This window comes from Micromonospora sp. NPDC127501 (genome assembly GCF_040302185.1).
Taxonomy (GTDB): domain Bacteria; phylum Actinomycetota; class Actinomycetes; order Mycobacteriales; family Micromonosporaceae; genus Micromonospora.
The window spans coordinates 1-57,671 of record NZ_JBEORJ010000012.1; the positions used below are offsets into that span (position 1 = coordinate 1).

Annotated in this window: 52 protein-coding genes and 1 pseudogene (1 of these 53 running past the window's edge); 31 read left to right on the forward strand and 22 right to left on the reverse strand. The window is 71.9% G+C overall.

Features of this window, described 5'->3' with window-relative positions:
* The first annotated feature begins 175 nt into the window (after positions 1-175).
* The 4 genes from ABTW72_RS24785 (at position 176) to ABTW72_RS24800 (ending at position 2,858) form a co-directional block, all read left to right on the forward strand.
* A complete protein-coding gene (locus tag ABTW72_RS24785; protein ID WP_350862250.1) occupies positions 176-646 on the forward strand; it encodes a molybdenum cofactor biosysynthesis protein in 471 nt (156 codons plus the stop codon).
* A gap of 97 nt (positions 647-743) precedes the next feature.
* Positions 744-1,442 carry a nucleotidyltransferase domain-containing protein gene (locus tag ABTW72_RS24790; protein WP_350862252.1) on the forward strand — a complete coding sequence of 233 codons (699 nt, stop codon included), beginning with the start codon at positions 744-746 and terminating at the stop codon, positions 1,440-1,442.
* Between the two features lie 20 nt (positions 1,443-1,462).
* Positions 1,463-2,221: a nucleotidyltransferase domain-containing protein gene (locus ABTW72_RS24795; protein WP_350862684.1), complete on the forward strand. Its 759-nt coding sequence runs from the start codon at positions 1,463-1,465 to the stop codon at positions 2,219-2,221.
* A gap of 109 nt (positions 2,222-2,330) precedes the next feature.
* On the forward strand, positions 2,331-2,858 hold the full coding sequence (locus tag ABTW72_RS24800) for a hypothetical protein (RefSeq protein WP_350862254.1): 528 nt from the start codon (positions 2,331-2,333) through the stop codon (positions 2,856-2,858).
* Position 2,859: 1 nt separating this feature from the next.
* On the opposite strand, the gene ABTW72_RS24805 is transcribed toward ABTW72_RS24800, so the two are convergent.
* From ABTW72_RS24805 to ABTW72_RS24820, 4 genes are all read right to left on the reverse strand, one after another.
* Positions 2,860-3,237 carry a nuclear transport factor 2 family protein gene (locus tag ABTW72_RS24805; RefSeq protein ID WP_350862256.1) on the reverse strand — a complete coding sequence of 126 codons (378 nt, stop codon included), beginning with the start codon at positions 3,235-3,237 and terminating at the stop codon, positions 2,860-2,862.
* Between the two features lie 105 nt (positions 3,238-3,342).
* Entirely contained in the window at positions 3,343-3,894 is a 552-nt protein-coding gene (locus tag ABTW72_RS24810; RefSeq protein ID WP_350862687.1) for an ATP-binding protein, read from the reverse strand.
* Positions 3,895-4,035: 141 nt separating this feature from the next.
* Positions 4,036-4,872: an oxidoreductase gene (locus tag ABTW72_RS24815; RefSeq protein ID WP_350862258.1), complete on the reverse strand. Its 837-nt coding sequence runs from the start codon at positions 4,870-4,872 to the stop codon at positions 4,036-4,038.
* A 34-nt stretch (positions 4,873-4,906) separates the two neighbouring features.
* The gene (locus ABTW72_RS24820; RefSeq protein WP_238682406.1) at positions 4,907-5,239 is read right to left on the reverse strand and encodes a nuclear transport factor 2 family protein; all 333 of its coding nucleotides are present in this window, start codon (positions 5,237-5,239) and stop codon (positions 4,907-4,909) included.
* A 180-nt stretch (positions 5,240-5,419) separates the two neighbouring features.
* On the opposite strand from ABTW72_RS24820, the gene ABTW72_RS24825 reads away from it, so the two are divergent.
* Complete coding sequence (locus ABTW72_RS24825; RefSeq protein ID WP_350862260.1) at positions 5,420-5,806, forward strand: DUF2267 domain-containing protein; 387 nt, start codon at positions 5,420-5,422, stop codon at positions 5,804-5,806.
* Positions 5,807-5,875: 69 nt separating this feature from the next.
* Here the strand turns inward: ABTW72_RS24825 and ABTW72_RS24830 are convergent, their stop codons facing one another.
* Positions 5,876-8,281 carry an RICIN domain-containing protein gene (locus ABTW72_RS24830; RefSeq protein ID WP_350862262.1) on the reverse strand — a complete coding sequence of 802 codons (2,406 nt, stop codon included), beginning with the start codon at positions 8,279-8,281 and terminating at the stop codon, positions 5,876-5,878.
* Between the two features lie 248 nt (positions 8,282-8,529).
* Entirely contained in the window at positions 8,530-9,366 is an 837-nt protein-coding gene (locus ABTW72_RS24835) for a copper resistance CopC family protein (protein WP_350862264.1), read from the reverse strand.
* Positions 9,367-9,490: 124 nt separating this feature from the next.
* Between ABTW72_RS24835 and ABTW72_RS24840 the strand changes: the two genes are divergently transcribed.
* Genes ABTW72_RS24840 through ABTW72_RS24850 form a run of 3 tightly spaced genes read left to right on the forward strand, consistent with a single transcriptional unit; the run spans position 9,491 to position 12,118 of the window.
* Entirely contained in the window at positions 9,491-9,967 is a 477-nt protein-coding gene (locus ABTW72_RS24840) for a cupredoxin domain-containing protein (RefSeq protein ID WP_350862266.1), read from the forward strand.
* A 5-nt stretch (positions 9,968-9,972) separates the two neighbouring features.
* On the forward strand, positions 9,973-11,313 hold the full coding sequence (locus tag ABTW72_RS24845; protein ID WP_350862268.1) for a hypothetical protein: 1,341 nt from the start codon (positions 9,973-9,975) through the stop codon (positions 11,311-11,313).
* A 37-nt stretch (positions 11,314-11,350) separates the two neighbouring features.
* Positions 11,351-12,118: a nucleotidyltransferase domain-containing protein gene (locus ABTW72_RS24850; RefSeq protein WP_350862270.1), complete on the forward strand. Its 768-nt coding sequence runs from the start codon at positions 11,351-11,353 to the stop codon at positions 12,116-12,118.
* Between the two features lie 36 nt (positions 12,119-12,154).
* On the opposite strand, the gene ABTW72_RS24855 is transcribed toward ABTW72_RS24850, so the two are convergent.
* Positions 12,155-13,549, reverse strand: a complete 1,395-nt coding sequence (locus ABTW72_RS24855; RefSeq protein ID WP_350862272.1) for a dihydrolipoyl dehydrogenase family protein — start codon at positions 13,547-13,549, stop codon at positions 12,155-12,157.
* Between the two features lie 193 nt (positions 13,550-13,742).
* On the opposite strand from ABTW72_RS24855, the gene ABTW72_RS24860 reads away from it, so the two are divergent.
* Complete coding sequence (locus ABTW72_RS24860; RefSeq protein WP_350862274.1) at positions 13,743-14,216, forward strand: hypothetical protein; 474 nt, start codon at positions 13,743-13,745, stop codon at positions 14,214-14,216.
* 78 nt (positions 14,217-14,294) lie between these two features.
* Here ABTW72_RS24860 and ABTW72_RS24865 read toward each other — a convergent pair whose 3' ends face one another.
* Both ABTW72_RS24865 and ABTW72_RS24870 read right to left on the reverse strand, forming a co-directional pair.
* On the reverse strand, positions 14,295-16,007 hold the full coding sequence (locus tag ABTW72_RS24865; protein WP_350862276.1) for a coiled-coil domain-containing protein: 1,713 nt from the start codon (positions 16,005-16,007) through the stop codon (positions 14,295-14,297).
* Positions 16,008-16,266: 259 nt separating this feature from the next.
* The gene (locus ABTW72_RS24870) at positions 16,267-17,841 is read right to left on the reverse strand and encodes a methyltransferase domain-containing protein (protein ID WP_350862278.1); all 1,575 of its coding nucleotides are present in this window, start codon (positions 17,839-17,841) and stop codon (positions 16,267-16,269) included.
* Between the two features lie 78 nt (positions 17,842-17,919).
* On the opposite strand from ABTW72_RS24870, the gene ABTW72_RS24875 reads away from it, so the two are divergent.
* The 3 genes from ABTW72_RS24875 to ABTW72_RS24885 are packed head-to-tail and all read left to right on the forward strand — an operon-like array spanning position 17,920 to position 20,161.
* On the forward strand, positions 17,920-18,516 hold the full coding sequence (locus ABTW72_RS24875; RefSeq protein WP_350862280.1) for a helix-turn-helix domain-containing protein: 597 nt from the start codon (positions 17,920-17,922) through the stop codon (positions 18,514-18,516).
* A gap of 54 nt (positions 18,517-18,570) precedes the next feature.
* The gene (locus ABTW72_RS24880; protein WP_350862282.1) at positions 18,571-19,440 is read left to right on the forward strand and encodes an alpha/beta hydrolase fold domain-containing protein; all 870 of its coding nucleotides are present in this window, start codon (positions 18,571-18,573) and stop codon (positions 19,438-19,440) included.
* 4 nt (positions 19,441-19,444) lie between these two features.
* Positions 19,445-20,161, forward strand: a complete 717-nt coding sequence (locus ABTW72_RS24885) for a hypothetical protein (RefSeq protein WP_350862284.1) — start codon at positions 19,445-19,447, stop codon at positions 20,159-20,161.
* A 135-nt stretch (positions 20,162-20,296) separates the two neighbouring features.
* On the opposite strand, the gene ABTW72_RS24890 is transcribed toward ABTW72_RS24885, so the two are convergent.
* The 6 genes from ABTW72_RS24890 to ABTW72_RS24915 all read right to left on the reverse strand — a co-directional run bounded on the left by ABTW72_RS24890 (position 20,297) and on the right by ABTW72_RS24915 (position 27,039).
* Entirely contained in the window at positions 20,297-22,264 is a 1,968-nt protein-coding gene (locus tag ABTW72_RS24890) for a discoidin domain-containing protein (RefSeq protein ID WP_350862286.1), read from the reverse strand.
* A 152-nt stretch (positions 22,265-22,416) separates the two neighbouring features.
* Positions 22,417-22,596 (reverse strand): DUF6903 family protein, encoded by a 180-nt coding sequence (locus ABTW72_RS24895; RefSeq protein ID WP_350862288.1) that lies wholly within the window; start codon positions 22,594-22,596, stop codon positions 22,417-22,419.
* Positions 22,597-22,615: 19 nt separating this feature from the next.
* Complete coding sequence (locus tag ABTW72_RS24900) at positions 22,616-23,494, reverse strand: carbohydrate ABC transporter permease (RefSeq protein ID WP_350862290.1); 879 nt, start codon at positions 23,492-23,494, stop codon at positions 22,616-22,618.
* 11 nt (positions 23,495-23,505) lie between these two features.
* A complete protein-coding gene (locus ABTW72_RS24905; RefSeq protein WP_350862292.1) occupies positions 23,506-24,480 on the reverse strand; it encodes a carbohydrate ABC transporter permease in 975 nt (324 codons plus the stop codon).
* A 70-nt stretch (positions 24,481-24,550) separates the two neighbouring features.
* Positions 24,551-25,873, reverse strand: a complete 1,323-nt coding sequence (locus ABTW72_RS24910) for a carbohydrate ABC transporter substrate-binding protein (protein ID WP_350862294.1) — start codon at positions 25,871-25,873, stop codon at positions 24,551-24,553.
* A gap of 152 nt (positions 25,874-26,025) precedes the next feature.
* Positions 26,026-27,039, reverse strand: coding sequence for a LacI family DNA-binding transcriptional regulator (locus ABTW72_RS24915; RefSeq protein WP_350862296.1), 1,014 nt, complete (start codon positions 27,037-27,039; stop codon positions 26,026-26,028).
* 82 nt (positions 27,040-27,121) lie between these two features.
* Here ABTW72_RS24915 and ABTW72_RS24920 point away from each other — a divergent pair, with 82 nt between their 5' ends.
* Entirely contained in the window at positions 27,122-28,945 is a 1,824-nt protein-coding gene (locus ABTW72_RS24920; protein ID WP_350862298.1) for a glycoside hydrolase family 35 protein, read from the forward strand.
* A 128-nt stretch (positions 28,946-29,073) separates the two neighbouring features.
* On the opposite strand, the gene ABTW72_RS24925 is transcribed toward ABTW72_RS24920, so the two are convergent.
* Positions 29,074-30,396, reverse strand: a complete 1,323-nt coding sequence (locus tag ABTW72_RS24925; protein ID WP_350862300.1) for a metallopeptidase domain-containing protein — start codon at positions 30,394-30,396, stop codon at positions 29,074-29,076.
* 641 nt (positions 30,397-31,037) lie between these two features.
* Between ABTW72_RS24925 and ABTW72_RS24930 the strand changes: the two genes are divergently transcribed.
* From ABTW72_RS24930 to ABTW72_RS24995, 14 genes and pseudogenes are all read left to right on the forward strand, one after another.
* Positions 31,038-32,018 (forward strand): DUF2804 domain-containing protein, encoded by a 981-nt coding sequence (locus ABTW72_RS24930; RefSeq protein WP_350862302.1) that lies wholly within the window; start codon positions 31,038-31,040, stop codon positions 32,016-32,018.
* Between the two features lie 252 nt (positions 32,019-32,270).
* Entirely contained in the window at positions 32,271-33,254 is a 984-nt protein-coding gene (locus ABTW72_RS24935) for a zinc-dependent alcohol dehydrogenase (protein ID WP_350862304.1), read from the forward strand.
* A 2-nt stretch (positions 33,255-33,256) separates the two neighbouring features.
* Positions 33,257-33,655, forward strand: a complete 399-nt coding sequence (locus ABTW72_RS24940; RefSeq protein WP_210786039.1) for a 6-pyruvoyl trahydropterin synthase family protein — start codon at positions 33,257-33,259, stop codon at positions 33,653-33,655.
* Positions 33,652-34,701 (forward strand): glycosyltransferase family 4 protein, encoded by a 1,050-nt coding sequence (locus tag ABTW72_RS24945; protein ID WP_350862306.1) that lies wholly within the window; start codon positions 33,652-33,654, stop codon positions 34,699-34,701. The genes ABTW72_RS24940 and ABTW72_RS24945 overlap by 4 nt, the downstream gene beginning before the upstream one ends.
* On the forward strand, positions 34,698-35,516 hold the full coding sequence (locus tag ABTW72_RS24950; RefSeq protein ID WP_350862308.1) for a small ribosomal subunit Rsm22 family protein: 819 nt from the start codon (positions 34,698-34,700) through the stop codon (positions 35,514-35,516). The genes ABTW72_RS24945 and ABTW72_RS24950 overlap by 4 nt, the downstream gene beginning before the upstream one ends.
* 66 nt (positions 35,517-35,582) lie before the next feature.
* Positions 35,583-36,521, forward strand: coding sequence for a lysylphosphatidylglycerol synthase transmembrane domain-containing protein (locus ABTW72_RS24955; protein ID WP_350862310.1), 939 nt, complete (start codon positions 35,583-35,585; stop codon positions 36,519-36,521).
* Between the two features lie 58 nt (positions 36,522-36,579).
* Positions 36,580-37,272, forward strand: a complete 693-nt coding sequence (locus ABTW72_RS24960; RefSeq protein WP_350862312.1) for a GTP cyclohydrolase II — start codon at positions 36,580-36,582, stop codon at positions 37,270-37,272.
* On the forward strand, positions 37,269-37,988 hold the full coding sequence (locus ABTW72_RS24965; protein ID WP_350862314.1) for a RibD family protein: 720 nt from the start codon (positions 37,269-37,271) through the stop codon (positions 37,986-37,988). Before ABTW72_RS24960 ends, ABTW72_RS24965 begins: the two co-directional genes overlap by 4 nt.
* A 125-nt stretch (positions 37,989-38,113) precedes the next feature.
* Positions 38,114-38,665 (forward strand): DinB family protein, encoded by a 552-nt coding sequence (locus ABTW72_RS24970; RefSeq protein ID WP_350862316.1) that lies wholly within the window; start codon positions 38,114-38,116, stop codon positions 38,663-38,665.
* A 42-nt stretch (positions 38,666-38,707) separates the two neighbouring features.
* Positions 38,708-39,520 carry a TetR/AcrR family transcriptional regulator gene (locus tag ABTW72_RS24975; protein WP_350862318.1) on the forward strand — a complete coding sequence of 271 codons (813 nt, stop codon included), beginning with the start codon at positions 38,708-38,710 and terminating at the stop codon, positions 39,518-39,520.
* Between the two features lie 10 nt (positions 39,521-39,530).
* Positions 39,531-39,989 (forward strand): GNAT family N-acetyltransferase, encoded by a 459-nt coding sequence (locus tag ABTW72_RS24980; protein WP_350862320.1) that lies wholly within the window; start codon positions 39,531-39,533, stop codon positions 39,987-39,989.
* A 204-nt stretch (positions 39,990-40,193) separates the two neighbouring features.
* Positions 40,194-40,871, forward strand: a pseudogene (locus ABTW72_RS24985) (Hsp70 family protein); the annotation flags it as partial.
* 91 nt (positions 40,872-40,962) lie between these two features.
* Complete coding sequence (locus tag ABTW72_RS24990; protein WP_350862322.1) at positions 40,963-42,780, forward strand: Hsp70 family protein; 1,818 nt, start codon at positions 40,963-40,965, stop codon at positions 42,778-42,780.
* Between the two features lie 37 nt (positions 42,781-42,817).
* On the forward strand, positions 42,818-43,390 hold the full coding sequence (locus ABTW72_RS24995) for a nucleosidase (protein ID WP_350862324.1): 573 nt from the start codon (positions 42,818-42,820) through the stop codon (positions 43,388-43,390).
* Positions 43,391-43,401: 11 nt separating this feature from the next.
* Here the strand turns inward: ABTW72_RS24995 and ABTW72_RS25000 are convergent, their stop codons facing one another.
* Positions 43,402-44,586 carry a low temperature requirement protein A gene (locus tag ABTW72_RS25000; protein ID WP_350862326.1) on the reverse strand — a complete coding sequence of 395 codons (1,185 nt, stop codon included), beginning with the start codon at positions 44,584-44,586 and terminating at the stop codon, positions 43,402-43,404.
* Positions 44,587-44,696: 110 nt separating this feature from the next.
* The gene (locus tag ABTW72_RS25005) at positions 44,697-45,878 is read right to left on the reverse strand and encodes a low temperature requirement protein A (protein WP_350862328.1); all 1,182 of its coding nucleotides are present in this window, start codon (positions 45,876-45,878) and stop codon (positions 44,697-44,699) included.
* Between the two features lie 173 nt (positions 45,879-46,051).
* On the opposite strand from ABTW72_RS25005, the gene ABTW72_RS25010 reads away from it, so the two are divergent.
* The 4 genes from ABTW72_RS25010 (at position 46,052) to ABTW72_RS25025 (ending at position 52,716) form a co-directional block, all read left to right on the forward strand.
* Entirely contained in the window at positions 46,052-46,915 is an 864-nt protein-coding gene (locus tag ABTW72_RS25010) for a S1 family peptidase (protein WP_350862330.1), read from the forward strand.
* 94 nt (positions 46,916-47,009) lie between these two features.
* On the forward strand, positions 47,010-48,035 hold the full coding sequence (locus ABTW72_RS25015) for a sugar kinase (protein ID WP_350862332.1): 1,026 nt from the start codon (positions 47,010-47,012) through the stop codon (positions 48,033-48,035).
* A 67-nt stretch (positions 48,036-48,102) separates the two neighbouring features.
* Positions 48,103-48,711, forward strand: coding sequence for a bifunctional 4-hydroxy-2-oxoglutarate aldolase/2-dehydro-3-deoxy-phosphogluconate aldolase (locus ABTW72_RS25020; RefSeq protein WP_350862334.1), 609 nt, complete (start codon positions 48,103-48,105; stop codon positions 48,709-48,711).
* A 294-nt stretch (positions 48,712-49,005) separates the two neighbouring features.
* Positions 49,006-52,716 (forward strand): S8 family serine peptidase, encoded by a 3,711-nt coding sequence (locus tag ABTW72_RS25025; RefSeq protein WP_350862336.1) that lies wholly within the window; start codon positions 49,006-49,008, stop codon positions 52,714-52,716.
* Between the two features lie 61 nt (positions 52,717-52,777).
* On the opposite strand, the gene ABTW72_RS25030 is transcribed toward ABTW72_RS25025, so the two are convergent.
* The 4 genes in view from ABTW72_RS25030 to ABTW72_RS25045 are tightly spaced (at most 29 nt apart) and all read right to left on the reverse strand, a layout consistent with a single transcriptional unit that may run on beyond the window.
* The gene (locus ABTW72_RS25030; RefSeq protein ID WP_350862338.1) at positions 52,778-54,841 is read right to left on the reverse strand and encodes a penicillin acylase family protein; all 2,064 of its coding nucleotides are present in this window, start codon (positions 54,839-54,841) and stop codon (positions 52,778-52,780) included.
* Positions 54,838-55,662, reverse strand: a complete 825-nt coding sequence (locus ABTW72_RS25035; protein ID WP_350862340.1) for an ABC transporter ATP-binding protein — start codon at positions 55,660-55,662, stop codon at positions 54,838-54,840. Before ABTW72_RS25035 ends, ABTW72_RS25030 begins: the two co-directional genes overlap by 4 nt.
* 29 nt (positions 55,663-55,691) lie before the next feature.
* Positions 55,692-56,720 (reverse strand): FecCD family ABC transporter permease, encoded by a 1,029-nt coding sequence (locus ABTW72_RS25040; RefSeq protein ID WP_350862342.1) that lies wholly within the window; start codon positions 56,718-56,720, stop codon positions 55,692-55,694.
* Positions 56,717-57,671, reverse strand: partial view of a FecCD family ABC transporter permease gene (locus ABTW72_RS25045; RefSeq protein WP_502892243.1) — the 3' portion only. The gene runs 158 nt beyond the window's last position; the window shows 955 of its 1,113 coding nt (coding positions 159-1,113); its start codon lies beyond the right edge, outside the window; its stop codon occupies positions 56,717-56,719. Before ABTW72_RS25045 ends, ABTW72_RS25040 begins: the two co-directional genes overlap by 4 nt.

Sequence of the window (57,671 nt, forward strand, 5' to 3'; positions counted from 1 at the left end):
GTTTTTTCGTTTTTTTTTTCTTATTGGGGGGGGCTCCCCGCCACACCCCCCGCCCCCCCCAACCCCTCGGGGGGGGGGGGGGGGGGGGGCGGGCCCGGGGGGCCGCCCCCCCCCCCACCGCGCTCATCCGTCGACCTGCCCCGGCTGGGCCTGTCCGGTTCGTAGACTTCCTGCCATGCCGGAGATCGTCGAGTTGCTGGCCTCGCCCGTGCACCGCTTCCTGGGCCGGCCCGCCGACGGCCCGGCTCCGGCCCCGCCCGGTGAGCTGGTCGACGCCGTCCGGATCCGGGCCGGCCTCGGCATCGTCGGCGACCGGTACTTCGGCCAGCAGGCACACCGCGACGCCAGCGTCACCGTCATCGCCCAGGAGTCGCTGCCGGTCGGCATCGGTTTGGCCGAGGTGCGGCGCAACATCCTCACCACCGGGATCGCCGTGGACGAGCTGATCGGCAGAGTGCTGGTGCTGGATTCCGGCGACGGCCCGGTCAGCCTGCGGGTCAACCGGGCGGCCCGACCGTGCGCCTGGATGGACGTCACCGTCGGCCCGGGGACGTGGAAGGCGTTGCGCACCACCGGCGGCATCCGCTGCACGCCCCTCAACGACGGCACTCTGCGCGTCGGCGTGATCGACGCCGTCGTGAGCTGAGGAAAGGGCTCGACGTCAGCACTCCCGGACCGGCATGGTGTGCACCGGACAACGGCCGCCTGGGCGGTCGGCGCAACGCTCGGGGGAGGCGGCGGCAGTGGAGCACGCACTGACGGATCAGCTGGTCGACGACCACACGATCTTGCAGGTGGTCGTCGGTTCCCGCGCGTTCGGGCTGTCCAGCGCGGCCTCGGACACCGACCGCCGTGGGGTGTACGCCCTGCCGGCCTCGGCGTTCTGGGGGCTCCGGAAACCTGCGCGCCACCACGACGGGCCGCTCGACGAGCAGGTGCGGTGGGAGGTGGAGCGGGTCTGCACGCTCGGGTTGGCGGCGAATCCCACGGTCCTGGAGGTGCTGCACTCTCCGCTGGTCGAAACGTGCACCCCGCTGGGCGCGGAACTCCGGTCGCTCACGCCGGCCTTCCTGTCCCGACGGGTGGCCGGCACCTACCTGCGCTACGCCACCGCCCAGTTCGGGAAGGCCGAGCGCGGGATCGCCCGCGCCGGCGTTCCGGCGTGGCGGCACGTGATGCACCTGATCCGACTGCTGACCGCCGGGGGTGACCTGGTCCGCACCGGCCGTCTGGTGCTGGACGTGGGCGCGGACCGCGACCGTCTGCTGGCGGTCAAGGCGGGTGAGGTGCCCTGGGCCGAGATCGTCGCCTGGCGGGACCGGCTGGTGAGCCGGATGACCGCGGACCTGGCCACCAGCCCGTTACCCGACCAGCCCGACGAGACAAGGGTCGAGCAGTGGTTGATCTCGGTCCGGGAACGCTCCGTGCGGTGCTCCGCGTGACGGCCTGGGAGGCCGCGGGTCTGCCGGTCGGCGTCGACCTGACCGCCATCGTCGCCGAGCAGCCGCACCCGCTGGTGTTCGCCACCGTCTCCGGCGCCCACCTGTACGGGTTCCCGTCCACCGACTCGGACGTCGACCTGCGCGGCGCGCATCTGCTTCCGGTCGAGGACCTGATCGGGCTGGCGCAGCCGACCGAGACCCGTACGGTCATGGCCGACCGTGACGGCGTGGAGCTGGACCTGGTCACCCACGACCTGCGCAAGTTCGTGCGGCTGATGCTGCGGCGCAACGGGTACGTGCTGGAACAGCTGTTGTCACCGCTGGTGGTGCACACCACGACGGTGCACGCCGCGCTGGTCGAGCTGGCACCGCTGGTGCTGACCCGGCACCACGCGCACCACTATCGCGGCTTCGCCGCCACCCAGCGGCGGCTGTTCGACACGACCGGCGAGCTGAAACCACTGCTCTACGCCTTCCGGGCGCTGCTCACCGGCGTGCACCTGATGCGCACCGGCCGGATGCTGGCGCACCTGCCGAGCCTGCTGCTCGCCGAGGCGGCGCCGGCGTACCTTCCTGAGCTGATCGCGGCGAAGCGGTCCGCCGAACACGGTGGGTTGAACGGCCTGGTGGCGGGCCCGGTCCTCGGCCGGGACCTGGCCGAGCTGGCGTCGCGACTCGACGAGGCGCAGCACCACAGCCGGCTGCCGGAGCAACCCGCCGGGTCGGCTCAGCTCGACGAGCTGGTGGTAACGGCCCGGCTGGCGGATTCGGCGAGGTGACGCTCTGGCGAGCTGGTGCGTGGTAGAACCAAACCGCGCATCGGCTCGCAGGTCTCCGGGCAGCCGGGGGCAATGCCGGACGGGACCTCATCCGAACAGAGGTGGTGCGTTGAACCTCGAGCTGCGGCAGCTCATCGAGGAACTGCGGGCTGAGCTGGCCGATCTGCCGGACAGCCTGGCCTACGCCGAGTTCGGCGAGGGGGCGGCCATCGACGCCGTGCCGGCGGGGCTCCCGGCCGACCTGCGGGATCTCCTGTTGGTGGCCGACGGGCTGCGGGCGGGTCGTGTCGAGCTGGCGTCCTCGTCGACCCTTCCGGGGATGCAGTACCACCTGGACTACGCGCCGGACTTCTCGTCCATCCCACAGGACCGGGCGGGCTGGCTGGTGGTCGGCGTCCGCAGCGACGAGCCGATCTTCATGGATCGTGGCACGGGTGCGATCTGGTACTTCCCACCGAACGGCACCGAGTGGTTCATGTCCGACACGTTCGAGGAGCTTGCCCCCGACGTGGAATCCTTCGTGGAGTACTACCTGCTCGGGCCGGGCTACGCCGACCTGACCCCCGCCGACGATCGGTGGTTCGCGTTCCTCGACGAGCAGGGTCTGCTCGACGAGGACGACGAGGACGGCAGTTGAGTCAGACCGGGCTGATGTGTGCGGCCAGGACCCGCCAGCCGTGCGGGTCGTCGTGGACCCACGTCCGGGTGTAGCGCAGCCGCGCAGCGAACGGCGCCCCCTCGAAGACCCCGGACACCCGGCCCAGGAAGAACGTCACCCCCGTCGCGCCGACGACGAGCAGGTCCAGCTCCTCCTCCACCAACTCCGCGACCACCGAGCGGCGGTCGCGGTGGGCGGCCAGGTCATCCTGCTTGCTGTGGGTACGCCCGTCCGGGCCGATGGCGATCAGCTGGTCGACCAGCAGCTGATCGAGGGCGGCGACGTCGCCGGCCCGTTGGGCGGCCTGCAGGGTGCGCTCGGCGTCGAGCAGCTCGGCCTCGCGTGCGCTGTCCGGCATCGTGCCGTCCTCCCGTTCGGGTCCGACCCGGTGCCACCGTCGGCCCGGGCTGTCCGCATTGTGGCAGCCGACCTGGCACGGGCGGGTGGGGATCGCCGCCGACGTTCACAGACTCAGGCGAATCCGTACGACGGTCTCACCGGGGCTGGTGAGCACAGCGACCTCGTCACAGATCTGCTCCACGATCGCCAGCCCGCGACCCCGTACCGAGTCGGCGGCCGGCATGCTCCGGCCGAACGCCCGCGGCGGACCCTGGTCGACCACGTCGCAGAACAGCTGACCCGTCTCGGCCCAGAGCCGTACCCAGCCGCCGCCGGTGGTGTGCTGCAACGTGTTGGTGGCCAGCTCGCTGACCGCCAGCGTCAACAGCTCCACCCGCTCGGCCGACAAGCCACGGGCCAGTGCCCCGGCGCTGACGAACGCGCGCAGCGCACGTATGTCGGTCGCGACCTGATACGCCATGGTGTCCGCGGCGTGGGTGGCGACACTCTGCTCGGCCACGGTCTCCCGTCGCTCGCCCGGCATCAGCCCGCCCGGTGCGGCTGCCCGGCCAACGGCACCGCGTTCCGCGCGGGTGTCGTGGGCGTGCGAGCCTCGAAGTGCGCCATCGGGCAGCCGGAACCCTTCTCGTAGCGACAGCTGTTGTCGCCACATCATGTCACCCACTGCCCTCTTCCCTGTCTCGTCCGTTCGGCGGTTGATCACCTACGGGCGGGCCCGACCAGCCTCGCGGCCCCGGCAGCAACGAGATGAGCCGGGCGGCCCCGGCAGCCTGGTCGGTCTGGCAGGGGAGTCGGGTCAGGGCGTTGCGTCGAAGGCTATCGACTCGCTCAACTCCCGCCACTTCGCGTCCGACGCGGCGAGGGCCTCGGCGGCCGCCTGGGCGGCGGCCACGGCGTCGGCGCCGAGCAGCAACCGCAGCGGCGGGTCGTCGACCCGGGTGATCCGGATGATCGCCTGGGCGGCGCGGGCCGGGTCGCCCGGCTGGGCACCGCTGGCCTGGCGCAGCCGCTGCACGGCCGGGTCGATGACCGGCCGGTACGGTTCGCTGATCGGCAGGGCGCTCATTGACGAGCCGGCCCAATCGGTGCGCAGCCCACCCGGTTCGACAGTGGTGATCCGGATCCCGAACGCCTCGACCTCCTTGGCGAGCACCCCGGAGAAGCCGCTGACCGCCCACTTGGCGGACTGGTACGCGCCCAGACCTGTGCTCGCGACCCGACTGCCGACACTGGAGATCTGCACGATGTGCCCGCGCCCCTGCTCGCGCATCACCGGCAGGGCGGCCCGGGACAGATTGACCACGCCGAAGAAGTTCGCCTCGACCTGCGCCCGGAAGTCGTCCTCCGACATGTCCTCGATCGCGGCGACGTCGGCGTACCCGGCATTGTTGACCAGGATGTCCAGCCGTCCGAACGTGTCCACCGCGGTGCGTACGGCGGCACGGGCGGCGGCGGGGTCGTTGACGTCCAGGGCCAGCGTCCGGACCTGGTCACCGTGCCGGTCGACCAGGTCGTCGAGCTGTGCCGGGTTGCGGGCGGTGGCCACCAGGTGGTCGCCGTCGGCCAGAACGGCCTCGGCGAGGGCGCGGCCGAGACCACGCGAACAGCCGGTGACGAGCCAGACTCGCGGCACGGTGTTCCCTTCGTGTCGGTGGACCACCTCGGCGTCAGGGGCGGATGTCCAGGGCGCCGATAAGCCCGTCGCGCAGCGTGAACCGGTACCGCAGCTCGATCGGGCTGCCGGGGAAGTCGCCGGACACCCGGGTGATGGCCAGGTACGAGTCGCCCGCCTGCGACGTGACCCGGACCGGCTCCGCGGTGTACGAGTAGGCGTCCATCGTCTTCTGCCGCCAGGCGCGGATCGAGGCCCGCCCGTCGTACAGGCGGTCCTCGTCGGCGACGCTCGCGGTGTCCGCGAAGCAGGCCACGAAGGCGTCCAGGTCCCGGTCGTTGACGGCCCGGAAGTACCGGTCGATCACGTCGGGCAGGTCGAGGGCCATCTGCTCCTCCTGCGGCACGGGCCGCCGTCGGGCAGCCGTCGGGTTCCCGGTCCGACCTCACCGTACGAGAAGCGGACGGCACTGCGCGGAGCAACCAGCAGAACCATCCCGCCGCCGCTGCCGGGTTTGCTGCCGATGGGCCCGGGTAGCCACGCGTCTCCGAAAGTGAAGGGCGGGGGGATGGCCGAGCTGGCGTTCGTCGACAAGGTTGCGGCACGGGCGGGTCTCCCGCCGGAGCAGGCGCGCTCGCTCACCGAGGCGGTCCTGCGGACTCTCACCGAGCGGCTCAGCGGTGGGGAGGCGGGCGCTCTGGCCCCCCACCTGGCCGACGAGCTGAGCCCGCTGCTGGTCAAGGCAGCGGAGCCGCCGGAAACGTTCGGCTACGACGAGTTCCTGCGCCGGGTGGCCGACCGCTCCGGGATCGACCGTCCGGCCGCCGAGCGGGGTACCCGCGCGGTGCTCCAGACGATGCACCGGGTGGTCGGGCACCGGGAGTTCGAGGACGCCCTGGCCCAACTCCCGGCGGACCTGCGGGCACTGGCGCAGCCGCTGCCGCACGGCCCCTGACCCACGGCCGGCGCGCCGGGGCGGGGCGCGGCCTGACCCGCCGGTCAGACCACGCCCCTTCGTCCGAGGTCAGCCGGTTACCCCGCTGCTGACCACCCACTTCTGGTGTGCGCCGCCCGCGTACGTGCCGAGCTGGATCTGGGTGCGGTCGGCGCTGCTACCGCCGGCGGCCTCCAGGACCTTGCCGGACTGCGGGTTGCGGATCGACCCGTCGGCCTGCGGCTGCCAGACCTGCGCGCCGCTGCCGTTGCACGTCCAGAGCTGAACCTTCGTGCCGTTGGCGGTGCCGCCGTTGTCCACGTCCAGGCACTTGCCCAGCACCCGGTACGTGTCGCCGACCTTCGTCCACGACTGTGCCGTGGTGCCGTTGCAGGTCCAGAGCTGGATCTTCGTGCCGTCGGCGGTGCCCGCGTTGTCGACGTCCAGGCACTTGCCACCGATGCCGGTGATGGTGCCTCCGGTCGGCGGCGGGGGACTGCCCGGGATCGAGTTGAGCGTGTACCACGCCTCGGTGCTCCACAGGGACTGGCCGCTGGTGGAGGTGAACGGGCGCGGTGAGCGCAGGTACACCACCCTGCCAGCCTTGCGACCGGGCACCGTGAGGCTGACCTTCTTGCCGTCCGCCGAGAGGGTGGCCGAGGTGACGGTCAGGGTCTCCTCGTCGATCTTCGGACCGCCGTAGTTCGACGTCGCCACGTACCGCCACTGCTTGAGCTTGTAGCGCGCGGCCAGGTCGGTGGCTGTCGCCGTCGACACCGGCTGGGTGTACTCCACCTCGAAGCCGGTCGTGGTGGCGCGCATCGCGAGCATCTCGAACGTGGTGGCGGTGTTCGGGGTGAGCTTCTGCAGGCCGTACGACAGCTTGCCGCTCTGGCCCCAGTTGCCGCCCGCGCCGAGCCCGCCGACGTAGATCGCGCCGTCCGGGCCGACGTTGACCTCGGAGACGCCCGCCTCCAGGCCCTGGGTGAGCCGGAACAGCGCGCCCTGGTACTCGCCGTTGACCTTCTCCACATTCGCCCGTTGCAGGCCGCCGTAGGTCACGTCACCGATGACGAACTGGCCGGCGTAGCGACCGCTGGTCAGGTAGAGCGGCGTGCTGGGCGAGTTGGCGATCTCGTTCTGCGGCATCCAGAGCACCGGCTGCGTGACCGCAGCGGTGTCGAACGGACCCGCCGGGTTCGTGTAGTGGTTGAAGAACCGGCCCTGCTTGACGTGCACCAGCTTCGACGAGGGCAGCCAGCCGCCCTGGTTGTCGGTGACGAAGATGCCGCCCTCCGGGCCCCAGCCGATGCCGTGTGGCGTACGCAGACCGCCGGCCACGTAGCTGACCGCGCCGGTGTCCTTGTTGACCTTGAGGGTGGTGCCCCGGTTGGTGGCGGGCTGCGGGTTGGTGGTGGCGCCGCCGGAGTTGATCGACACCGACAGGTTCAGGTAGAAGAACCCGTCCTGGTAGAGCAGGCCGAACGCGAACTCGTGGAAGTTGCCGCCGTACGGCCAGGTGGCGACGGTCTCCAGACGCTCGGCCACCTCGTCACCGCCGGTGTTCACCAGCCGGGTCAGCCGCTGCTTCTCGGTCACGTAGACCACCCCGTCGACGACCTTGAGCCCCATGGGTTCCTTGAGGCCGCCGGCGATCTTCTTGGTGGTCACGTTGCCCGGGGTTGTCGAACCGCCGGTGTTGCCGAGGATCCAGACCTCGCCGTCCTGGGAGGTGCCGGACTGGTCGCTGCCGCCCCAGGTGCTGATGACCAGCCGGCCGTCGGTCAGCCAGTCCATGCCGGTGACCTTCGGCTGGAAGCCGCTGGGCCGCAGGTTGGTCAGTGTGTAGCCGGGGTGCACGCCGGTCAGCGGCAGGCCGTCACCGGGAGTGTCGGAGACACCCTCGCACTCCTTGCGTCCGGGTGCGGTCACCCGGACCACGCCGGCGTCGGTGCTCAACGCCGAGTTCGGTACGACCACGAAGGTCGACGAACCGGGAGTCTTCCACTCCAGGGTGATCTGCTGCCCGCCCCCACGCTCGAAGTGGTCGATGCGCAGCGGGTGCAGGCCGGCGGTGAGGGTGACAGTGCCCTCTTTCGGCGGGGTCGCGCCGTGCAGGCCGTCATGGTTGATCACCACGGCGTTGTCGATCGACAGCTTGGAGCCGTCGTCACTGCTGAGCCGGAAGGTGTAGCTGCCGGCCTGGGTGGTGGTGATGTTGCCGAGCACCTGCGAGACGAAGTTGTCCTCGAAGCCGAAGTCGGCCGCCGAGGTCCAGTTGATGGTGGACATCAACTTGTCCACGTTCGGGGTCTGGGCGGGCTTGAGCGTGCACAGCTCGGACAGCGGCACCTGCACGTCGAAGACGCGCAGCGTGACGCCCGGTTCCTGCGCGGGGGCGGCGTTGGCGGGGACGGCCCAGAGGCCGGCGGCGAGGACGAGTGCCAGCGCACCCAGGACGGGATGGTGAATTCGGCGTAGCAGGCGTGTGCCCATCGTTCCTCCAGGAGGCAGTGGAGTGTCCGACGGCCGGCGTGGATCAGCGGTGAGGATGACCGTCGGCCCGGCTCCGTAACGTCCTCGACGCCGACGAGTGACATTGCGGAAACACCGGGTGGATGGCTCGGAACATTAAGGGGTTTCGATTCGACTGTCCATGGCTTCGCCTCGATACATCAAAAGTTTCCAATGTCCGTACGAAAGTTCACGACGGTACGCGAAGAATGCCCGGTTGCTGCGACGGTCTACCGCCGCCCGCGCCGCGCCGGGCCACCCGCACGATTCCGGGGCGGGCTGGCGGACTTGCGCGTTGCGGCTCCGCTCCGGCCCGCGCCGCCGGCGGACCGGCGATCCACACTGGAGACTCCGCGCGTGGCGGGTCGGCGGCGGGCCGCCACCAGCACGATCGCCGAGACCACGACGACGATCAGGGCCGGGATCAGCCAGGCCGGGAACCCGCCGCCGCGTTGCTCCTGCGTGGCGCCAGCCGGGTCGTCCGCCGCAGCGCCGGTGGGGGCGACCGGGCTGCCGGTGGCCCCGGGGTTGGTCGATCCTTCGCCCTCGGCCTGGGCGAGCAGCGCCGGATCCGGCCCCGCCGTGGGTGCCGACCAGCCGGCCGGGGCCGGCGTGCCCGGGCCCTGGTAGTCGAACGTAACCTCGCCCCGCACCGCCTCACCGTCCGAGGCGACCGAGAGGTAGCTGGCGGTGTAGCGGCCCTTCGCCGGCCAGTGCGCGACGGTCACCATGGCCGGGAAGCCGGTGTGGTAGAGCCGTGGCTCGAACACGCCGTTGACCATGAAGTACTCGGTGACCGGCTTGTCCAGTCGCTTCGGCTCACCGTAGGACCACCCGTTGTCCACTCGCGACCCGTCCGGACCGCTGATGGCGAAGTGCGCGTTGGACGCCGGCTTCTCGGTGAAGTACAACGCCAGATGGGTCAGCGGCTCGCGTACGACAGTGCCCTTCAGCGGCGTGGAGGTCGCCAGCTGGCCGTGCGCGGACGCCGGGGCGACCGGCAGCAGCAACGACACCACCAGGGTCGCCGCCAGCGCCGCCACGACACGGCTCAGGACCTTACGCACAGAGACCAGCTTCGATCGCATTCGTTCATCATGGTCATTTCCCCGGCACCGAACAAGACGTAGAGTTCTCCTCCCCGACGATCAACCCGACACCCGTCCCCCTCGCGTCGTTCGGAGTCCGCCCGTGTTCGTCCGTACCCCCGCCGCCCGGACCGCCGCCGCCCTCGCCGCCGCCACCCTCGCCGCCCTGCTCCTCGCCGGTTGCGGGCAGGACGACGACCCCTCGGTGGCCACCCCCTCGACGGCACCGACGTCCGCCGCCCCGTCGAGCGCCACCCCCACCGCGCCGACCCCGACGGCCACCAGCACGCCCGGCGCCTCCGCCAGCACCACCGCTGTGGACCAACAGATCACCGTCACGATCGCGAAGAAGCGGGTCGATCCGCCGACCGGACGGGTCACCGTCAGTAAGGGTCAGCTGGTCCGGATCACCGTCACCTCCGACGTGGCCGACGAATTGCACGTGCACGGCTACGACCTGGGCGCCCGGCTGCCGGCCGGCACGCCCGGCTCGGTGGAGTTCCGCGCCGACAAGACCGGGCTGTTCGAGGTGGAGACGCACGAGTCCGAGCTGGTGCTCTTCCAGCTCGTCGTCCGCTGAACGACATGACGGCCGCTCCCACGCTGCTGGCACACGGCGTCGGCGGCCGCCAGGACCTGCCGATCACACTGCCGCAGCTCGTCGTCGCCGCAGCGCTGACCCTCGTCGTCACGTTCGTGGCGCTGGGCCTGCTCTGGCGTGAACCCCGGCTCGACCGGGACGCCACCGGCGGTCGCCCGGTGCCGCGGTGGCTCGCCCGACTCGTCGACGCGCCAGCGTTCCGGTGGGCGCTGCGCGGGCTCGGCCTGCTCGCCGCCGCCTGGTTCTGCCTCGGTCTGCTGGGCGGGCCGGACACCGCGGACAACCCGACCGCCGGCGTGCTCTACGTGCTGCTCTGGGTCGGGCTGGCCCCGCTGTCGCTGCTGCTCGGCCCGATCTGGCGGGCGGTCAACCCGCTGCGCACGGTGCACCTGCTCGCGGCGTTGGCGGCACGGCGCGACCCGAACCGTGGGCTCCGTGAGCTGCCCGACAGCGTCGGGTGGTGGCCGGCCGCCGCCACCCTGCTCGGGTTCGTCTGGCTGGAACTGGTCGCCCCCGACCGGGCCACCCTGCCGGTCATCACCGCCTGGCTGGCCGGGTACGCGGTGGTCCTGCTGGCCGGCGCGGTGCTGTTCGGTGCCGGCTGGTTCGACCACGCCGACCCGTTCGAGGCGTACAGCACACTGATCGGTCAGCTCGCCCCGCTCGGCCGGGCCGCCGACGGCGTGCTGGTCTGGCGCAACCCGCTCGACGGGATCGCCGGCCTGCGACCCCGCCCCGGGCTGGTCGCCGTGGTGATCGTGCTGCTCGGCTCGACCATGTACGACAGCCTCTCCAACGCGCCGGGCTGGTTGCGCTTCGGCCAGGAGAACGGCCTGCACCCGGCGGTCACCGGCAGCGCCGGTCTGAGCCTCGTCATCGCCGCCGTCGCGGTGGCGTACCTCGCCGCCACCGGAGCCGCGGCGCGCATCGGTCGCGCCGACGCGGCCGAGGCCCGTGGGGTGCCCGGCGAGATCGCCCACTCCATCGTGCCGATCGCGGTGGGGTACGTGGTGGCCCACTACTACTCGCTGCTGATCCTGGAGGGCCAGCGCACCGTCGCGTTGCTCTCCGACCCCCTGGGCAACGGCGCCAACTGGCTCGGCACCGCCGACTGGGAACCGCAGACCGCGCTGATCACGCCCTCCGGGGTGGCGACCCTCCAGATCACCGTCATCATCCTCGGGCACCTGCTCGGCACGCTGCTGGCCCACGACCGCGCCCTGTACCTGTTCCCCCGGGCCCGGGCGGTGGCCGGCCAACTACCCCTGCTGGCACTGATGGTCGCCTACACCGTCGCCGGTCTGCTGCTGCTCTACGCGGGGTAGCCCCGCCCGGGTGTCGACCCGTGCGCCATGATGGCCCGTGCACTCCGATCTTCAGCGCTACCTCGACGACCTCGTCAGCACCGCCCGGGACGTGCTCGGCGCCGAACTGGTCGGCGCGTACGCGGCCGGCTCGGTGGGGCTCGGGGCGTACCAGCCCGGCCGCAGCGACGTGGACGTGGCGCTGCTCAGCGCCGGACCGCTCACCGAGGCCGCCAAGCAGTCGTTGGTCGCCCGGCTGCGGCACGAGGCGCTGCCCTGCCCCGCGCGCGGACTGGAGTTGGTCGTCTACGACCGGGCGGTGGCCGCCTCCGGCACCCCGGAGCCCGGCTTCGAGGTCGAACTGAACACCGGATCCCGAATGCCGTTCCGGTGCACCCTCGACCCCGCCGACCGGCCGGCCGCCGACGGCCGATTCTGGTACGGCCTCGATCGCAGCATCCTGCACCAGAGTGGACTCCCACTGCTGGGCCCGCCGGCGGGGGAGGCCTTCACCGACCTCGCGCCGGCCGACCTTCGCCGGCTGCTCATCGAGGCGCTGTCCTGGTGGTTGGCCCTGCCCACACCGCCGGCCGACCAACCCGCGCCCGGCACCGAGGACGCCGTACTCGGCGCCTGCCGGTCGCTGGTGCGCCACCGCGACGGCGTCTGGTTGGCCAAGGTCGCGGCCGGTCAGCGGCTGATCGATGCCGGCGACCGGGCCGAGGTGATCCGTCAGGCGGTCGTCGCACGGCACGGCGGGCCGCCGCCCACCGGGGCGCAGGCCCGCGCCTTCCAACAACGGGTACGCGACGAGATCGCCGGGTAGCCCCGTTGCGCGGTTGTCGGGCGGGCTTCGCGGCGCTCAGCGGACCGGGCTGGACTCCAGCGAGGCGAAGAGGAGGTTGAGACCCTCGGTCATGGTCGGGTGGGTGATGACCGCGTCCCGCAGGGCGGTCCACGGCATTCCGGCGAGCATGGCCAACTGCACCGAGGTGATCACCTCACCGGCCTCGGCGCCGAGCAACGCCGCACCGAGGATCCGGTCGGTGCTGGTGTCGATGACCGCCTTCCACATGCCCTGGGTCTGGCGCAGGGTGCGTGCCCGGGGGATGGCGGCGACCGGCAGGTGGGCGACCTGGATGTCGTGCCCGGCGTGGCGTGCCTCGGTCTCGGTCAGCCCGACCCGCGCCAGCTCCGGCGTGGTGAAGACGGTGTACGGGATCAGCCGGTCGGCGGTGCTGCGCTGGCCTCCCGCGAGGTTCGCCCGGATGATCCGGTAGTCGTCCAACGAGACGTGGGTGAACTGTGGGCTGCCGGCGACGTCTCCGGCCGCCCAGGTGCGCTCGGCGCTGGTGCGCAGGTGTTCGTCGACCTCCACGAAGCCGCGCTCGCTGAGCCGTACGCCTGCCGCGTCCAGGCCGAGCCCGTCGGTGACCGGTTCCCGGCCGGCCGCCACCAGCACGTCGTCCCCGAGAACCACGCTGCCGTCGTCCAGCGTCACCCGTAGCGAGCCGTCGGCCTCCCGGTCGACCCGTGCGACCGCCACGCCCACCCGTACGTCGATGCCATCATCGAGAAAGACGCGCATCACCGCGTCGCTGATGTCGGGGTCCTCGCGGGTGAGCAGCCGTGGACCACCCTCGACCACTGTCACCGCGCTGCCGAACAGCGCGAACATCTGCGCGAACTCCACCCCGACGGTGCCGCCGCCGAGCACCACCAGCCGGGCCGGCAGACGATCCAGGTGCAGCAACTCGTCGCTGGTGAGCACGCCGGCCTCGGCCATCCCGGGCACCGACGGCAGATGGGGCCGGGTGCCCGTGTTGATCACCACGTCGTTGCCGCGCAGCAGCCGCTCGCCGCCGTCGGCGAGTGCCACCCGTACGGTTCGTGGGCCGACGAACCGGGCCTCGCCGATCACCAGGTGCAGGCCCGAGTCGAGGAACTGCTGCCGGTTGGCGGCGACCATCCCCTCGACCACGTCCTGCTTGTGCGCGCGCAACAGGTCGATGTCGACCCGGCCATCCTGCACCGTCAGGCCGAGCGCCGACGCGTCCCGCAGCTGTCGGGCGGCCCGCGCGCTGGTCACCAGCGCCTTCGTCGGGATGCACGCGACGTTGATGCAGCTGCCGCCGATCATGCCGCGCTCGACCATGGCGACCCGCTGCCCGGATCGGGCGACGTCCATGCTCAACGTCTTGCCGGCCTTGCCGCCACCGACGACGAGCAGGTCGAACTCCTCCGGTTGGTCGGTCACCGGGCGCTCCTCTCGGTCACCGGCCGGGCCGGCAGCCACCGCTGGTGCGCGGCGGCCAGCCCAGCCTGCCAGCTCAACCGGGTACGGCGACCCGGTTCCGCCCAGAATCGCCCGTGCCTTGATCGTTGATGAGAGGTAGACCGCCGTGACGTCGACGGACCACGTGGCGAGCCCGGTACGGGATCATTGCTGGATGCCCGACGTCCCACTGCGGTTCCGTGCACGGGTCCGCCATGAGCCGGATCGCTCGTACGCAGTGCTGGTCGAAGGACCCGAGGGGGAGGTCCTGGTCGGCGTCACCGGCAGCCTGAGGGAGGTGGGCACTGTGGCACGCGAGGGTGCGGCCCGCCTGTTCGGTGTGCCGGCGGATCAGATCGCCCAGGATCACCTGGACGTGGTGATCCCTCAGCCGCCGTATGGGCGCGACGGGCAGTGGGTGCGAATCGTCTCGGCAGGTGAGTCCGCCGCGCCGGACGACGCCGTCGACGTCGGTATGGCCGGGCAGGCGCACTGGTTCGGCCACGAGGGCGCCTGGTTCGTCACGGTGGCCGGCTCCGGCACAGCCGTCCATCCCGGCGAGCACCTCGACTTCGCGCCCGTCCTCACCGACGAGGAGGTCGCCGAGCTGCGGAAGTACCTCGATCGGTCAGCCCAGTCGCCCTCTTGAGCGGCGTGGTCGTCGACCGAGCGCTCGGCCCGGGCCCGCGCGGATCCGCTCCGGGCCCGGGTGCAACCGCGGCTGAGGTCAGTGCCGGGCGGCGCCGTTCTCGCTGACCGGCTGCCCGAAGGCCAGGAACGGTACGGGTGTCGGTGCGTCAGTGCCGATGTGCCGAGGGAAGATCCGCTCGGCGTCGTCGGCGCTGACCTCCCGGGCCGCCGTACGGTCGGACGTCGTCGACTCGTCCGCCACCGCCGGTGCGTCCGCATGCTCGTCGTTCGCCTGCTCCGCTGGGGCCCGGTCGCCATTGGTCTGTTCCACCGGGGTCAGGTCGGCGTAGCCGTTCTCGACGGGGCTCCGGTCGGCAGGTGCGGCGTTGAGTGGGGCGCGGTCGGTAGTGGCGCGATCGGCGTCCGCGTCGTCCACGGTGGGTCGCTCCGCGGGGTGCCGGTCGACGCCGACGCGGTCGACGTTGAGCCGCTCGACTCCTACCCGTTCCGGGGCGGGCCGGTCGGCGCTGGAGCGGGAACCCACCATCGGGTACTCAGCGGTCTCCGTACCGCCGGCTGCCGCGGCCATGACCGCGGCGGCGGCGAGGTCGGCCACGCGCTTCGCCTCCCGCTGTACGCGGGCGCGGACCTCCTTGGCGTGCCGCTCGGCGGAGTCCCCGGCACGCCGGGCCTCGTCCAACCGGGCGCTTTCGGCGGTCAGGTCCCGACGGACCTCACTGAGTCGCTGCTGCATCCGGGACAGCTCGTTCTCCAGCGTCTCGCCCTCCTGGCGGATCTCGGCGAGCTGCTGGCGGCCGGTGTCCAGTTCGGCGTTCAGCTCGGCGGCCTCCTGCCGGCGCTCCTCAAGCTCCTTCTGCAGGGCGGCGAGCTGCTGCTGGTGGCTGGCGGCCTGCTCGTCGGCGCGGTTGCGCAGCTCGGTCACGTGCTGCTGCGCCTCGGCCAGCAGCGCGGCGATCTGCTGCTCGGTCGCGCTGCGCTCCTCGGCCAGCTCCTGCTCGGCGGCGGCCTGCTGTTCGGCGATGTCCTGCTCGGCGGCGGTACGCCGTTCGTTGACCTCTCGCTCCACGTTGGCCTGCCACTGGGCCATCTCCTGCTGGTGCTTGGAGCGGGCCGACTGGAGTTCCTGCTGGATCTGGGTACGGGCCGACTTCATCAGCGCGTCGGCGGCGACCCGGGTCTGGTTGAGCTGCTGGGCGCTCTGCTCGGTGATCCGCTTGGCCTCGTGTTGGGCGCGCTCGTGCGCGGCCTCACCGTCGGCCCGCAACTGCTCGGCGTGCTCGCGGATCGCTGTCAGTTCGGCCTCGGCCAGGGCGCGCCGTTCCTCGTGCGCCTGCTCCTGCTCGGCCCGCCGGGCGGCCAGTTCCTCGGCCAGGTCCTGACGTGCCTGCGCGGCCCGCTCACGGGTGTCGGCGAGGATCCGCTCGGACTCGCTGCGCAGCTCGTTGGCCCGGTCGGTGGCCGACTCGGTGATGATGCCAGCCTGTTTTTCGGCGAGCGCCATGATCTCGCCGACCATCGGGCCCAGGTCATGGAACGAAGCGCGGTCCACCTGCACGGGTTGCTCCTGAAGCTCGGCCAGTTCGGCGCGCAGCCGCTGTACCTCGGCGGTCAGTTCACGGACGCGGACGGCGGAGCGCCCGTGCTCCCCGCTCAGCATCGCGATCTGGCCGTCGAGCTGCTCCAGGTGCCGGTCCACCTGGCGTTTGTCGTATCCGCGCAGGGCGAGCTCGAAGCTCGGCCGGGAGGCCGCATCGTCGCGTGCTGCGTGCGGCTCAGCGCCGATGGACATGCACCATCCTCCGTACGATCGGGGCGTCAGGGTCGGCGGTCGCCTGCCCCACGGGCCGTCAGTGTGGCGCAACGCTACCGCCGAGCGGACCTCATGCGAAGTCCTGCCCCACCACCTCTCACGTTGTCGTCCCGCGTTGCCCCGTTCCCGCGCCGATCATGGACTCGTGGTGCCGGAAAGGTGGTGCTCCACCACCTTTGTCGTCCACCACCACTCCATGATCGACGCAGGCCGACACGGGAACCGTGGTCGTGCGAGGTCAGCGTCGGCGGGCGACCAGGACCGCGTCGTGGAGGGTGATGTCCTCGCCGTTCTGGTTGGTGGCCATCCGGGAGCGTTCTTCAGCCGCCAGCACCTCCCACCGGGCCGGCTCCAGATCGGCGGCCACGTCCTGCGCGGTGTACATCGCGTCCGGCATGTGCATCCGGTGCGCCGACCCCCACAGATCGGACGGGTGGTGCCCGACGATCAGCAGGATGCCTCCGGGTGCCACCGCCGCGGCCAGGCGGCCGAACAACTCCCGCCGCTCCGCCGGTGGCAGGTGCATGAACTGCGCGGACACCAGGTCGTACGCCTCCTCGGTGGGCGGCTTGTCCCGTAGGTCGGCGTGCGTGAACTCGATCCGGTCGCTCACGCCGGCGGCCTCGGCGTGCGCGGCGGCCCGGCTCAACGCCGTGGTGGAGATGTCCACAGCCGTCACCTGCCAGCCGCGCTCGGCCAACCACACCGCGTCGGCGCCCTCGCCGCTGCCCACGTCCAGGGCGCGTCCCGGGGCCAGGTCGGTGACCTCGGCGACCAGCTGCGGGTTCGGCCGGCCACTCCAGACCGAGGGGCGGGACTGGTAGCGCTCCTCCCACGCGGGTTCCTCGAACGTCGTTGCCACCATCTGCCGGTACGCGGACACCGCGTCGCGGGTCTCCTCGGCGATGAGATCGGCGTTGATCGCCGCCGCCGCGTTCAGGCCGGCCGCGGCGGACGTGATCACCTGAGCGCGGATGTCGGCCACGTTGCCCGCCACCCAGACACCACTGACGGTCGTCGCGCCGGTGGCGTCGGTCGGGATCTGGGCACCGATGACGTGCTCACCCATCGTCACCTCCTCCGGGGCCAGACCCAACCCCACCAGCACGTCGGCGCGGGGAGTCAGCCGCGTCGCCACCACGATCGCGTCGAGCGCCACCACCCGGCCGTCGGCGAGCCGTACGCCGGTCAGCGCGTCGTCGGTCACCTCCACCGCGGCGACCGGGCCGGGCACCACCGCGATGCTGCGGGCGGCGAGCCGCTCGGCGGTCTCCGCGTCCGGCGCCGGGGAGTCGTGCAGCAGGAGCAGCACGCTGGGGCTCCACTGTCGCCACATCTCGGCCTGGTGCACGCTCAGCGGGCTGGTCGCCAGGACGCCGATCCGCCGGTCGCGGACCTCCCAGCCGTGGCAGTACGGGCAGTGCAGCACGTCGCGACCCCACCGCTGGGCCAGGCCGGGCACGTCGGGCAGCTCGTCGGTCAGACCGGTGGTCACCAGCAGCCGGCGGGCCCGCACCGATTCCCCGCCGTCGAGGCTCAGCCGGAACCCGTCGTCGTCCCGGGTCGCGGCCTGCACCCGCCCGGTGTGGAACTGCCCGCCGTATCCGGCAACCTCCGCCCGGCCGATCGCGAGCAGCTCGCCCGGCGGTGTCCCCTCCCGGCCGAGGTAGTTGTGTATCCGGTCGGCCGGCGCGTTGCGCGGCTCACCGGAGTCGATCACCAGGACCGACCGTCGGGCCCGGCTCAGCGCCAGGGCCCCGCTGAGCCCTGCGGCACCGCCACCCACCACCACCACGTCATATGTCTCGTCCACCGGTATATCTCCCTCTTGCTCTGTCGGCTGCGCCCACCATCTGTCGCCGTCGGCAAGGTGGCAACTATCCTTGCCGTTATGGCAAACGAGGACAGCGCCGCGCTGGCGGCCGTCGGCCCCCGGCTGCGTGCCCTGCGTCACCAACGCGGGACCACGCTGACCCAGCTCGCCGACCTGACCGGCATCTCGGTGAGCACCCTGTCCCGGCTGGAGTCGGGTAGCCGTCGCCCCACCCTGGAGTTACTGCTCCCACTGGCGAGGGCCTACCAGGTGGCGCTGGACGAACTGGTCGACGCCCCCGCCACCGGCGACCCCCGGGTACGCCCCAAACCGATAGTCATCCACGGCGTGACGTACCTGCCGCTGACCCGCCGGCCGGGCGGTGTCCAGGCGTTCAAGCAGATCTTCCCGCCGGACCCGTCCGCCGGGGGCCGAATCCCGCAGGGCCACGAGGGGTACGAGTGGCTCTACGTGCTCTCCGGCCGGCTACGCCTGCTGCTCGGTGACCGTGATCTGACGCTGACCCCGGGGGAGGTGGCCGAGTTCGACACCCGCATTCCGCACCTCTTCTTCAACCCCGGCCCCGGCACCGCCGAAGCGATCAGCCTCTTCGGGCCGCAGGGGGAGCGGTTGCACGTCCGCGCCCGCCCCGCCACGCCCGACAAGCAGCAGTGATCAACTCGGCTTCCGTCACGGGTACGGCGGGGCCGTCGGTGCGAAGATGGCCCGATGACCGATGCGGCATCCCGAGGTTGGACCGACCGGGTCGAGCACCGCGACATCGTCGTCAATGAGGTCCCGGGCTTCCGCCCGTTGACGTTGGACCTTGCCGTGCCGGCCGGTGCCCCCGCACCAGCCCCGGTCCTGGTGTGGATCCACGGCGGCGCGTGGCTGTTCGGCTCGCCCAAACACCCGGCGGACTGGCTCATGGAAGTCGATCCCTTCACCGCCGCCATTCGTGCCGGGTTCGCGGTCGCCTCCGCGCAGTACCGGCTCAGCGGCGAGGCGCACTTTCCCGCTCAACTCGACGACGTCACGGCGGCGGTGCGCTGGCTGCGCCGACACGGCGACACGGTGGGCGTGGACCGCGAGCGGATCGGGGTGTGGGGTGAGTCGGCCGGTGGCCACCTGGCCTCGATGCTCGCGCTGACAGGGGACGACCAGGACGACAGCGGCGTGCGGGCGGCGGTCTGCTGGTACGCGCCGTCGAACCTGTTGACCATGCAGTCGCAGGCACACCCGTCCGGGACGATCGACCACGACGCGGCGGACTCGCCCGAGTCACTGCTGATCGGCGCCCCGTTGGCCGAGAACCCCGGGCTGGGCCGGGCGGCCAGTCCGATCACCTACGTGACCGGCCAGGCCCCACCCATGCTGCTGATCCACGGCGATCAGGACCTGGTCGTACCGGTGGGGCAGAGCGAAGAACTTGCCGCAGCGTTGACCGCGGCGGGTGCCGAGGTCGAGTTGTCGGTGGTGCAGGGGGCCGACCACTGTTTCGCCGGGGTGCCGCTGGAGCCGCTGATCCGCGACACCCTGGCGTTCTTCACCCGGGTCCTCGCCCCCGGGACCGGGGGTGCTGCCGCCTCACTAGGGTGACGCGGTGACCGCCTACGACGTCGCCACCAAACTTCCTGACATCGACCTGCTGCGGCAGCGCTGCAAGGCGCTGGCCGTGCTCGAACGCATCATCGACGGTGGGGATCCCTACTACGCCTACACCTCGAACTGGGGCCCGGACGAGGCGGCGCTGATGAGCAACGGCAGCGGCGACGAGTGGACCGTCGTGTTCACCGCCGACGGCGCCTTCATCCGACTCTTTGATCATGAGTCGGTGATGTCGCCGTACTGTCATCCGGACCACGAGCTGTGGCCGGGCCTGGTCGACGGTGTACCGGAGGTCCTGCGTCCACAGGTGACGGAACCCGCCTTCTGCGACGAGGAGGGGCAACTCGTCGCGACGACAGTGCTGTGGCGGCTGGCGGGGGACGATCGCTGGCACGCCGGTGACGGCATCGCCTTCCCACCACCGAGCGGACCGTACGACGACAACGGCCCGGACGGGTCCGGGCTGCTCGACATCCTGTTCGACGACATCGTCGACCGCTTCATCGAGTTCGCCGTCGACTACTACGAGATGACGGTGGACCGGGCGGCAGTCGAGCACGTCGTCGCCCATCGACCGCTCACCGAGACCGTGACAAGGGCCCTGAATCCGCAGCTCACCGTCGCCGACCTGCGGGTGGACCTCACCGAGATCGGCTACCCGATCGCCGGGGACGAGGCCGCGGGCTGGGCACCGCGACGCGGGGCTCGGTGACTGTGGGGTGACGTGCCGGGTAGTCGTCGTGATCCTCGGTGGGCTGCCGCTCGACGCCGTTCGAGGTGGCGAGCCCACCTACGGGCACAGCAAGGAGCCTCCGGCGCGATGCCGGAGGCTCCTTGGGTGTGCCGGTCAGTTGAGGGCGTAGATCTCCGCGGCGGTGGTCCACGGGTTGCCGTTGACCTCGCTCAGGGCGCGCAGTCGCAGATACTGCCCGCTTTTCGCGGTGAACCGGACCTCCTTCTGACTGGCGTTGTTGGCGAAGGTGCCGGTGGCCACGGCCGTTCCCCAGTTGACGCCGTCGGTGCTGACGTAGACCTCGTACTGGCCGATGCGCCCGTTGGCCGCGCCGGAGCCGCCGTCCTGCCGGGGCAGATAGCGGATTCCGGAGACGGAGTAGCTCGCGCCGAGGTTGATCTGGATCTCGTGGGGCATCGGGGCGTTGCCGCCGGTGTACCTGGTGTGCCAGATCGTGCTGATGTTGCCGTCGAAGACGTTCGTCGCCGCCCCGTTCTCGGCGGCCGTCTCCTGGCTGTCGGTGTACTTCAGGGACCAGCCGGTGCGGGAGATGACGCTGGCGTTGGGTACGCAGACCGTGCTCAGTTGGTGCGCGCCCCGGTCCGGACGGCAACCCTGGGTGACGGTGCCGCCGAAGTAGTCACGGCTGCCCGGGTTGGTCATGACCTGGCCGTTCGCCAGTGCCGGGGAGCCGGTGCGGAGCCGGTAGCCACCGGCGTCACTGATCGAGGTGGCGGTGCCCGGCGCGACGAACAGCGGATCGGTAGTGATCTTGTTCGAGTCGGCGGGCTCGCCGGCCGGGTGCTGGCCGTAGAACACGTTCGAGTCGAACAACAGCGCGCCGGCGTTGTAGCTGGCCTGGGTCGAGGTCACGTAGAAGATGTTGTTGTAGAACTCGACATTGGCACCAGCCGAGCCGTTGCCGTTGTTGATGATCTGCGCTGACTCGCCCACGTAGAAGACATTGTTGTAGATCTTCGTGTTGGTGAGTTTCCCGCAGACCAGGTCGAAGATCTGGCCACGGTCGTTCTGGCTGATGTTGTAGCGCACGATGTTGTCTTTGGTGGTGGAACCCCCGCCGTTGCACAGCAGGATGAAGCCGCCCTCGTTGTCGTGGCTGTAGTTGTACTGGTAGATGGTGCGGATGTTGCCCTCGTCCAGGTCGAAGCCCTGCCCGTCGCAGGTGCTCCGGCCACCGCTGACCTCGTTGAACTGGAACAGGGCGTCGTTGATGTTCCAGCCCCAGATGCCGGCGGCGCACTGCGCGGGCTCGCGGACCCGGAACCCGTCCACCCGGTTGTTCTCGACCAGGGCGCTCTGGGTGTGGTGCACGTCGATGGCGTCGCCGCCGATGTCGGTGACCGTGTTGCCGCGTACCACGACCCGGGTCTGCGGAAGCCAGTTGCCGCAGGTGGAGCCGCAGTTGGGGTTGGCCAGCTCCGGCCGGACCATCCACCGGGTCCAGAAGTGGATGCCGTAGCGGTCGACGGTGCCGATCGTGTTGTTGTTGATCAGCACGTCGTCGAACTTCGTCTGCACCGTGTAGCCGAGGACCTCGAAGAAGATGCCGGCGCTGGCGTCGTCGTCCTTCTTGGTCTGGTTACCGTTGACGTTGTGGACGCTGAGCCCGGTCACCCGGTAGTAGGTGCCGGTGCCGGAGTTCTCGCGGATGATGTGCACACCGCGGCGGGTGGCGATCGCCGACCCCTGGTTGGAGATGTCCAGGTTGCGGATCTCCCAGTACTGCTGGTTGTAGAGCTTCACGACGTCGACCACCGCACCGTTGCCGGCCAGCACCGGCTTGGCGCCACTGCCGTACGCGTCGATGATGATGGGTGCGCCGGCCGCGCCGGAACCCTTGGGGAAGAGTTGCTGGCTGGCGCAGGTCGTGCCACGCCGGATCAGGATCTGATCTCCGGCGGCGAACGTCTTGGCGTTCACCGGGGTGAAGCTGTTCCAGGGGCTGGCCTGGGTGCCGCTGCCGGAGGAGCTCGCGGAGCAGTCGACGTAGTAGTTCGTTGCGGCTGCCGCGGCGGGGGGCGCGGCGACCAGTACTGCGGTGGCTAACGTGGCCAAAGCCACCAATGAGGACCTGAACAGGCGCATCGAGAGTCCTAACCGTGGGGGTGGGGGAGCGGTTCACTTCCTTGAAGCTGTCCTGCGGGTACGACCGGAGGTAACGCCAGCGACGGGTCCGGGGGGACCGCGGGCCCGTCGGCCGGCGCCGGTCCGGATCACCGGAACTTTCTGTTGTAGTCCGCGAGAAGACCGATCAGGACGGCGAGCGCCACGAGCATGATCGCGAGGTGGCCCCACCCGACGGTGGGTCGGACGACCACCACGGTGACGACACAGGCGAGCGCGATCAGCAGCCGGGCGACGACGAGCAGCACGGCACGCGTCGGTTCCTTCATGACATCCCTTTCTCGGGCCTCAGCCCTTGACGCCGCCGGCGGCCATGCCCTGGATCAGGCGGCGCTGGATCAGCGCGTACAGGAGCAGCACCGGCACGATGACGATGACCATGCCGGCGTAGAGCCGCCCGGGGTCCGCGGCCGCCTTCTGCGCGGCCATCAGGTTGAGCAGGCCGACCTGCAACGTCTTGCCCTCGCCCGGCAGCAGCGTCAGCGCGATGATGAAGTCGTTCCAGTAGGCCAGGAAGTTGAACAGGATCACCGTGGTGACCGCCGGGCGGGCCATCGGCAGCATCACCCGCGTCATGATCCGGAACCGGGATGCACCGTCCAGCAGTGCGGCCTCCTCGAAGTCCCCCGGAATCGACCGGAAGTACGCGCTCAACAGGTAGATCGTGAACGGGATCGAGGTCGCCGCGTAGACCAGCGAGAGCACCGCCGGGTTGTCGAGGAAGAACCCGTCCGGGAACACGTCGACCAACGCGCGGTCCCAGTCGACAAGCATCAGGAAGATCGGCACCACGATGTAGTTGACGTTGACGAAGAGCCCGGCGAGCAACGCCACCTCGACGATGCTCTTGCCGCGGAACTCGTACCGGGCGACGACGTACGCCGCCGGCACCGAGACCGCCAGCACGAAGACCAGGCCGAGGAGGGTGACCAGGACCGACGTGGCGAAGTAGCGGCCCATCTGTGCGCCGCCGAACGCGTCGACGTAGTTGCGCAGGTGCAGGCCTTCGGGCAGGGTCCAGGGGCTGCCGAAGAACTCGCTCTTGCGCTTCAGCGAGGCCACCAGCACCCAGGCGACGGGGATCACGATGAGCAGGGTGATCGCGCCGACGAGCAGGTGGGTGAGGCCACGGCCGGGCCGCGGACCGGATTTGTTGATTGTGGTCATGGGAGTGTCCTCTAGAACTGGAGGGGCTCACGCCGGGTCGCGCGGCTCACCAGGAGCGACACGAGGAACGAGAAAGCGAAGATCACTACGCCGATTGCCATGCCGTAGCCGTAGGCGGAGTTGGTGTACGCCTGCTTGTACATGTAGCTGAGCAGCACCTCGGAGGCGCCGTCCGGGCCGCCACCGGTCATCGCCCGAACCAGCACGAAGCTGAGGTTGACCGCGCTGAGGATGAAGAAGGTCAGCGTCGTCCGCAGGTTCTGCCAGATCAGCGGCAGCGTGACGGCGAAGAACTGCCGAGCGGCCGACGCGCCGTCGAGCGACGAGGCCTCGTACAACTCCTCCGGGATGCTCGCCATGCTCGACATGTAGATGACCATGTAGTAGCCCAGCGACTGCCACAGCATCGCGATCGCGACCGAGTAGAGCACCAGCTTCTGGTCGCCCAGCCACACCTGTTGCAGGCCGTCCAGCGATAGCAGCCGGAGTGTGCCGTTGAGCAGGCCGTTCTCCTGGTCGTAGACGGCCGAGAAGATGGCCGCGATGACCACGACCGAGAGCACGTTCGGGATGTAGAGCACGAACCGGTAGAAGGTGTGGCCGCGCAGCTTCTGTCGGGTCATGACGGCGGCGAGGAACAGGCCCATCCCCATCGTCACCACGGTCACGACCACGAGCAGCGCGACAGTGTTCTGGAACGCGCGCAGGAACTGCTCGTCGTCGACCAGCTTGCTGAAGTTGTCCAGGCCGACGAAGCGCATCTGTGTCGAGAAGCCGCTCCAGGTGTAGAGCGACATCCGGAACACGCTCACCGTCGGCCAGATCATGAACAGCGCGAACAGTGCCAGCGCCGGGAGCAGGCAGGCGGCGACGAAGCGGCCGTCGCCGGGCCGGCCGCGGGCGGCGGGGCCACGCCCTGACGCCGGGGGTCGGCTGGGCGCGCGCGTGCTGGCGCCCTTGGGTGGTGGAGTGAGGGTCGTCGTCACCGTGACCAGTCCTTGGTTCTCGCGGGGGGAGGGGTCGGCGGCAGCCCGGTTCCGGGCTGCCGCCGGGGCGTCACTTGCCCGCTTGCCGCAGCTTCTCGCTGGCGTCGTTCAGTGCGGTCTGCCACTGGTCGACGGTCTTGTCGCCGCTGATGATGCTGTTCGCGGTGTCGAAGAGCGTGCCCTTGATGTTCACGCCCTCGACCGGCGCGGTGCTGGCGAAGCCACCCACCAGGGCGGAGATGCTCGGGTCCTCGTAGAGCTGGTAGAACGGCGCGATCTCGGCGGGCAGCGTCGAGGCGATGCCCTTGATCGGCTGGATCGCGTTGGCCTTGGCGAAGATGCCGGCGGCCTCGTCGGAGTAGAGGTACGCGACGAAGTCCTTCGCGGCGTCCTTGTTCTGGGCGCCGCTCGGGACCCAGGCCGACTCGACGATGGTGGTCAGGTAGCGCTTGCCACCGGCGTTGACCGCCGGCAGTGGGGCCATCGCCCACTCGAAGCCCTGGGCGCGCGGTGCGTCCTTCATCTCGCCGACGACCCACGTGCCGTTCGGCATGAACAGGGTCTTGTTGTCGAGCAGCGACTGCTGGTTCTTGGTGAAGTCCTGCTCGTTCGCGTACCCGACGGTGGTCTTCGCCGCGTAGCTCAGCAGCTTGGCGGTGATGTCCAGGACCTGGCGCCCCTGGGCGGTCTTCCAGACACCTTCGGAGTACGTCATGGCGTCCTTGTAGAACTGCTCGCCGCCGACGTCGGCGAGCAGCGCGAAGAAGAACGAGTCCAGGTAACCCGCGGTCGGGTACGTGAACAGCGCGATGCCCTCGGCCTTGGCGGCGTCGCCGAGCTTGAACATGTCGTCCCAGGTGGTCGGGACCTGCCAACCCTTCTGCGCGAAGAGGCCCTTGTTGTAGACCAGGCCGGTCGGCGCGTAGTACATCGGCATCAGGTAGGTCTTGTCGTCGTTGTACGGGTTGGTGCTGAGGTTGCCGACGATCCCGTCGGCGAGCTTGGACCGAACTGTGGACTGTTCGCCCGGCACTGTCATGTCCAGGACTGCGGTGAGGTCCTCCAGTGCCTTGTCCTTGACCAGCGTCTCGGCGAGCGCGGCCTTGCGGCCCTGGGGCAGCACCACGACGTCCGGGAACTTGCCGGCCTTCATGTTGGGGCTGATCTCGTCTTCCAGGGTCTTCGAAAGCTGCAGCTGAACGTCCACATCGGGGCGCTTCGCCTTGTAAGCCTCGACGACCTGGAGGTACATGTCCCGGCCGTAACCACCCTCGAAGGCCGCGACCTTCAGGGTCTTCTTGCCGTCGGCGTTGTCGTCGCCTCCGGAACAGCCTGTCAGCAGGCTGAGCGCTGTCGCCGCGGCGACAGCTAGGACGATGGGTGTTCTCAACATGGGGGTGGTCCTCCGTGGGCGGTACGCACAACGGTGCGGGAGTGATCGGCGTGCACGAGGCACAGCCCGCTAGATCACTGGGCGGGCCGCGCGTTGTTACTGTGGCACCCGTAACATGACCCGTCAAGAACGATCTGCCCGTAGCAGGACGGTTAGCGTGACCGTGGCGCCGCGGTGGACTCCCGGACGATCAGGGTCGCCGGCGTCAGCGATTCGCCCTCTGACTGGGTGTCGAGCAGGAGTGCGACCGCCGCCGCCCCGGAGCGGTAGAAGTCCTGCCGAACGGTGGTGAGCGGCGGGTGGCAGTAGGCGGCCAGCTCGATGTCGTCGACGCTCACGATCGACACGTCCTGCGGCACCGACCGTCCGCGCTCCCGCAACGCCTTGATCAGGCCGAAGGCCATCTCGTCGCTGGCCACGAAGACGGCGGTGACCTCGGGAATCATTGCCAGGATCTGCCCCAGCCGGTACCCCGACTCGGGCGACCAGTCGCCCTCCAGGGCTGGTGGCGCGTCGATCCCGGCGGCAGCCAGGCACTCCTGCCAGCCCTGCCGGCGCTGCCGTGCCTCGATCCACTCGTCCGGCCCGGCCACGTGCCACACCTGGCGGTGCCCCAGGTCCAGCAGGTGTTGGGTGGCCGCGCGCCCCGCCTCGTGCTGGTCGATGCCCAGCACCCGCGCCCCGGTGGTGCGTGAGCCATCCACCGTGACGGTGGGGATGTCCCGGGTGATGTCCTCCATCCGCTGGGTCACGGAGATCAACGGGACCGCGATGATGATGCCGTCGACGCCCTGGTCGGAGAGCTTGAGCAGGGACTTCTCCATCAATGCGGTGTCCAGCTCGGCGATGGTGGCGATGCTCACCGAGTAACCCGCCTGACCGGCCGCCGCCTCCACCCCGGCGGTGACGCCCGAGCGCGAGTAGTAGCCGCCGGCCTGTAGCAGGACCAGGCCGAGGGTGAAGCTTCGCCCCGAGGAGAGCAGCCGGGGAGCGCCGTTGTACCGGTATTTGAGCTGCTCAACCGCGTTGAGGACGCGACGTCGGGTCTCCGCGTTGACGTTCGGCGAGTCGCGCAGCGTGCGCGAGACCGTCTGGGCCGACACACCGGCGGCGCGTGCCACGTCGGTCATGCTCGGCTGCTTGCCACGCATTGTCGCCTCGGTCATCCGCCCCGCCCTCCTGAGAACCCGGTACGGCGGCATCCTAGCGCCATTGTTACAGATGGCACGGGTAACATAAGCTTCGGCCATGATCGAGACGACCCGGCCGGGCACCACACTGACACCGTCGCCCAGGCCATCACCCGCACTCGGTTGGAGCGACAGTCAGCTCCACCGGCACGGCGTCCCGCACCGCATCCTCTCCGGCGCCCTGCACTACTTCCGGGTCCACCCGCAGCTGTGGCGCGACCGGATCCGCCGGCTGGCCGACCTCGGTCTCAACACCCTCGACACGTACGTGCCGTGGAACTTCCACCAGCCGCACGCGGACCGCGCACCCCGCTTCGACGGCTGGCGCAACCTCGAGGCGTTCATCGCACTCGCCGGTGAAGAGGGCCTCGACGTCGTCCTGCGCCCCGGCCCGTACATCTGCGCGGAGTGGTCGAACGGTGGTCTGCCCGCCTGGCTCACCGCCCGCGACGTGACCCTGCGCAGCTCCGATCCGGCGTTCACCGGGCCGGTCGAGCGTTGGTTCGACGAGCTGATCCCGCGCATCGCGCGGCAGCAGACGCATGCCGGCGGGGCGGTCGTGGCGGTGCAGGTCGAGAACGAGTACGGCAGCTACGGCGACGACGAGGCGTACCTGCGCTGGATTCGCTCGGCCCTGCTCGAGCGCGGCATCACCGAGCTGCTGTTCACCGCCGACGGCCCGACCGAACTGATGCACGACGCGGGCACGGTGCCGGGGACGCTCGCCGCGGCCACCCTCGGCTCGAAGCCCGAGGCCGCCCGTGCCCTGTTCGCCAAGCGCCGGCCCGACGAACCATTCGTGGTCGCCGAGTACTGGAACGGCTGGTTCGACCACTGGGGCGAGCTGCACCACGTCCGCGGGGTGGACAGCGCCGTCCGCACTCTCGACGCCATCATCGGCGAGGGCGGAAGCGTCAGCCTCTACATGGCGCACGGCGGCACCAACTTCGGCCTGTGGGCCGGTGCCAACGCGGACCGAGGCCGGCTTCAGCCCACCATCACCAGCTACGACTCCGATGCGCCGATCGCCGAGGACGGAACGCTGACCGCCAAGTTCCACGCCATGCGCGCTGTGCTCGGCGCGACCGGGCAACTGCGAGTGCCCGAGCGGATGCCGGTGCTCCCGCCGGCGCAGGTGCCGCTGACCCACCGCGCCGACCTGATCAGCGGCCTGCGCGCCGTGCGCACACCGGAGTCGAGCGGTCCACGGCCGGCCACCTTCGAGCAGCTCGGCCTGGACGCCGGGATGGTGCTGCTCACCGCCCACCCGAAGATCCCCACGGGCAAGCACACCATCGTGCTCACCGACGTGCGCGACCGCGCGATCGTCCTCGCCGACGGCGTACCGATCGGTGTTGCCGACGCCGATCATCCGGAGATACCGATCAACGGCACCGGCGCGGCGGTGCGCCTGGAAATCCTGGTGGAGAATCTCGGCCGGATCAACTACGGCCCACTGGTCGGTCAGCACAAGGGCCTGCTCGGACCGGTGCTCGTCGACCGCCGGATCGTGCACGGCTGGACCAGCTCTCCGATCGCCCTGGCCGAGTGGACACCGGACGACCTGCGCCACGCCACCGCTGCCGGACCGGCCAGCACCGGTGCCGGCTTCGCGGTAGCGACGGTGCACATCGAGAAGCCGGCCGACACCTTCCTCGCCCTGCCCGGCTCGGTGCACGGCCTGGTCTGGGTCAACGGGTTCCTGCTCGGTCGCTACTGGGACATCGGCCCGCAGGTGACGCTCTACTGCCCCGCGCCGCTGCTGCGCACCGGCGAGAACACGATCGTCGTACTGGAGACCGACCGGCTGGGCCCGGTCCTGGAGCTGCGCGACCAGTCTGAGCTTGGCCCCACCGAGGAATACGTGGAGGAGTTCGACTGACCGCCGGCCAATGTCCAGCGGGCGTGTGGCGCCGCCGGGGTGACGGTTCGCCGGACAGGCGTGATGAACGACAGTGTGACCGGGCCCCGGTCGCCCGCCGTGCTGACGGCCGGGGCCCGACAGGCGGGTCAGGCGCGCCTGCGGCGACGCTTCAGCAGGAGGAATCCCGCACCGGCCGCCAGGACGGCGGCACCGCCGCCGGCGGCGAGCGGCAGGGTGGTCGAGCGGCCGCCGGCGGCGGTGAGCTCCTCGGAGCCGGACTCGGTGGCCGCCTCGGAGTCGTCGGTCACGGCTTCGGTGTCGGTGCTGGCGCTCGCGCTGGCAGTGGGGGTGGGGGTGGCGGCGCTCGGGGTCGGGGTCGCGGACTTCGACGGGGCCGCATCGATGGCAGAGAGCGAATCGCCGTTGAGCGCAACCTTGATCCTGGCCTGACCCCCGCCCGAGGAGACGACAGCCACGGACACCTTGTTCGTCTTGTCCGTCAGGGTCGTGATGGCGTCCGTGTTGGCCGCTTCCCCGTTGGACGGCGTCTTGTTCTTGGTGGTGGTGTCGATCATCGAGGAGGAGCCGTAGGCGCCGTTGGGCACACGGTAGGCGTGAACACCCTCGATCTTCGCGTCCAGGTTGCCCGCCGCGTGGCGGTACTCGATGACGAGCCGGTCCTTGCCCAGCGCGATGTCCAGCGCCCGCGTCCCGCTGCCCGTGCCGTGCAGGGGGCGCAGCGTGTACGTCCCGGACTTGCTGACCTTGAGCGACGTACCGCCGGAGAGCCATCCGGCTCTGATCAGTTCAGGCGCGGAGAATCCGGACAGCCAGCCGCCGCCGCCCATGATGCTCTTGGCGCTGGTGCCGTCGGACTTGCAGGCGGTCAGTTTTCCGCCCGTGCACATCAGGCGGCCCTGGTGTGCGAAGCCCAGGTTGTGACCCAGCTCGTGCCCGACGACGTCCAGTCCACTCGCGGTGCCGTACAGATTGATCCAGGTGGTTCCGCCGGGCACCGTGGCGAGGCCGGCCCAGGGGCAGTTGGTCTTCTGCGCCGGGAAGACCATGGAGAGGCTGTCGTAGTCCTTCCCCTCCACCAGGCCCCGTTTGGTGAGTTCCGCCCGGGTCAGTTTGTTGATCTCGCCGTGTTGGCATCCGCCCGCGGTCAGGTCCAGCTTGATCGGCCCGATGAGCTTCTCCTTGACGGCGGGCACCATCGTGTACTGCCCGCGCGACACCTCCGACAGGAAGGAGGACACCGAGTCCTTCTTCGCGCCGAAGTAGGTGTCCGGCGTGGAAGCCTTCACCTGCTCCGGAAACTGGAAGGACGCGTCGCTGAACTCCACCAGGACGGGGAGGATCTTCTTCTTCACCGGTGCGGCCGTCGCGGGGGTGCCGGGGAGCGCGGCCGTGGTCAGTACGGCGATGCCTGTGGCCAGAGCGATGCGGCCGAGGGCAGACAGCTTCATGGGGTCCTATTCCTTCAAGGGGATGCCGGGCGGCCAGGGACGCCGATGTCCGTGGCTTTCCGGCCGTGTTCGGCAGCGTCGGGCCGCGGGGTTGCAGCGGCTGATGACGAGGGATTCCTGCCGGTCTTGTGCAAGGTCGGCAATGGATCGGGGCCGGGCTGGCCGCACGCACTGGACCAGCGGGCTAGGGCAGAGCAACAAAGAGGACGATGGGAGAGAAAGAGTCAGGAGCAGCCGAAGCCGCGCATGCACCACATCCTATGACATCCTATGTCTGATGTCGTAGGACCGTAAGGGCGCATCGATGTGCCCGTCAAGTGCTCAGCGTGGCCGTGCGTCATCCACGGAACGTGAGGGAACGTCACGAACGAAGGTGCCCTGCTGAGGGCCGGACGCACGGCCAGCCGGCTTCAGCACGTCGCGCAGCGTTGCCGCGAACTCGCAGCGGATCATCGCGGGTGCCGTCGTCCTCGGTCGGCAGACCGAACGTCGCCGGGTCGGGCGGGTGCTGCCCGAAGGAGGCATCGGTGAACTCGCCCTGCCAGGGACGTCATCGCGCTGAAGGCAGCCATGCCCGCGCAGGCCGCCCCGACCCCCGTGGTCGGGTGTCTCGGACGGTGACGGGGGCTATCGTGCACCTCGTGACGCACGAACGTGAGCTGACCTCACCTGTCGATCTGTGCCAACGGGACGGGCGGCTCAACCCGGCAGCGGTCGGCTGGACCCGCCGCCCGCTGCACACCGCCAACCTGCGCGGCTGGGGCCGGACCAAGCGGTGGGAGTACTGGGGGATCGTGACGCCACGGCACATCGTCGGGCTGGTCGCCTCGTCGCTCGACTACGCCGGTGTGCACAGCGTCTACGTGCTCGACCGGGACAGCGGCACCGAGACGAAGGCCGACGTGGTGGTGCCGCTGGCGCGCGCGACGGTCCTACCACCGCAGAGCGGCGTGGGCGAGGCCCGTGCCGGGGGCGGTGGCCTGGCCATCCGGATCGCCCAGCGCCCGGACGGCACCGCGATCTCGGCGACCGCCCCCGGAGTACGGCTGGAGGTGGACGTGCCGCTGCCGGCCGGCCACGAGTCGCTCGGCGTGGTCGTGCCGTGGAGCCCCACCCGATTCCAGTACACCGTCAAGGATGTCGGCCGCCCTGTTCTCGGCACGCTGCACCTGCACGGCCAGACCTACGAGATTGGTGGGCCGGACGCGTTCGCCGTCCTGGACCACGGTCGCGGCAGGTGGCCGTATTCGATCACGTGGAACTGGGCCGCCGGTGCGGCACCGGGACGGGCGATCCAGCTCGGTGGTCAGTGGACCGACGGCACCGGCGTCACCGAGAACGGCCTGTTCGTCGACGGCCGGTTGCACAAGATCGGCGAGGAGTTGCGCTGGACCTACGACCGGTCGGACTGGCTTCGCCCGTGGCGGATCAGCGGGGAACGGGTCGAGGCCGAGTTCCAGCCGTTCCACGAGAAGGTGGCCCGCACCAACCTGGGCGTCGTCGGGAACGAGACGCACCAGTGTTTCGGGCACTTCTCCGGCTGGGCGAAGACGGACGACGGGACAAAGGTGAGCCTCGACGGGCTCGTCGGCTGGGCCGAGGAGGCCCGCAACCGCTGGTAGCGGCGCCGGTCAGGGACGGTGGCACGGACACCAAGGCCGGCGAGCTTCACCGACGGAGACAGCCAGCCCGCGCTGCCCAGCGCCACCGTGGCGGAGAGCACCGCCAACACGGCCGGTTGCGTGCTCCGCCCGATGATCGGACCACTTCGAACTGTGGGCACCGTACCTCCGTGTTTATGATCGACGACCCCGACAGGGACACGAAACAGTGGCCGCTCGGTGCGGCCGGCGGAAAGAGTGAGGTGCGCGACGGTGATCCGCGAGGCGTACGCCTGCTGGGTGCGCGAACCCGGCGTGGCCGAGATCCAGCCGGTGTCGCTGGCCGCCCCGGGCCCCGACGAGGTGCTGGTCCGGGCCCGCTACTCCGGGGTCAGCCGGGGCACCGAGACGCTGGTGTTCGCCGGCCGGGTGCCCGCCGACCAGTACGCCTCGATGCGCGCGCCGTTTCAGGAGGGCGAGTTTCCCGGCCCGGTGAAGTACGGCTACCTCAGCGTCGGCGTGGTCGAGCAGGGCCCAGCGGAACTGCTCGGGCGGACGGTGTTCTGCCTGCACCCGCACCAGAGCGCGTACGTCGTGCCGGTGGGTGCTGTGGTGCCGGTGCCGGAGGGGGTACCGGCCGCTCGAGCCGTGCTCGCCGGCACGGTGGAGACCGCCGTCAACGCGCTGTGGGACGCGGCGCCGCTGGTCGGGGACCGGGTCACCGTGATCGGCGCGGGCATGGTGGGTTGCTGCGTCGCGGCGCTGCTGGCCCGGTTCCCCGGCGTGCACGTCGAGTTGGTCGACACCGACTCGCGCAGGGCTGGCGTGGCCGGGGCCCTCGGCGTCAACTTCGCCAACCCGGCCGATGCCCGCGGTGACCGGGACCTGGTCGTGCACGCCAGCGCCACCGCCGCCGGCCTGCAACAGTCGCTGGACCTGCTCGCCCCGGAGGGCACCGTCATCGAGCTGAGCTGGTACGGCGACCGCCCGGTGCAGGTGTCACTGGGCGGCGCGTTCCACTCCGGTCGACTCAGCGTGCGCAGCAGCCAGGTCGGCATGGTGGCACCCGCCCGACGAGGACGGCGCAGTTACGCCGACCGGCTGGCGCTCGCCCTGGACCTGCTCGACGACCCGGCCTTCGACGCGTTGATCACCGGCGCGTCGCGCTTCGCGGAGCTGCCCGACGTGCTCGCCAGACTGACCTCGGGCGACCTGCCCGCGCTCTGCCACCTCATCACCTACGAAGACGGAGAGTGACCGTGTTCAGCGTGACCGTTCGGGACCACATGATGATCGCCCACAGTTTCCGAGGCGAGGTGTTCGGGCCCGCCCAACGGCTGCACGGCGCGACGTTCGTGGTGGATGCGACGTTCCGCCGGCCCGACCTGGACGCCGACGGGATCGTGGTGGACATCGGCCTGGCCACCGAGCAGCTGCGAGCCGTGCTGAGCGAGCTGACCTACCGCAACCTCGACGACGAGGCGGCCTTCGCCGGGGTGAACACCACCACGGAGGTACTGGCCCGCACGATCGCGGACCGGCTGGTCGAGCGGGTGCACGCCGGTGAGCTGGGTGCGGGGGCGCGCGACCTGACCGGCATCACTGTCACCCTGCACGAGTCGCACATCGCCTGGGCGAGCTACGAGCGGTCGTTGTGACCGATGCGGGCCGGGCGGTGCACGTCGTCCTGCCCGGTGACATCGACGATCCGGCCACGCCCAGCGGCGGCAACTCCTACGACCGGCGGATCTGCGCGGGGCTGGGCGAGCGCGGCTGGTCGGTGCACGAGCATCCGGTGCCCGGCGCGTGGCCGCACCCCGATCCGGCCGACCGGGCGACGCTGGGCGGGGTGCTCGCCGCCGCGCCCGACGACGCCGTGGTGCTGGTCGACGGCCTGATCGCCTCGACCGTGCCGGACCTGCTCGCCCCACACGCCCGTCGGCTGCGCCTGGTGGTCCTGGTGCACATGCCGCTGGACGACGAGGCGGAAGGCCGGGCGTTGGCCGCCGCTCGGGCCGTCGTCACCACCAGCGAGTGGACCCGTCGCCGCCTGCTGCTGCGCCACCCGCTGCGTCCCGACCGCGTCCGGGTCGCGCGACCGGGGGTGACTCCCGCGCCGCCGACGCCCCCCGGATCGGCCACCGGCGGCCGGCTGCTCTGCGTGGCCGCGGTCACCCGTCACAAGGGTCATGACGTGCTGGCCGACGCGTTGACGGTGCTGCCCGAGGTGCCCTGGACGCTGGTCTGCGTCGGCACGCTGGCTCGGGAGCCCGAGCTGGTGCACCGGCTGCGCGACCGGCTCGCCGGCGCGGGCCTCGCCGACCGGGTCCGGCTGGCCGGGCCGCTGACCGGTGCGGCGCTCGACGCCGCGTACGCCGACGCCGACCTGCTCGTGCTGCCGTCCAGAGGCGAGACGTACGGCATGGTCGTCACGGAGGCGCTGGCGCGCGGCCTGCCGGTGCTGGCCACCAGGGTGGGCGGCGTGCCGGAGGCGCTCGGGCGCACCCCCGATGGTGACCTGCCGGGGTTGCTCGTTCCACCGGACGACCCGGCCGCCCTGGCCGGCGCGCTGAGCTGGTGGTTGGGCGACGACCACCTGCGGGACCAGCTACGGCGTGCCGCTCTCGCCCGGCGCGACACCCTGACCGACTGGCCGGTGACCACCGCGTTGCTGGCCGGCGTGCTGAAGGAGGTGGCGGAATGACCGCCGAGGAGACCCTGCCGTTCGCCGACTGGCTGCGGTTGCGTGAGCCGGCCGACGCGGCGGCGCGCGCCGAGGACCTGCTGGATGCCGTCCGGGCCCGGCTGACCGGGGACGCCCCGACGGTGATCCACGACCTGGGTAGCGGCACCGGGTCGATGAGTCGTTGGCTGGCCGCCCGGCTACCCGGACCACAGCACTGGGTGCTGCACGACCGGGACGCCGACCTGCTGACCCGGGCCGCCGAGGGCATGAGGGGAGTGACCGCCGCCGACGGCGCTCCGATCACCGTCCACACCCGCCGCGGCGACCTCACCCGGCTGACCGCCGCCGACCTCGCCGACAGTTCCCTGGTCACCGCGTCCGCGCTGCTGGACATGCTCACCGCGGAGGAGGTCGAACGGGTGGCGGCCGCCTGCGTCGGCCGACCAGCCCTGTTCGCCATCTCGGTGACCGGGCGGGTCCGGTTCACCCCGGCCGACCCGCTCGACGAGGCGGTCGAGGCCGCGTTCAACGACCACCAGCGGCGTACCGTCGAGGGCCGGCGGCTGCTCGGCCCGGATGCCGTCGCCGCCACCGCCGCCGCATTCGCCCGGCGCGGCGTCGACGTGCGGGAACGGCCCAGCCCGTGGCGTCTCGGCCCGGACCAGGCCGACCTGACCGCCGAATGGTTCCGAGGGTGGCTCGGGGCGGCCTGCGAGCAGCGCCCGGAGCTGGCCGGGCCCGCCCAGGCGTACGCCCGCCGCCGGTTGGCTGACGCGGCGGCCGGCCGACTCACCGTGCTTGTCGAACACACTGACCTCCTCGCCGGTGGATGAACCGTTCACGCCCTGGGTACGTGCACTAGGGCAAGTGGACGATCTTCAAAGGGGAGGCCGGCGCCGATGTTCTGGGCCTGGGCACGAGTGGTCGGCGGGGTGGGTCTGCTCGCCGTCCTGCTGTGGCAGGTGGGCACCGGCCCGTTCCTCGCCGGGGTACGACTGATCGACGCGTCAGCGTTGGCTGCGGCGCTGGTCATCGGGGTGCTCACCACGGTCTGCGCGGCGTGGCGGTGGAGCCTGGTCGCCGGCGGTCTCGGCGTACGCCTGCCGCTGGCGACCGCGGTGGCGCACTGCTACCGGGCCGTCTTCCTCAACGCCACCCTGCCCGGCGGGGTGCTCGGCGACGTGCACCGGGCGGTCCGCCACGGCCGCGACGCCGGCGACGTGAGCCGGGGCATCCGCGCGGTGGTCTGGGAGCGTGCCGCCGGGCAGGTGGTCCTGGTCGGGGTCGCGCTGGTGGTGCTCGCCGCCTTCCCGTCCCCGGTACGCCCGTACCTGCCGGTCGCCGCCGCGCTGCTCGTCGCCGGCGGGCTGGCCGTCGTGTTGTTGGCCCGGGTCCTTCCGAACGGTGGCGGGTCGCGCTGGGCGACGGCACTGCGTACCGCCGTTGCGGACGTACGGTCGGGGCTGCTGGCGCGGCGCACCTGGTTCGGCGTGCTGGTCGCCTCGGCCGTGATGGTCGCCGGTCACCTGGCCACCTTCCTGGTGGCGGCGCGCACCGCCGGATCGGACGCCCCGCTGTCCCGACTGCTGCCGTTGACGCTGCTCGCCCTGCTCGCCATGGGCCTACCGTTGAACGTGGCCGGCTTCGGGCCGCGTGAGGGGGTGGCGGCGTGGGTGTTCGGTGCGGCCGGCCTCAGCGCGGCCGAGGGTGTCGCCACCGCCACCGTCTACGGTGCACTGGTGTTGGTGGCCAGCCTGCCCGGCGCCGCCGTTCTGCTGGCCCGTCGGCGTCGAATTCCGGTCGCCGCCCGGGAAGCCGCCTCCATCGGTGGATGTTGAGTCGGTTGTGAGACGGTACGCGTCGCCGGACAGCGGTGGCGCCGGACGAAGGAGTCCCATGCCCGAAGCATTGCCGGTTGCCACGATCCGCACGCAGGTCACGGTGCCGCTGGCGTTCCCAGACGGCTACACCACGACCGCCCGGGTGTTCACGTTCAAGGGCCTGGTGGACGGTCGGGAGCACCTGGCCCTCGGCCTCGGCGACTGGGCCGGCGCCCTGGACCGGCTCGCGGTCGGGGGAGAGGCCCCGCTGGTCCGTCCGCACAGCGAGTGCCTGACCGGCGACGTGTTCGGCAGCGAACGCTGCGACTGCGGCCCGCAACTGCGCGAGGCGGTGCAGCGGATCGCCGAGACCGGCGGTTTCCTGCTCTACCTGCGACAGGAGGGCCGTGGCATCGGCCTGTACGCCAAGCTCGACGCGTACGCCTTGCAGGACGCCGGGTTGGACACCTACCAGGCCAACGTCGCATTGGGCCGGGGCGAGGACGAGCGGGACTACACCGTCGCCGCGCAGATGCTGGCCACGTTGGGCGTGCCGCGGGTGCGACTGCTGAGCAGCAACCCGGACAAGGCCGAGCAGTTGGCCCGGCTGGGCGTGGACGTGGCCGAACGGGTGCTCACCAGCGTCTTCCTCTCGCCGGCCAACGCCGACTACCTGGCGGCGAAGGCCGCCAAGGCGGCGGAGGTCGAGGCGGCCGAGGCGGCGGACGCGCTCGCGGGCCGTGCTCCTGAGCGGCCCGTCTCCCGATGAGCTGGCGGCCGGGGCCGACGCGGCCGTACGTGCTGCTGAGTTGTGCCGCCTCCATCGACGGGTACATCGACGACGCCTCCGAGCAGCGGTTACTGCTGTCCAACGAGGAGGACCTGGACCGCGTCGACGCGGTCCGGGCCAGCTGCGATGCCATCCTGGTCGGCGCTGGCACCGTCCGACGAGACGACCCTCGGCTGCTGGTGCGCTCCCCGAGCCGTCGGGCCGAACGGGTGGCGGCGGGTCGCCCGGCGTCGCCCACCAAGGTCACCCTGACCGCCCAGGGCGACCTCGACCCGACCGCCCGCTTCTTCACCGCCGGCGATTCGACCCGGCTCGTCTACTGCGCCACGGGCGCGCTGGAGAAGACCGAGGAACGGGTCGGCCGACTGGCCACCGTGATCGACGCGGGTGAGCCCGTCGACCCGGGGTGGCTGCTGACCGACCTGGCCGCCCGGGGCGTACAGCGGTTGATGGTGGAGGGCGGCGGGACGGTGCACGCCCAGTTCCTCGCCGCCGGTCTCGCCGACGAACTGCACCTGGTGGTCGCCCCGTTCTTCGTCGGTGACGGCCGGGCGCCCCGGTTCGTCGGCGAGGGGCGCTTCCCCTGGCACCCGGGTCGCCGAGCACGCCTGGCCGAGGCCCGCCAGATCGGCGACGTGGTCCTGCTCCGCTACGCCCTCTCCGACCTCTGCCCCACCGACCCCGCCCGCAGCTGACGGTCGATCATGAGGTTGGCGGGTGGTTCGATCTCCGTAGAACCCGCCAACCTCATGATCACCCCGATCGGGGTGGGTGGGGTTATTTTGTGGACGGTGGGGATGGGTTCGGACAGGATTTCCGGATGTCCGTACCGAGCCTGGCTTTGCTGCGCTGGCAGTTCGACCTGACGTGGTCGCTGTTCGAGTACCACCTTGAGCGACTCGAACCCGCGGACTTCCTGTGGGAGCCGGCCGACCACTGCTGGTCGGTGCGGCAGAGCACCGACGGCACCTGGACCCCGGACTGGGCCGACACCGAACCCGACCCGGTCCCGGTGCCGACTATCGGCTGGCTCACCTGGCACGTCGGCTGGTGGTGGACCGTGGCGATGGACCATCTCCGGGGCGGATCAGCGCGGCAGCGCACGGCCGTTGTCTGGCCGGGTGCGGGCGAGCCCAGCGTCGCCTGGCTGCGTGACCTGCGCACCGAATGGCTGGGTCTGCTCGACCAGCTCGGTGACAGCGACCTCGACCGCACCGCGACGTTTCCCTGGCCGGACGGGACCGACCACACCGTCACGCACATGATCGGTTGGGTCAACTCGGAGCTGATGAAGAACGTCGCGGAGATCGGTCAGCTCCGGCTGCTCCGCGCCGCACGGACCGATCGGTACGGCCCGACTGCTCGACCGTAGTACTTTCGTCACCCGGAGTGCCGTGACGAAACCGGAGGCGGCGTGCTCAGTGCCCGGTGTGTCGAGTGCGAGGCGGACCTGCCCGTCGCCACCGGCCGGGGACGCCCGCGCCGCTACTGCTCCCGGCGCTGCCAGGCCCGCGCGTACCGCAGGCGTCGCGAGCACGGCCCCACCAGCACCCCGCGTCGGATTCGGGACCTGCCCGCGCCGACCGGCGGCGACCCGCGCCACCGGTTGGTCGCCCTCGCGGTCGAGTTGGCGGACGCCGGCGGCCTGGACGCCGTCTCCCTGCGGGTCCTCGCCCAACGCGCCGGTCTGCCCGCCCACGCCGTGTACCGGCACGTCCGGAACCGGGCCGACCTCCTCGCCGCGATGGCCGAGCAGATCACCGCCGCCCGCCCGCCCGGCACCGCACCACTACCGGGCGACCCGCGCCAACGGCTCGAACGGCTGGCCGGAGACGAGTGGGCGATGTACCGCCGCCATCCCTGGCTGCTGGCCATCCTCGCCACCGATCGGCCACCGACCGGGCCGGCGGTACTCGCCATGGTCGACCGGGTGGTCGCGGCGTTCAGCAGCGCCGGGTACGACCCGGCCGAGGCGTTCCGCGCCTACCTGGCGCTCAGCGGCTACGTCCAGGGGATGGCCCTGCTCATCCGACGTGACTCCGGGGACACCACCTACCACGCCTGGTGGTCGGCGACCCTCACCCGGCTGGAACGAACCGGCCGTACCCGGGACCGACAGTGGCTGGCCGCGGCCGGGCAGACCAGACCCGACACCGACCTGGACACCTGGTTCCAGTTCGGCCTGCGTGGGCTGCTCGACGGCCTGTTGCGCAGCCCCGCTCGGTAGGGTGTTCGGCGTGCCGCGACTGGAGAAGGTCACTCAGGACAATGTGGAGGCCGCGTGCCGGGTGAGCGTGCGGCCCGACCAGGAGAAGTTCTCGTCTCCGGTGGCCTGGTCCCTCGCCGAGGCGTACGCGCAGCCCGAGATCGCGTGGCCGCGTCTGATCGTCGAGGATGACGAGATCGTCGGCTTCCTGATGGGCTTCTTCGACATCGTGTGGGATCCGGCCCAACCGGGCGACAGGCGCTCAGGGCTGTGGCGGCTGAACATCGCCGCCGAGCACCAGGGCCGGGGGTACGGCCGCTTCGCGGTACAGGCTGTCCGCGACGAGGCACACCGACGTGGGCACGACCGCGTCTACACGACGTGGAAGCCGGGGCCGGACGGCCCGGAGCAGTTCTACCTGAAACTCGGGTTCCAGCTGACCGGGGAGACCAGCGAGGACGAGGTGGTGGGCGTCCACTCCACCCACTGACCAGACGCCACCGACCACCCCGGACCGAGTGATCAGCAGTGCGGCGGGGCCTGCGTACGATGCGGGGTCGAGTTCCCCTCGTCGCGGCGGAGGTACCGGGCAATGGCAGGCCAGCACGAGGGTTTCGCTCTCGGCATCGACCTCGGCACGTCCAACACGGTCGCGGTGCTGCGCTGGCCCGACGGGCGGACCCGTCCGCTGCTGATGGACGGTCAACCGCTCAGTCCGTCCGCCGTCTACGCCGACCCGAACGGCACCCTGCACACCGGCTGGGACGCCCGCCGCTTGGCGCAGGCCGACCCGGCCCGGTTCGAGGCGAACCCGAAGCGTCGGGTGGACGAGCCGACAGTGCAGCTCGGCGACCGCGCGTACCCGCCGGCCGACCTGCTCGCCGCGGTGCTGGCGGCGGTCGGTCGGGCGGCGGTGGGCGCTGTGGGTTTCCTGCCGCCGGCCGTGGTCACCTGCCCGGCCGCCTGGGACGCGACGCGGCGGCAGGTCCTCGCCGACGCGCTGCTGCGGGCCGGCTGGCCGCAGGCGGTCGAGCACACCCTCGCCGGGCCGACGCCGCCCGGTACCCGCCTGCTGCGCGAGCCGGTGGCCGCCGCCCGCTACTACACGCAGGTGCTGCACCGTCCGGTGCCGGTCGGTGGGGCGATCGCGGTCTTCGACTTCGGTGGCGGGACACTCGACGTCGCGGTGCTGCGCAACGAGGGCGCGGACCCCTGGGGTGACTCCGGCTTCAGCGTGGTCGCTGACGGTGGCCTGCCCGACCTGGGCGGACTGGACCTCGACGCCGCGCTGGTGCGGCGGGTCGGCGAGTTGGTCGGTGAGCGGCACGCCGCGCAGTGGGCCCGGCTCACCCGACCGGCGGATCCGGCGCAGCGCCGCGACCAGGTCCGGCTCTGGGACGAGGTACGGGGTGCGAAGGAGACCCTGTCCCGGTCCGCGGTCGCCCCCGGTCGCGGTGCCGGGAGTGGCCGAGACGATCCAGCTGACCCGGGCGGACGTCGAGCGGGTGGCCACGCCGCTGCTGCGCCGGGCGGTGCAGCGGGCCCGGGAGGTCATCGCCGCCGCCGGGCTGCGCCCCGATCAGCTCGACGGGCTGTTCCTCGTGGGCGGGTCGTCACGGATCCCGCTGGTGGCCCGCATGCTGCACGCCGAGCTGGGGATCGCGCCGACGGTGCTCGACCAGCCGGAGTTGCCGGTGGCCGAGGGCGCACTGACCGACCTGCCGCTGCGGAAGGCGCTACCCGCCCCGGCGTACGCGGGAGCGCCGCTCGCACCACCCGCGCCGGCTCCGGTGAGCCCGCCCGCCCCGGCGGGAGCGCCCGCGCCGGTCGTACCGTCGCAGCCCTGGCCGGGATCCACCCCGCCGGCGGGCCCGCCTCCCGGGCCGGGGCTGGCCGGCGCCACCCCGACCCCGTCGGGCGGCGCGACCCGCTGGCGGAGGGCGCGCTGGGTGGTGCTCGGCGCGGTGCTGGCCCTGGCCGGGGTGGCCACCGCGGCGACGCTCTACCTGACCCGGGACCGCTACCCGGATCTGGAGTTCGCCGCGCTGCGCGAACTGTCCCGGCTGTCGGCCGGCCCCGAACGGCCGGCCGACATGTGGACAGCGGTGCTCGACGACCGGGCCTACCTGGCGTTTCCGCTGCCCGACGACCGGCTGGAGGTGGTGGCCGTCGACGCGGGCAACGGCCGCGAGCTGTGGCGCGAGCAGACCGACGTGCGGGCCGACGACTGGGAGGCGATCATCGCCGTCCCCGGGGCGGTCGCGGTCCTCGCCGACGCACCGGGCGACAGCCCCCGACCGCTGGCCGTCCTCGACGGTCGTACCGGCGAGCAGCGCTGGCAGCGCGTTCTGCGTGGTGACGACGACGTCTACTTCGCCGACGACACGGCGGTGCTGGTGGACCGGGCCGCCGACGAACTGGTCGGCCTGCGCCTGACCAACGGCTCGGCGAAGTGGAGGCAGCCCAACCCCCGCGGCCAGTACGCCGGTGGCCGTACCGTGGTCCGGCCGGTCGGCACCGACGCGGCGGCGGGCGGGCCGGCCTTCCTCGACGGCACGCCCCGCAACCCGTGGACGAGCAAGGGGCGGCGACTGGTCCAGGTGGGTGCGGACCGGTCGGTACGGCTGCTCGACATGGCCTCCGGCGCGGTGCTGCGCCAGTGGGGGAGCGTCGCCGACCTCGACGACCTGGTGGTCGCCCACGAGGACCGCCTGTACGTGGCCGCCAACGAGGGTGGCTACCAGCTGCTCGCGTACGACCTGGGCTCCGACGCCGAGCCGGTGGTGCTGCACCGTTCCGGCAACGACGAGTACCGCCCGAAGGAGCTGGTGGCCTGCGGTGAGCGGCGGGCCTGCCTGTTGCAGGTGCCGGACAACGACGTCGCGCGCACCGAGGTGGTGGCGGCCACCGAGGGTGAGCGCGTGATCAGATGGTCGGCGCCGGGCGTGACCGGTCTGGTCCCGATGGGTGAGCAGGTGCTCGCCCAGCGGGAGTTGCCGGAGCCGACCGTCACCGTCTTCGACGCCGCCGGCAAGCCGGTGCTGCGGGACCGTGGCGGGGTCGCGGTCCGCCTGGACGCGGGCAACCTGCTGGTCTTCGCCAAGGCGCCCAGCGTGGTCGCGGACAACCGGGTGCTGGCCGGGGTGTGGGCCGACTCCGGTGAGGTCGACGAGTTGGGTGAGCTGAAGGACGTGCGCAGCTCGTCCTGCTCGTGGAACACCCACGTGATCGCCTGTGGCGCGGACAAGGACTTCGTGCTGTACCGCTTCACCGACGACTGACGTCAACGGCCCACCGATCGGCTCGTACGATGCTCCGGTGAATCTTCGAGGTACGGTCCGCGCCGATCGCCCGTTGGTGGTTCTTGCCGTGGGGGAGGAGGCCCGCTACCTGCCGCCCGAGCTGCCCGTCCTGCTCACCGGCATGGGCAAGGTGAACGCCGCCAGCGCGGTGGCCGCGGTGCTGGCCGCCGGGCCGCGCCCCGCCCTGCTGCTCAACCTGGGTACGGCGGGCGCGTTGCGCCCCGGGTTGGCCGGCATCCACGAGGTCGCCACCGTGCTCCAGCACGACCTGGACACCGACCTGCTGCGCACGCTCACCGGCGAGACCTACGGTGCGCCGCTGTCGCTGGCCGCCGAGGGCGCGGTGCTGGCCACCGGTGACACCTTCGTCGCCGACGACGCGCAGCGGGACCGGTTGGCGCAGCGCGCCGACCTGGTCGACATGGAGGGGTACGCGGTGGCCTGGGCCGCGGCGCAGGCCGGCGTGCCGTGCCGGCTGGTCAAGCAGGTCAGCGACGAGGCGGGGGAGGGTGCGGCCCGGACCTGGCAGGAGTCGGTGGACGCGTGCGCCCGGGACCTCGCCGAGTGGGCCGCTCGACACTTCGCCTGAACAAGCAGGAATCAGTCGCCGGGCTGCCGCAGCCGCAGGCCCGGTGTGGTCTCCCGGGCCGCTCCGGGAATCAGGATGTGCGCCGCCAGCGTGAGCGCCACGACCGTGGTGACCAGCAGCGGCGGCCAGCGGCCGGCCCACGGCAGCGTGAGCAGCGGCAGGGGGAGGCAGAGCATTCGCCGCCACGGCACGAGCTTGGACACCAGCAGGGTGAACAGGGCACGGCCGATCACGAACAGCGCGGGGCCGCCCAGGATCAGTAACAGCCACCCCACCGGCGTGGTGCCGGTCGGGCGGGTGACCACCAGGTCGAACGAGGCCGCCGTGGCGACCACCCCGGCCAGCATCACCAGATGGGTGTACGGCGCCACCCGCGCCGGCCGGCCCGACTTCGGCCCGGCCCCAGCCTCCAGCAGCTCGCCGGCGCGGAAGACGTAGACCTGCCAGAGCAGCAGCATGATGGCGAACGCGCAGAGCAGCGCGGCGACCCGGAACCCGGCCAGCGGGCCCCGGCTGACCTGCAGCGTGGGAACCAGGATGATGTCGCCGAGGGCCAGGATGACGAACTGCTGGTACCGCTCGCCCAGGTGGGCGGTGGTCCGCTCGTACTGCTCGAAGGGCACCCGGCCCAGCCACGGCGTGGGGTAGCGGGCCGCGGCGGACAGCAGGTCGATCGTGATGGCGATCGTCCAGAGGGCCCAGTTCACCGTGCCGGACACCGCGCCGGTGATCCAGAAGACGCCGGACACCACGAACCAGAAGAAGAACCGGGTGGCCCGGACCATGGCCGCCCGATGTCGCTGCCGGTACAACGTCGTGACCAGGATGATGCCGCGGATCACGTGCGTGCCGACGTAGGAGATCGCGAAGACCAACGCGTGCCCGTCGGAGACCATCGGCAACGACGCCGCCATCCCCACCGAACCGACCATGGCGACCATCAGGATGGTCTGGATGGGGCGCTGCTGCGGGTCGTAGAACTCGGTGGTGGTGGAGGTGACCGACCAGGTCCACCAGATCGCCGTCAGCATCAGCAGGACCATCGCGGCGCCGGACCAGTTGTGGACTTCCGCGAGCAGGGTCGAGGTCAGCGCGAGCGAGGCCACGAAGACCACGTCGAAGAGCAACTCCAGCAGTGTGGCCCGCGTCGAACCGTCCGGCCGGCGTACCAGTGCCGCGGTGCCTCCGGTGGTCATGCGCGGCCTCCCGCCGTGTCTCCGAGGATTATCGGCGGTAGCGGCGCGGCCCGCCCCTGGATCGGCGATTCCCGCCGGGTGGGGAGGGCAGCGGCCGGAGGTTGCGCCGGTCAGTCGTCGGGTTGCCGCAGCCGCAGGCCCGGTGTGGTCTCCCGGGCCGCTCCGGGAAACAGGATGTGACCGGCCAACCCGAGCGCCACGATCGTGGCCACCAGCACCGGCGGCCAACCGCCGGCCCACGGCAGCACCAGCAGCGGCAAGAGCTGCCAGGCAATTCGCCGCCACGGCACGACCCACGACACCGCCATGGTGAACAGGACGCGGCCGACCACGAACAGCGTCGGGCCGGTGATGATCAGCACGAGCCACGGCACCGGTGTCGTTCCGGTCGGCCTGGTGACGACCAGGTCGACGGTGGCGGCAGTGCCGGCCACGCCGGCCAGCATGACCAGATGGGTGAACGGGGCCAGTCGCGTCGCCCGGCTCCCCTTGGACCCGGCCGCCACCAACAACTCGCCGGCGCGGAAGACGTAGATCTGCCAGAGCAGCAGCATGGTGGCAAAGGCGCAGAGCAGGGAGGCGAGGCGGAGGTGATCGAGATGACCCCGGCTGACCTGCAGCGTCGGCAACAGGATGATGTCGCCGAGGGCCAGGATGATGAACTGCTGGTACCGCTCGCCCAGGTGCTCGGTGGTCCGCCCGTACTGCGCGAGCGGCACCCGGCCCAGCCGGGGTGTGGGGTAGCGGGTCGCCCCGCCGACGAGGTCGATCGTTATGGCGATCGTCCAGAGCCCCCAGTTCGGAGTCTCTGACAGCGCGCCGAGGACCCAGAAGACGCCGGACACCGTGAACCAGAAGAGAAACCGGGTGGCCCGCTCCCTGGCTGTCCGGTGCCCCTGCCGGTGCAGGGCGGTGACCAGGATGATGCAGCGAATCACATGCGTGCCGACGTACGAGATCACGAAGAGCAGCAGGTGCCCGATGCTGACCATCGGCAGCGATGCCGCCATCCCCACCGAGCCGACCATGGCGACCATCAGGATGGCCTGGATCGGGCGTTGCTGCGGATCGTAGAACTCGGTCGTGGTCGTGGTGACCGACCACGTCCACCAGACGGCGGTCAGCATCAGCAGCAGCTTGGCGCCGCCGGACCAGGAGAGATCTTCGGACAGCAGTTTCGATGTCAGTGCGAGGGCGGCCACGAAGACCACGTCGAAGAGCAACTCCAGCAGTGTTGCCCGGGTCGACTGGTCCAACCGGCGTACCAGCGCCGCATTCCCTGTGGTGGTCATGCCTGGCCTCCCGCCGCGATCTCCCGAGGAATTATCGGCGGCCCCGACACAGGCCGCCCCCGGATCGGCGATTCCCACCGGTCGGGGAAGAGGGCGGCCGGAGGTTGCCACGACGTCGGGCACCGGGCGATGCTTTACCGCATCCACCAATCTCGATCTCTTCGGAGGTTCGGATGCGCCGCTCCCCGCTGGTCGCCCTCGTCCTGACCACCCTGCTGCTCGTCGAGCCCGGCGCGGCCCAGGCCGCCGTCCCCGACCGGGCCGCCGCGCCCGCCGCCCACGCGACGGCCACGCTGACCGGGGTACGCACCGCGGGCACCGCCTGGGGTCTCGACCCCGCCACCGGCCGGATGATCCTCACCGTCGACGACACAGTGGCCCCCAGCGAACTGGCCGCGCTGCGGGCGGTGACCGACCGGGCCGGCGTGCTGTTGCGCCGCGAACCCGGAACGCTGCGCCCCCTGATCGCCGGCGGGCAGGGCATCTACGGCGGCGGTGGCGCGCGCTGCTCGCTCGGCGCGAACGCGCGCAGCGGCAGCACCTACTACGTGATCACCGCCGGGCACTGCACCACCGCCGCCACCACCTGGTACGCCGACAGCGCCCTGACCACAGTGCTCGGCACCCGCACCGCCACCAGCTACCCCACCAACGACTACGGGCTGATCCGCTACACCGGCCGGATCGCCCACCCGAGCGCGGTCTACACCTACCCCGGCCTGCTGACCATCAACGGCCCCGGCAACGCGTACATCGGCCAGGCGGTGTGCCGCAGCGGCAGCACCACCGGCGTGCGCTGCGGCACCGTCACCGGTCTCAACCAGACCGTCAACTACGCCACCGGCGTGATCTACGGCCTGATCCGCACCAACATCTGCGCCGAGCCGGGGGACAGCGGCGGACCGCTCTACGTGGCCGCCACCGGCACCATCCTCGGCATCCTCTCCGGCGGCACCGGCAACTGCACCGCCGGCGGCACCACCTACTACCAGCCGATCGCGGAGGTGCTGGCCGCCTACGGGCTGACGGTGCCCTGAGCGTCGAGGTGTGACGCGCGACAGGTTGCCCGTCCCGGGCGGGACACCTAGGCTCGGCGAGGCCCAGCACCCCCGCCGCGAGGACGTGTGCCCGATGCCGACCGCCCCCCGACCTGACCAGGCGAGTGTCCCGGCCGGCCTTCCGTCGATCGAGGTGGCCGCGGTGGGGGAGACGATGGTGGTGCTCTGCCCCGCCCCGGGTGAGCCGCTGGAGCGCGCCGAGCGGGTCGCCGTCTCGGTCGGTGGGGCCGAGTCCAACGTGGCCGGTTACCTGGCCCGCCTGGGACACCTGACGACCTGGGTGAGTCGGGTCGGCGACGACCCCTTCGGTCGGGCCGTCGTCCGGCACGTCGCCGCCGCCGGCGTCCGCGTCGACCAGGTGTGCGTGGACCCGGCCGCCCCCACCGGCCTGTACGTCAAGGACCCGGGCCCGCAGGGGACGACCGTGCACTACTACCGGGCCGGGTCGGCGGCCGCCCGGATGGACCCCGCCACGCTGGCCGACCCGGCGCTGGCCGGTGCCCGGGTGCTGCACCTGTCCGGGATCACCCCGGCGCTCTCCGCGTCCTGCCGGGCGCTGGTCGAGCACGCGGTGACCGACCGGCCGCTGGCGCAGGCGTTGGTCAGCTTCGACGTCAACCACCGGGCCCGGCTGTGGTCCGCCGAGCAGGCCGCGCCGGTGCTGCGCGACCTCGCCAACCGCTGCGACCTCGTCTTCGTCGGGCAGGACGAGGCGGAAACCCTCTGGGGCACCACCGACCCGATCGCCGTACGCGAGTTGTTGCCCGATCCGGAGACGGTGGTGGTCAAGGACGGCGCGGTGGGCGCCACCGCACTGGTCCGCGACGCCGAACCGGTCTTCGTGCCCGCGCCCCGGGTCACGGTGGTGGAGCCGGTCGGCGCGGGAGACGCCTTCGCCGCCGGCTACCTGGCCGGGCTGTTACGCGGCCTCGACCCGGTGCGGCGGTTGCGCCTCGGTCACCTCCTCGCGGCGCAGGCGTTGACCAGCAGCGGCGACAACGCCCCGGTCCCGCCGTGGGCCTGGTTCGAGAAACTCATCGACGCCCCCGACGACGCCTGGTCGCCGCTCGACCTGACCGTCCCGGGGGCGACGACCTGAGTCGGGCCGGCGGCTTGCGACCCGACCAGCAGCAACAGTCCCACCGCGACCTCGGATGGAGTGCACCATGACCACACCGGACTTCGACCACATCTTCGGCGGTGCCCGGGTGATGGCGATCCTGCGCGGCCTGCCGGTCGCCGAGACCGTTCGGCTCGCCGAGCGCGCCTGGGATCTCGGCATCGACGTGGTGGAGGTTCCGGTGGCCACCGCTGACGCGGTGCCGGCGCTGCGGGCCGCCGTCGAGGCGGGGGCCGAGCGCGACCGGATCGTCGGCGCCGGCACCGTGCTCGACGTCGACCAGGTCGCCGCCGCGGCCGACGCGGGCGCCCGGTTCACCGTCGCGCCCGGCCTGGACCTCGCGGTCGCCGACGCCGCCGCCGCGCATGGGCTGCCGCACCTGCCCGGTGTGGCCACCCCGACCGAGGCCCAGCAGGCACTGCGGCACGGCCTCACCTGGCTCAAGGCGTTCCCCGCGATCTCCCTCGGCCCGGCCTGGTTCAAGGCCGTCGCCGGCCCGCTGCCGCAGTTGCGCTTCGTCGCCACCGGCGGCCTCGACGCCAGCAACGCCGGCGCGTTCCTGCAAGCGGGCGTACGCGTGGTGGCCGTCGGCTCCGCCCTCTCCGACCCCACCCAACTGGACGCCCTCGCCACCCTGACCCGCCCCACCCCCTAGCCCTCCCTCCCTCCCCCGAGGCTCTCGCCGATCTTGCACTTGTGGTTGTCGATGCGTCCTGATTCGCGGCTTTGGTCGCGACAGAAAGTGCAAGATCGCCGGGATCGGGGCGGGACGCGAGGTCGGGGTGAGCGTGGGGGCGGGGAGGGCGGGGAGAGCGGGGGGAGCGGGGGGAGCGGGGGAGGGTGGCGGGGTTGCGCCATGGCGTAAGTGCGTCGGGGTGCGGTGCGCGGTTGGGATGGGCTCGGCGTCGATGCTGTGGTGCGTACCACTTCTCGACACAAAGAGGTCATCGTGGCTCTGTCTCACCGGCGCCGCCGATCCGGGCTGATCGCCCTCGGCGTCGCCCTCACCCTGGCGGCCGGGTTCACCCCACCCGGCGCGGGAGCGGCTGCCGCCCCGCCGAACAACCCCGACCGCCCCGCGGGTCAACCCCCGGCCGCCGCCGGACGCGCGTCCACCGTCACCCTGATCACCGGTGACACGGTCACCGTCACCACCGCGGCGGACGGCAGCACGGTGTCGACAGTGCGCCGGCCGGACGGTAGCACCCCCAGCTTCCACCGCACCGTGCGCGACGGCGACACCTACGTCTACCCGGACGCGGCGCTGTCCTATGTGACAAGTGGTGTGCTGGACCGGCAGCTGTTCAACGTCACCGACCTCATCGCCGACGGCTACGACGACGCGCACACCGACGCGCTTCCGTTGATCGTCACGATGACCGACGCGGCGGCCCGCAACCGCACCCGCCCCGCCGTCGACGGCGCCGAACTGGTCCGACCGTTGGACAGCGTGCAGGGCGCGGCGCTGACCCGCCAGCGCGCCACCGCCGCCCGGTTCTGGACCGCGCTGACCGCCGGTTCGACCCGGCGTACGGGTGACGCCCCGACCCTGGCCAACGGCATCGCCAAGGTGTGGTTGGACGGTCGGGTGCACGCGGACCTGGCCGAGTCCACCGCGCAGATCGGCGCGCCGAAGCTGTGGGCCGAGGGCAACACCGCCACCGGTGTCGACGTCGCGGTGCTCGACTCGGGTGCGGACGCCGAACACCCGGATCTCGTCGGCCAGATCGCCGAGTCCAGCAGCTTCGTGCCCGAGGAGCCCGACATCCTTGACTACAAGGGCCACGGCACGCACGTGGCCTCGACGATCGCCGGCACCGGTGCCGCGTCCGGTGGCGCGGAGCGGGGCGTCGCCCCGGGTGCCCGCCTGCACATCGGCAAGGTGCTCAACAGCGAGGGCAGCGGACAGGACTCGTGGATCATCGCCGGCATGGAGTGGGCGGCCCGGGAGCAGAAGGCCCGGGTGGTGAGCATGAGCCTGGGCGGTGAGGCCACCGACGGCAGCGACCCGATGAGCCAGGCGGTCGACCGGCTGAGCGCCGAGACCGGCGCCCTCTTCGTGATCGCCGCGGGCAACAGCGGCCCGGCCACCATCGGCAGCCCGGGTGCCGCCAACTCCGCGCTGACCGTGGGCGCGGTCGACGCCGCCGACCACCTCGCCGACTTCTCCAGCCAGGGGCCACGCGCCGGCGACGGCGGGCTCAAGCCCGAGATCACCGCCCCCGGCGTGGACATCCTGGCGGCCCGCTCGCACCTCGTGCGAGGCTCCGGCGACTACACGCTGATGAGCGGCACGTCGATGGCCACCCCGCACGTCGCCGGCACGGCCGCGCTGGTCGCCGCCGCGCACCCGGACTGGACCGGTCAGCGGATCAAGGAAGCGCTGGTCAGCACGGTCAAGGCCACCCCCGAGTACACCCCGTACCAGGCGGGTGCCGGCCGGGTCGACGCGGTCGCCGCCGCGCACGCCACCGTCTTCGCCACCCCGAGCGCCTACTCCGGCTTCCAGGCGTGGCCCCAGCAGCCGGGCGCGACCGTCGACCGTACGGTCACCTACACCAACCTCGGCAGCACGTCGGTCGACCTGAAGCTGGCCCTCGACGCGGCCACCGCGCCGGCCGGACTGTTCGCGCTCTCCGCCGACCGGGTCACCGTGCCGGCGGGCGGCACCGCCACCGTGACGGTGACCGCCGCGTACGACAAGCTGCCGGTGGAAAAGCAGGTCAGCGGCATGATCGTCGCCACCGACGACACCGGTGCGGTGCGCGGGCGCACCCTGATCGGCGCGGGCAAGGAGGGCCAGCGGCAGAACCTGACGCTGGTCGCCAAGGACCGCGACGGCAAGCCGCTCGTCGGCAAGGTCATCCTCACCGCCGACACCCTCTTCACCGCCGTGGACCTGCCCGAGAGCGGCACCGCCACGCTGCGGCTGCCGGTGGGAAGCTGGAACGGCTGGATTTCCGCGGACGTGCGCGGCGCGCACGGGCCGCACTCCAAGGGCATGGCGATGCTCAGCTTCACCGACGTGAACCTGGACCGCGACCGCACCGTCACCCTGGACGCGCGCGCCGCCCGACAGGTGCAGGCCCGGGTGCCGCAGGAGGCCACCGCCAGCGCGCTGCGGATGGACATCCACCGGTCCACGAAAAACGGTCTCACCGAGAGCCAGGTGCTGCCCGACGACTCGTACGACAGCATGTGGGCATTGCCGACGAGCCGTCCGGTGACCGACGGCGAGTTCGAGTTCGGTGCCCGGTGGCGGCTGGAGCAGCCGGCCCTGACCGTTTCGGCGGGCGGTCGCTCGTACGACGATCTGTTGGTCAAGCGGGCGACCCCGCCGCTGCCGGCCGGTCGTCGCCAGCTGGAAGCGGTCTACGTCGCCGACGCGTCGGCGACGGGGCTGGCCAAGCGTCCGGTCCGGGACCGGGCCGTGGTGGTGCGCCGCAGTGACGGTGTGGACATCGCCACCCAGGCGCAGGCCGCCGCCGCGGCCGGAGCGAAGCTGCTGCTCGTGGTGAACGACGGTGTCGGTCGCCTCCAGCCGTGGGACGAGGCGCCGTGGAGCCCGGAGAGCCCGGCCCCGGTGACCGTGGCAACCCTCGGCGCCGACGAGGGTGGGCAGCTCATCGCCGCCCTGGAGCGCGGCGCGGTGCGGCTCACCGTCGAGTCGCACCCGGAGACCACCTACCTGTACGACGTGGCGCACCACTGGACCGGCACGGTGCCGGCCGACCCCACCTACCGGCCCACGAAGCGGGAGTTGGCCCGGGTCGACGTGGAGTTCCGCAACTACCGGCAGGGCAAGGCGCTGGAGTTCCGCACCGACGTGTGGCGCGGCTGGGCGTCGAGCAACCAGGAGCCGGCCCCGGCGCAGGGCCGACGCACCGACTGGGTGAGCGCCGACCAGCGGTGGATCGACGACGCGTTCATCGCCGGCGAGACCGGTCAGCACCTGATGGCGGTAACCACGTACCCGGCCGGCAAGCCCAGCGCCGTCACCTGGTTCGGGCCGATCCAGCGACCCCGGATGGGCGGCAGCTACGTGCCGGTCCGGTACCTGGACACCGTCTACCTGCCCGCGCCCGGCTGGGGCGACGGGGGCGGCCACATCGGTGAGGCGTACGCGAACTACGACATGGTCAACCGGACCACCCTCTACCAGGGCGACAAGGAGCTGGACTGGGGTAACGCCGAGTACCTCCAGGTCTCCGGGCTGGCGTCTCAGCGACTGCCGTACCGGCTGGTGGTGGAGAACGACCGGGCCGCGTGGACCAACCCGTACTCCCGGCAGACCCGCACCGAGTGGGGCTTCCACTCGGCGGTCACGGGGGAGGAGTCGGCCGAGGTGCTGCCGATGATCCAGCTGGACTACCAGGTGGCCATCGACTCCGCCGGCAGGGCGTCGCGGCGGGCACCGCTGACCGTTGTCGCCTCCCACCTGCCCGGCGTCACCGGCACGATCGGCGCGGTGACCGTCGAGGTGTCCTACGACGACGGGGCGACCTGGCAGAAGCAGCGGCTGACCCGGCACGGCGACGGCTGGCGTACCTCGCTGGCCGCACCGGCGAAGGCCGGCTTCGTGAGCCTGCGCACCACGGCGCGCGACACCGCCGGCAACACCGTGAGCCAGAGCATCAGCCGGGCGTTCGGCCTGCGCTGACAGCACTGCGGCCGGCCGCCGCTCGGGGTGCGCGAAACACCCCGAGCGGCGGCCGGTGCCGTCAGTGGAGTTCCTCGGCGAGCTGGTCCCAGTCCGTGACGACCGGCAGCAGGTCCCCGGCCAGCCAGGAGGCGCTCTGGTCGTCGTGGTGCGGGTCGCCGGGCACCCCGCAGGCGCCCAGGGGGACCACCCAGCGGCTGTCCGAGCGGCGGGCCAGGTCCCAGACGAAGCGCGCCGCCGGCCCCCGGAAGCACCAGTGGGTGACCCCGGGGACGCTGGAGGTGGCCAACACGCAGTCGTGGTCACCGTCGAGCCGGGGGCCCGGCCCGGTGTCCGGGCCGGGCAGGGCCCGCCACGGCGCCAGCCGGTGCAGGTCCCCCCAGGGCACCTGCCCGGCCGCCGCGTCGGCGACCTCCTCGGCCGCCGCGCGTACCAGCGCGCTGATGTCCACACCGGGCAGCGGGGTCGTGCCGAGCAGGTGCTCCAGCGCGTGACCGACGCGCGGCGTCAGCGCCAGCCAGGGCGCGAACACCTCGGGGTACGCGGGCAGCTCGGCCAGCGCGGCCAGCGCCGGGTGGGCGGCGATCCGGCGTACGACAGCCGCCCGCAGGAGGGCGTAGGCCGCCGCGTCCGTGCTGTCGGCGGCCATCCGGCGGTCCCAGCGCAGCAGACGTTCACGCAGCGCGGCGGCGGCCGGACCGAGCCCCGTCGACTCGGCGAGGACCGCCAGCAACGGCCCGGCCGCGCCCAGGTACGTGTCGGTGTGCACCGAGGCCATCTCGTCGGCCGTCCAGGTCGGGCGGGCGTCGAGCAGCTCGGCGATGCGATGCGCCCGGTGCGCTGCGGCGAACTCCACCCCCAGTGGCGCCGCCAGCCCGCGCTCGTTGGCCATCACCGACCGACCGACCACCTCGGCGCGGGGCATCGGCGCGTGCCAGCCCTGCCAGGCGTACGCGGCGTCCCATCCGGGCACCACCCGCCGGCCGTTCTCCGGGTGCCGCACCGGCACCGCCCCGGCGACCCGGTGCAACAGCCCTCCGGCGGTGTCCGCCGCCTGCACCACGTTGACCGGCTCCACCCAGTGCCGCAGCGCGTGGTCCACGTCGGCCACGGTGCGGGCGCGCAGCAGCTCCGGCAGCGTCGCGAAACCGAGGTCGCCCCGGACCCGGGGCGGGTAGCGCAGGCTGACGGCACTCTCGTCGTCCGGCCCACCGGCGATCACCGGACCACGATCGGTCTCCACCACCTCGACCTCGACCGGGTCGGCCCCGGCCACCTCGATCGTCTCGACGTGGCGGTGCGCCGGTCGCCAGCCGTCCGGGCCGAGCGCCTGCACCCGGGGGCCGTCGCGGCGCAGCCGCTCCGCGTACACGTCCTGGTAGTCGGCCATCGCGTTGGTGATCGCCCAGGCCACCTCGCCGGTGTGCCCGAAGTGCGCGATGCCCGGCACACCCGGCACCGCCAACCCGACCACGTCGTACTCCGGGCAGGCCAACCGGATCTGCTGGTAGACGCCGGGATCCTCGATGAACCGGTGCGGATCGCCGGCGAGCAGCGCGGCCCCGGTGCCGGTGCGCTCGGCGGCGAGTAGCCACCCGTTGCTGCCGGCCACTGCGGGCCCGTCGGTGGCGAACAGGTCGACCGCGTCCGGCCCGAGACGCTGCGCCACGTGCTCGCGCCAGAGCTTGCCGGGGAACCCGGCGAACAGGATGTGGTGGCCCAGCCAGACCGCGAGCGGTGTCCACGGCTCCCACCGACCCGGGCGCAGCCCGGCGGCGGCGAACTCCGGTGACCGGGCCGCCCCGGCGGCGAGAGCGGCGTTGACGCCGTCCACGTAGGCGCCCACCCACTCGGCGGTCGCCGGGTCCAGTGCCGCGTGGCACCGGCGTGCGGTGTCGTCGAGCCGGACCTGCCGGACGAACCGGTCCCAGCCGAGCGCGTCGGGGCCGAGGAACGCCGCGCTGGTGCCTCGGGCGCGGTGCCGTTCCACCTCGATCTGCCAGGCCCGGTCGTACGCGGTCACGCGGCCCTGCGCCGCCGCCAGCGCGAGCGGGTCGTCGGCCCGCAGGTGCGGCACCCCCCACGGGTCGCGGAAACGCCGCTCGCCGCTCGTTCGCTCGCTCACGCCGGCTCCGGGGCCAGTGTGGTGACGCGGCGTCGGGCCGCGGGCACGACCAGCGGGGTGCCCGTCTCCGGGTCGTCGATCACCCGGCAGGGCAGCCCGAACACCTCCGCCACCAGCTCGGCGGTGACCACCGACGCCGGCTCCCCGGCGGCCACCACGCGCCCGTCGCGCATGGCGATCAGGTGGGTGGCGTAGCGGGCCGCGTGGTTCAGGTCGTGCAGCACCGCGACAAGGGTGCGGCCCTGCTCCTCGTGCAACCGGGCGCAGAGGTCCAGGATCTCGATCTGGTGGGCGATGTCCAGGTACGTGGTCGGCTCGTCGAGCAGCAGCAGGGGCGTCTGCTGGGCCAGCGCCATGGCGATCCAGACCCGCTGCCGCTGCCCGCCGGACAACTCGTCCACCGCCCGGTCGGCGAGGTCGTCGACCCCGGTCGCGGCCATCGACTCCTCGACCACCCGCTCGTCCTCGCGGGACCACTGCCGCAGCAACCCCTGATGGGGGTAGCGACCCCGGGCGACCAGCTCGGCGACGCTGATGCCGTCCGGTGCGATCGACGACTGCGGCAGCAGGCCGAGCGTACGGGCCACCTTGCGGGCGGGCACGTCGTGAATGTCCCGTCCGTCCAGCAGCACCGCGCCGGCGCTGGGGCGCAGCATCCGGGACAGGGCGCGCAACAGCGTCGACTTGCCGCACGCGTTCGGGCCGATGATCACGGTGAAGGACCTGTCGGGCACCGCCACGGTCAGGTTCTCGGCAATGGTGCGATGGTCGTAGGCGAGGGTCAGCGCGGTGCCGCCGAGTCGGGAATCGCCGGGTCGCATGGGTGCTCCTTCGAGGGCGTCACGGGTGTTCACAGCCGGCCCGCCCGACGTTCCATCGCCAGCAGCCAGACCAGGTAGCCGCCGCCGATCACGCCGGTCACCACGCCGACCGGGAGTTGATGCCCGGCGAACGCGCGCTGCGCCACCAGGTCGGCCCCGACCAGCAGCGCCGCGCCGACGGCCATCGACGGCAGCAGGTTCGGACCCGGGGCCCGGGTCAGTCGTTTCGCCACGTGCGGGGCGACGAGGGCCACGAAGGACACCGGCCCGGCGGCGGCCGCCGCGAACGAGACCAGCAGCACGGCGGCAGCGAGCAGCACCAGGCGCAGCCGGCGTACCGGCACGCCCAGGGCGCTGGCCGCGTCGTCGCCCAACTCCATCATCCGCAGCGCCGGGGCGCAGCCGACGAGCACCAGCGGCGCCAACACGACCAGGACGGCGAGCAGCGGCCCGGCGTTGGCCCAGCCCCGCCCGTCCAGGCTGCCGGTGAGCCAGAGGACCGCGCGGGCGGCTTCCATCAGGGGCGCCCGGGTCAGCAGGTAGCCGTTGACGCCGGTCAGGATCGCGGCCACCCCGATGCCGACCAGGATGAGCCGGTAGCCGTGCACTCCGCGCCGCCAGGCGAGCGCGTAGATCACCAGACCGGTGCCGAGGCCTCCGACGACCGCCGCGCCGGCCAACGCCAGGCTGCTGCCACCGAGGACGACCACCACCAGCGCCCCGGTGGACGCGCCCTGGGTGAAGCCCAGGATGTCCGGGCTGCCCAACGGGTTGCGGACCAGCGACTGGAACACCGTGCCGGCGAGAGCCAGGGCCGAACCGACCAACAGGGCGGTGACCAGCCGGGGCAGGCGCAGCTCGAGCACGATGAACTGCTCCGCCACGGTGCCACCGCCGGTCAGCGTGCGGAGCACGTCCGCCGGCCCCATCGGGTAGTCACCACTGCCCAGGGCCACCAGACCGAACCCGGCGGCGAGCACCGCCGCGCCGGCCCCGACGCCCAACGCGCGGGGCCGGAACCGCAGCGACAACCCCCATGACGTACGCAGAACTGTCACGGCTGCGCCACCGGTCGGCGGGTGACAAGCCACAGGAAGAGCGGGCCGCCGAGCACGGCGGTCACCATGCCGACCTGGAGTTCTCCAGGGCGGCCCAGCACCCGGCCGAGCACGTCGGCGCCGAGCAGCAGCGCGGGTGCGAGCACCGCGCAGTACGGCAGCAGCCAGCGCAGGTCCGGGCCGGTCAGGGCGCGGACCAGGTGCGGCACCAGCAGCCCGATGAAGACGATCGGGCCGCACGCGGCGGTCGCCGCGCCGCAGAGCAGGGTGACGGCGACGATCACGGCGGCGCGGATCAGCGCGGGTCGCGCGCCGAGGGCTCGCGCCGCGTCGTCGCCGAGCGCCAGCGCGTTCAGCGGACGAGCGGCGCCGAGCGCGACCAGTAGCCCGACGAGGATGAACGGCAGGACCCGGGTGACCGTCGCGGAGTCCGCGCTGGCCAGTGAGCCGACCGTCCAGAACCGCAGTCGCTCCAGCGACGCGGTGTCCAGCAGCATCACCGCGCTCACGTAGGAGTAGAGGGTGGCGTTGAGTGCCGCCCCGGCCAGCGCGAGTCGGGCCGGGGTGGCGCCGCGTCCGCCGCCGACGGCGTAGACGAGCGCGGTCACCGCCGCCGCGCCGAGCAGCGCGAACCAGACGTACCCGCCGACGGCGGTGACGCCCAGGAACGCGGCGGCGGTGGCGACGGCCGCGGACGCGCCGGCGTTGATGCCGAGCAGACCGGGATCGGCGAGTGGGTTGCGGGTGAGGGCCTGCATGACCGCCCCCGCGACACCGAGGGCGGTGCCGGCGAGCAGCCCGAGCAGGGTGCGGGGCAGGCGCATTCGGTGCACCACGGCGTACTCGGTGGCGTCGCGGTGCAGCAACCCGGACCAGACGTCGGCGAGCGGCATGGCCTTCGCGCCGACCGCGATGCTGAGCACCACGATCACCACGAGCAGTGCCACGGCG

Coding starts and splice junctions, on each gene's coding strand:
- ABTW72_RS24785 (WP_350862250.1), top strand. CDS start 176: ATGCCGGAGATCGTCGAGTTGCTGGCCTCGCCCGTGCACCGCTTCCTG.
- ABTW72_RS24805 (WP_350862256.1), bottom strand. CDS start 3,237: ATGCCGGACAGCGCACGCGAGGCCGAGCTGCTCGACGCCGAGCGCACC.
- ABTW72_RS24810 (WP_350862687.1), bottom strand. CDS start 3,894: ATGATGTGGCGACAACAGCTGTCGCTACGAGAAGGGTTCCGGCTGCCC.
- ABTW72_RS24820 (WP_238682406.1), bottom strand. CDS start 5,239: ATGGCCCTCGACCTGCCCGACGTGATCGACCGGTACTTCCGGGCCGTC.
- ABTW72_RS24825 (WP_350862260.1), top strand. CDS start 5,420: ATGGCCGAGCTGGCGTTCGTCGACAAGGTTGCGGCACGGGCGGGTCTC.
- ABTW72_RS24830 (WP_350862262.1), bottom strand. CDS start 8,281: ATGGGCACACGCCTGCTACGCCGAATTCACCATCCCGTCCTGGGTGCG.
- ABTW72_RS24845 (WP_350862268.1), top strand. CDS start 9,973: ATGACGGCCGCTCCCACGCTGCTGGCACACGGCGTCGGCGGCCGCCAG.
- ABTW72_RS24860 (WP_350862274.1), top strand. CDS start 13,743: ATGCCCGACGTCCCACTGCGGTTCCGTGCACGGGTCCGCCATGAGCCG.
- ABTW72_RS24865 (WP_350862276.1), bottom strand. CDS start 16,007: ATGTCCATCGGCGCTGAGCCGCACGCAGCACGCGACGATGCGGCCTCC.
- ABTW72_RS24875 (WP_350862280.1), top strand. CDS start 17,920: ATGGCAAACGAGGACAGCGCCGCGCTGGCGGCCGTCGGCCCCCGGCTG.
- ABTW72_RS24880 (WP_350862282.1), top strand. CDS start 18,571: ATGACCGATGCGGCATCCCGAGGTTGGACCGACCGGGTCGAGCACCGC.
- ABTW72_RS24895 (WP_350862288.1), bottom strand. CDS start 22,596: ATGAAGGAACCGACGCGTGCCGTGCTGCTCGTCGTCGCCCGGCTGCTG.
- ABTW72_RS24900 (WP_350862290.1), bottom strand. CDS start 23,494: ATGACCACAATCAACAAATCCGGTCCGCGGCCCGGCCGTGGCCTCACC.
- ABTW72_RS24910 (WP_350862294.1), bottom strand. CDS start 25,873: ATGTTGAGAACACCCATCGTCCTAGCTGTCGCCGCGGCGACAGCGCTC.
- ABTW72_RS24915 (WP_350862296.1), bottom strand. CDS start 27,039: ATGACCGAGGCGACAATGCGTGGCAAGCAGCCGAGCATGACCGACGTG.
- ABTW72_RS24920 (WP_350862298.1), top strand. CDS start 27,122: ATGATCGAGACGACCCGGCCGGGCACCACACTGACACCGTCGCCCAGG.
- ABTW72_RS24925 (WP_350862300.1), bottom strand. CDS start 30,396: ATGAAGCTGTCTGCCCTCGGCCGCATCGCTCTGGCCACAGGCATCGCC.
- ABTW72_RS24950 (WP_350862308.1), top strand. CDS start 34,698: ATGACCGCCGAGGAGACCCTGCCGTTCGCCGACTGGCTGCGGTTGCGT.
- ABTW72_RS24955 (WP_350862310.1), top strand. CDS start 35,583: ATGTTCTGGGCCTGGGCACGAGTGGTCGGCGGGGTGGGTCTGCTCGCC.
- ABTW72_RS24960 (WP_350862312.1), top strand. CDS start 36,580: ATGCCCGAAGCATTGCCGGTTGCCACGATCCGCACGCAGGTCACGGTG.
- ABTW72_RS24965 (WP_350862314.1), top strand. CDS start 37,269: ATGAGCTGGCGGCCGGGGCCGACGCGGCCGTACGTGCTGCTGAGTTGT.
- ABTW72_RS24970 (WP_350862316.1), top strand. CDS start 38,114: ATGTCCGTACCGAGCCTGGCTTTGCTGCGCTGGCAGTTCGACCTGACG.
- ABTW72_RS25000 (WP_350862326.1), bottom strand. CDS start 44,586: ATGACCACCGGAGGCACCGCGGCACTGGTACGCCGGCCGGACGGTTCG.
- ABTW72_RS25005 (WP_350862328.1), bottom strand. CDS start 45,878: ATGACCACCACAGGGAATGCGGCGCTGGTACGCCGGTTGGACCAGTCG.
- ABTW72_RS25010 (WP_350862330.1), top strand. CDS start 46,052: ATGCGCCGCTCCCCGCTGGTCGCCCTCGTCCTGACCACCCTGCTGCTC.
- ABTW72_RS25015 (WP_350862332.1), top strand. CDS start 47,010: ATGCCGACCGCCCCCCGACCTGACCAGGCGAGTGTCCCGGCCGGCCTT.
- ABTW72_RS25020 (WP_350862334.1), top strand. CDS start 48,103: ATGACCACACCGGACTTCGACCACATCTTCGGCGGTGCCCGGGTGATG.
- ABTW72_RS25035 (WP_350862340.1), bottom strand. CDS start 55,662: ATGCGACCCGGCGATTCCCGACTCGGCGGCACCGCGCTGACCCTCGCC.